This window comes from Streptomyces sp. NPDC046805 (assembly GCF_040645355.1).
Taxonomy (GTDB): domain Bacteria; phylum Actinomycetota; class Actinomycetes; order Streptomycetales; family Streptomycetaceae; genus Streptomyces.
This window is the reverse complement of sequence record NZ_JBEYYC010000029.1, coordinates 1-56505: the sequence shown is the minus strand read 5'-3', so window position 1 is coordinate 56505 and position 56505 is coordinate 1. Positions and strand designations below refer to the sequence as shown.

Here is a 56505-nt window from a genome sequence, read left to right as displayed (position 1 = left end):
CGCCGTGTTCACGGGCGGTTCGCTGCTGGTCGGCACGGTCGGCCGGCCCGACCTGGTCGAGCCGCGGCTGACGGAAGACCTCGCGCGGGCACAGCATGCCTCGGCGCACCGGCTGGCCACCGAGTTGCCGGACGATACCGTGGTGCTGCCCACGCACGGCTTCGGCAGTTTCTGCTCGTCCGGCCAGGCTGAGGGCGGGTCGACCACGATCGGCGAGGAGAAGGCGTCCAACGAGGCGCTCACCCGTGACGTCGACACCTTCGTCGCCGACCTGCTGGCCGGCCTGGACGACATCCCGGCGTACTACGCGCACATAGGCCCGACCAACGCCGCCGGACCCGCGCCGGTCGACCTGACCCCGCCCGCCACCGCGGACGCCGCGGAGATCGCCGCCCGGCTGGCCGACGGGGAGTGGGTGGTCGACCTGCGCAACCGTGTCGCCTTCGCCGAAGGGCATGTCGCCGGCTCGTTCAACTTCGAGGCCGCGGGGCAGCTCGCCACCTACCTGGCCTGGCTGCTCCCGTGGGGCAAGCCGGTCACACTGCTGGCCGAGTCCACCGAGCAACTGGCCACCGCCCAACGCGAGTTGGTCAGGGTGGGCGTCGACCGTCCGGCCGCTGCGGCCACCGGAGAACCGTCGCGCTGGGTACGGGAAGGCGAGACTCTCGTCTCCTTCTCGCGGGCCACGTTCGCCGATCTCGCCGGGCATTCCAAGGACGGCGTCGTCGTGCTGGACGTGCGACGGGCCTCGGAACGGGCGGCCAGCTTCGTCGAGGGCTCGGTCCATATCCCCATCCACTCCCTCCACCGCAGCCTCCACGAGGTCCCCGAAGGGCAGGTCTGGGTGCACTGCGCCGGCGGCATGCGCGCCGCCATCGCCGCGTCTCTGCTGGACGCCGCGGGCCGTGACGTCGTCGCCGTCGACGACTCTTTCGCCGCGGCCGAGAAGGCCGGGCTGACCGTCCGCACCCGTTGACGGCGCTGCCACAGATCACCGCACCCAGAAGACGAACAGGAGCGAGAACCACGATGAGCCTCTTTCGAGGCAGCCGGGGCGGCTCGGCGCGGGTGACCGTGCAGGAGGCCGCCCCGCGCACCGGCCACGGGCGGGTCGCCGGAAACACCGGAACCGGAAACAGCAGGGCCGCCGTGCTGCTCGACGTCCCGGAACCCTACGAGTGGCAGGCCGGCCACGCCCCCGACGCCGTACACCTGCCCCTCGCGGCGCTGGTCGCCGGCGCCGGGCTGCCCATCGAGGCACAGGCTGGGTCAGTCGTCGTGATCCGCCGGTCGGGCAACCGCTCCCGGTGGGGCGCCGAACTGCCCCGAGCGCAAGGCGTCGAGGCCGTCGACGTCATGGACGGCGCCGAGGGCTGGGCCGATGCAGGACTGCCGGTGGTGGACTCGCGCGGCAGAAACGGGACCGTCGCGTGAGCGCTGTGATACTCGCCTTGGTCGCCGGTGCCGTCATCGGCCTGGCGCTCGGCGCTCTCGGAGGCGGCGGCAGCGTACTAGCTGTGCCGGCGCTGATCTACCTGCTCGGTTTCACCCCGGTCGCGGCCACCACCGCGAGTCTGGTCATCGTCACGGTCACCTCTGCCACCGCGCTGTCCGCACACGCCCGCGAGGGCCACGTCCGCTGGCGTACGGGGCTGCTCTTCGCGGCAGCGGGAATCGGCCCGGCGATGCTGGGCGGAGCGTTCGCCGGGCGCCTGCCCGCGGCCGTGCTGACCGCGGCCTTCGCCGCGGTCGCGGCTGCTGCCGCGCTACGGATGCTCAGGCCGCGCTCCTCGTCGGAAAGTGTCGCCCCCGTGCGGTCCGGCCGGGCGGCGGCCGCCGGTGCCGGGCTGGGCGCGGTCACCGGCGTGCTCGGCGTCGGCGGTGGCTTCCTCGCGGTGCCGGCCTTGGTCGACGTCCTCGGCCTGCGGATGCGATCGGCGGTGGGCACCAGCCTGCTGGTGATCACCATCAACTCGCTGGCCGCACTGGCGATGCGCACCGGGACCGCCCACGGCCTGAACTGGGGTGTCATAGGTCCGTTCGCCGGAGCGGCGATCCTGGGCGCGTGGGACGGCAAACGCCTGTCAGCGAAGTTGTCGGGACAGACGCTTCAGCGGGTCTTCGCGCTCGTCCTGCTGGCGGTGGCCGGCTTCATGCTGGTCGATGTCGTGGTGTGATGGGCGGCCGAGCAGGATGCCTTACGCCAGCGACAGGAAGAGCTTCTCCAGTCGGGCACGCATTGTCTCCATGTCCTCGCCGTTCTTACGGCCCGACTCGACGTCGGCCACGCATCGCTGCAGGCCGGTGGCGATGATCGCGAAGCCGGCACGGTCGAGTGCCCGCGAGGCGGCGGCCAGTTGCGTGACGACGTCCTCGCAGTCCCGGCCCTCCTCGATCATGCGGATCACGCCGGAGATCTGGCCCTGCGCACGCCGCAGCCGGTTCAGCACGGCCCTCAGGGACGCACCCTCAAGCTCCAGTTCCACGATCACTCCTCGGAAAATACCCCTAGGGGTACTGTACGTCCCTGTTCGGGACGGCGGCGACCATCAAGGATCACATCTGTCATGACCAGCCCTCTCACCCCCCTGACGCTCGGCACCGACCAGGCCCGAACCCGGCTGCACGAGCTCACCGTCATCGACGTACGCACCCCCGGCGAGTACGCCTCCGGCCACTTGCCCGGGGCCCTCAACATCCCCCTGGATCAGATCCGGCGCGCGCTGCCCGAGATCCGGTATGCCGCCGAGCACGGCGATGTCCTCGTGGTGTGTGCCTCCGGCTCCCGCTCGGAGCGCGCCTGCAAGCTCCTGGCCGAGCAGGGCATCCCCGCTGCCACCCTTGCAGGCGGGACCGGCGCGTGGGCCTCGGAAGGACACGACCTGCACCACCCCACGGCCTGTGAGACCCGGGCGGCCTGGAGCATGGAGCGGCAGGTGCGTTTCACCGCGGGCGTGGTGGTACTCCTGGGTCTGGCCCTGGGCCTGCTCGTGCACCCGGCCTTCCAGATCCTGTCGGCCGGCATCGCCGGCGGCCTGGTCTTCTCCGCGCTCACCAACACCTGCGGCATGGCGGTGATGCTGGGCAAGCTGCCTCACAACCGGCCCCGCGCGGCAGATCTCGACTCCACGCTCGCCGCCCTGCGCGGGCGCTGAGTCGGACACTGCGGGCTCCATGCACACCCTGCGTGGGGCCCTGGACATGCGCTGGATGCGCGTGCCCTCGGCAGAGTTTCAGCGGTAGGTGAGCAGTCGGCGGCCGTCGCCGGTGAAGTGGGCGTGGTCGTTGAAGGTGAGGAGGCTGGTGCCGGAGCTGCCGACGACGAGGGTCGTGACGGCGGCGTTGACCGTGACCCGGTTGAGGGCGACGACTCCGGCGGACGGCAGGGACAACAGGGCGCCGCAGAGCGCGGCGAGGACTCCGCCCGAGGTGACGACCACCGCGTCGCGGCCCCGGCCGAGCGCGGTGGACAGCTCGGTCAGCGCGGCGGTGATTCCGTTCTCGAAGGCTCCCCATCCAGCTGGGCCGGTCTCCTCCGTGTCCTCGATCCACGCCTCAAGTGCCCGGTCGAGCAGCCCCTGTACGGCGCGGGAGTCCGCCTGCGCCTCCGGGGCCGGGTCGGTGTGGCGGGCCAGCAGGGCGAGGTGGTCGTACTCGTTCCAGCGTGGGTCTTCGCGCACGGGATCCTTGAATCCGGCTGCTTCCGCGAGGAGTTGGGCCGTGTCGCGTTGGCGGGTGAGGGTGCCGGTGACGAGGTGAGGGTCGCGCAGATCGCGGCGGGCGAGTTCCAGGCCGACGGCGGTGGCCTGTTCGCGGCCGAGGTCGGACAGGGCGTCGTAGTCCTGTGCGCCGAAGGAAGCCTGGCCGTGCCGGACCAGGGAGATGAGTGGCATGCGGATGTCCCTCTCTGTCAGCTTCCGGCACGGCGGATCGCCGAACGGCAGCGGCGATCAAGGTAGTTGACCGCGAGCCAGAGGTTGCGGAAGGCCGGGTTGCGGGTCTGCTTGTGGTGGTGGCGGCAGTAGATCTGCTGGGCGATCACGCTCGGAGGAAGCTCAGTCGAGACAGAACTCGTTGCCCTCGATGTCCTGCATCGCGATGCACGACTCATTGTCGTCATCGGCAAGCAGCAGTCGCACGCGTACCGCGCCGAGCGCGACCAGCCGTGCGCACTCGGCCTCGAGCGTGGCGAGGCGCTCTTCACCCACGAGCCCGGTGCCGACCCTCACGTCAAGATGCAGCCGATTCTTGACGACCTTGCCTTCGGGCACGCGCTGGAAGTACAGCCGCGGTCCCACACCTGAGGGATCGGTGCAGGCGAACGCTGAACCCTGCCGCTCAGGCGGCAGCGAGCGATCGAAATCGTCCCACGTAGCAAACCCCTCCGGTGGCGGCGGGACGACGTACCCCAGCACCTCGCACCAAAAGCGAGCGACGCGCTCAGGCTCTACGCAGTCGAAGGTGACTTGGAACTTCTTGATCGACGACATCGGCGCACGATAGCAGGGGCTCTGTTGCTCAATTCCCGGTGTGGATCCGCATGTTGTCGGGAGGACGGCCCCCGCTCGCCGCTGCGGCCTCGAACTCCCCACCACCCTCGCCTTCCGGGGAGTCGGGGCCTGGCTCGGGCGGGACCGGCAGGAGGGCGCGCCGGGGCGCGGGTCGGCCGGACGCCGCAGGGCCGGGGAGGGGTCGGTGCGGTTCTCGTTCCTGACGGGCATGGGCTCACTCTGGGATCGGGCAGGTTCTCGGCATCACCGGTTCAGCGTTCCTGACTGCACGAGCTGGTCGAACATGTCCTCCATGGACTGCTGGGCGGGCCGGTAGCGCACGCCGAGGGCGTGGCGGCTCTTGGCGGTGTCGCCGCGCAGGTCGAAGCCGATGTTGCGCCGCAGGAACCCGCGCTCGAGTCCGGCCGCCGGTGCGAGCGCGACAGCAAGGGCCTTGGGCAGCGCGCGGCGCGGGAGTGCGTAGCGCGACCCGTAGGCGGGCAGGAGCCTGCGGCCCAGATCGACGACGTCGGTGCTCTCCGCCGCGAGGAGATGACGCCCTTGCGCATCGGGCAGGAACGCGGCCGCCAGGTGCGCGTAGGCCACCTCGCGAACATCGACGACGGTCAACGCGATACGAGGAGCGCCCATGCGCATCTGGCCGCTCGCCATCTGCTTGGCGATGGTGAAGCTCTCGCTGGTCGGGTCGGCGTTCAGGGCGGGGCCGATCACCAGGCCCGGGTTGATGACGACCAGGCGCCAGCGGTCCTGCGCCCCCGCCATCAGCCACGCCTCCTTCTCGGCCAGGGTCTTGGAGTAGCTGTAGGGCTCGCGGGTCAGCGACGAGGTCGTGTTCCAGGTCTCCTCGGTCACGATCCGGCCCGGGACCTTCAGGAGGTCCTCGGCGTCGCCGATCATCGCGGCGAACGAACTGGTGAGCACCACCCGCTCGACGCTGCCGGTCTCGTTCGCGGTGCCGAGCACGTTGCGTGTGCCGCGCACGGCCGGGTCGACGAGGTCGCGCTGCGCATCCTCCACGGACCGCACGAACGGTGAGGCGGTGTGGATCACGATCCGGCATCCCTGCATGGCCTCCGCGTAGGAGCCGTCGCGCAGCAGGTCGGACTGGAACAGGCGCAGCTTTCCGGGCGAGGCGTCGGCGGCGTCGAGAAGGTGCCGCACCTTGCCCGTGTTGCGCGGGTCGCGGACAGCGGCATGGACGGTGACCCCGGCATCGAGCAGGCCCTTCACGATCCAGCCGGCGACATAGCCGGTGGCACCGGTGACCAGGACCGGCGCGCTCGCGTCGACCGGCAGGTCACTGAGATCGACCTGGGTGTCCATGGGATTCCTTTCACCCTCGTGACGCATGGGGAGGGACTCGTAGTCGGCGTCGAACACGCCGATTTTTCAGGTATTCATCAGTACTGTTGCCATGATCCAGTGCGGGGAGGGCACCGCTCGTCGGCCGTGACCACGATCGCGGACACCTTCCCCCCGGCTGAACACGGCTGAAGCCCGGTTCAGCCCGCCCGGTCACGGCCTTCCGCGCTGCGCGCTAGCTGTTCACCAGCAGGATCTTGCCGAGGTGCCCGCCGGCCTCCATGAGCCGGTGCGCTTCGGCGGCCTCGGCCATGGGCACGGTCTGGTCGATGACCAGCTGCACGGCTCCGCTCTCGATCATCGGCCAGACGTTCTTCTGCACCTCGGCGACGATGGCCGCCTTCTGCTCCTTGGGCCGGGTGCGCAAGGTGGTGCCGTGCACGGAAATGCGCTTGACCACCAGCTCGGCCAGGTTGAGGTTGCCCTCCAGGCCGTTCTGCAGGCCGATGACGACCAAGCGTCCGTCGGCGGCGAGGGACCGGACGTTGCGTTCGAGGTAATCCCCGCCGATGACGTCGAGGATCACGTCGTACGGGCCGTGCTCGGCGAAGTCCTGCGTGCGATAGTCGATCGCCACATCGGCGCCCAGTTCCCGCGCCCGCGCTACCTTCTCGGGTCCGCCGACGGTGGTCACGACCCGTGCACCCAGCGCCTTGGCGATCTGGATCGCCGCCGTGCCGACGCCTCCGGCCCCACCGTGCACGAGGAGGGTCTCGCCCTCCCGCAGCCCGGCGGTCATGACGATGTTGGACCACACAGTGGCGTGGCGACCGCTTCGGGCAGGCCGGCGGCCTCGACCAGGCTGATTCCCTTGGGCACCGTGAGCAACTGTCCCGCGGGGACGGCGACCTTCTGCGCGTAGCCGCCTCCCGTCAGCAGCGCGCAGACCTCGTCACCCACCTGCCGGCCGGTCACCCCCTCGCCGACGGCGCTGATCCGGCCCGAGACCTCCAGCCCCGGATACGGCGACGTCCCCGGCGGCACCGGGTAGAGACCCTGACGCTGCATGATGTCCGCCCGGTTCAGGGCGCCGGCCACCACATCGATGACCACTTCACCCACGGCGGGCATCGGGTCCTCGACCTCGATCCATTCCAGGACCTCAGGGCCGCCGGGTTCCTTGATCGATACCGCCTTCATGACGCTCCGTTCACATGGCTGGGACAGGGGCTCACGCGGACGTCCGGGACGGGGTGCTCGCGACATGTCGTTGCCAGAAGTCCGCGGCGCCGAATGTGCGCCATGAGGTCACGCGCACCGCACCGAAGGAGGGGCTGAATGACAGCTTGCGTCCGGAATACCCGGGAGCCCAATGTTGACGCCACACACATTAGGGGACGGGAGTGTGCAGCGTCAACATCGAGCCGCGGCAGCCGTCGCGCGGGCGGCTCACGGCGCACCACCGCCACCCGAGCCTGACGCCGGATGCGCCCGCCGATGCCATGGGAGTGGACGCGGGTGCCGACGGACCGGTACTGCCGGTCCGGCTGCGGCACGGCGCGGATCACCGCCCCCTTCTCGCCCGCTCGCCACCCCCTGCCAATGGCACGCGACCCGCTACGCGGTCGCCTGGTCGTGCGGTGCGGCTGCCGTCCGCGACAGCGCCGCGGGGGCGGTGAACAGTGCTTGGACGGCGGTGCGGACCTGGTCGGCGACCACCTCGGGGGTGGAGGTGTCGAGCTTGCCGTCGAGATGCAGGAAGGCCAGGCCGTGGACGAGAGCCCATATCGTCGTCGACAGCGCGTCCGGATCGGCGCCGGGGAAGGCGCCGCGGACGATACCCCGGACGTACTCCGAGATGGCGGTGGTCGCGCTGACCCGTTCCTCGTTGTCCGGATCGCAGGGCTCGGCGAACATCACCCGGAACAGCGCCGGGCGATCGAGCGCGAAACGGACGTAGGCAACGGCGACAGCGGCGAGCTCGTCGGGAGTCGTGGGCGCGGGATGTGCCGCGGCCAGGTATTCGGCGAGTTCGCGGTAGCCCTGCGCGGCGACCGCGGAGACGAGCGCGTCGCGGTCCGCGTAGTGGCGGTACGGGGCCGTCGCCGACACACCGGCCCGCCGCGCCACCGCCCGCAGCGACAGCCCGGCGCTGCCGTCCTCCTCGAGGAGTTCCCGCGCGGCACGCAGACAAGCGGCCCGCAGATCGCCGTGGTGATACGAACCGCCCGCTTGCGGCATAGGTCACACTCCCTCATGTTTACGTCGCCTACATCGCTGGCCTAATGTGAACGCTGCATACATCGTAAGTGATTGAGATCGAGAGGGGAACTCGGATGACCAGCGAGCTGTTCTCGCCATTGTCCCTGCGCTCCGGGCAGGTGCTGAACAACCGGATCGCGAAGGCGGCCATGGAGGAGAACATGGCCGGCGAGGGCCAGCTCCCGGGCAAGGAGCTGTTCGGGCTGTACCGGCGCTGGGCGGAAGGCGGCACCGGACTGCTCATCACCGGCAACGTCATGGTCCACGCCGAGGCGCTGACCGGCCCCGCCGGTGTGGTGCTCGACGAGGCCGCGCCGCTGGAGCCCTTCGTCGAGTGGGCCAAGGCCGCCAAGTCCGGCGGCGGGGCGGTCTGGATGCAGATCAACCACCCCGGCCGCCAGATCGGGTCCGACATGCCCGGTGTCGTATGGGGCCCGTCCGCGGTCGCCGTCGACCTGGGCAAGCACAGCAGCCGCTTCGGCAAGCCCGTCGCCATGACCCCCGAGCAGATCCAGGCCACCGTGACCCGGTACGCGGTCACCGCTCAACGCGCCGAACAGGCGGGCTTCGACGGTGTCGAGGTCCACGCCGCACACGGCTACCTGCTGTCACAGTTCCTGTCCCCCCTGGTGAACAAGCGCCCCGACCAGTGGGGCGGATCGCTGGAGAACCGGGCCCGGATGCTGCTGGACGTCGTCCGCGCGGTTCGCGCCGCCGTCTCCCCGTCCTTCGCGGTCGCGGTGAAACTCAACTCCGCCGACTTCCAGCGCGGCGGATTCGACGCCGACGACGCACGCCAGGTGATCGAGATGCTCGCACCGCTCGGCGTCGACCTGGTCGAACTGTCCGGCGGCAGCTACGAGAGCCCGGCGATGTCGGGCCGCCCCGCCGACGCACGTACCCAGGCCCGCGAGGCGTACTTCCTCGACCTGGCGAAGGACCTGGTCAGGACCAGCCCGCTGCCGCTGATGCTCACCGGCGGCATCACCCGACGCGACACCGCGGAGAGGGTCCTCGCCAGCGGTGTGGCGCTCGTCGGGATGGGCACCGCCCTCGCCGTCACCCCGGAACTGCCCGACCGCTGGCGCCAGGGCCGCGAGGCCGACGAGCAGCTGCGGCCGGTCACCTGGTCGGACAAGGCTCTCGCCTCGGCCGCCGGCATGGCACAGGTCCGCCACCAGATGCGCCGCATCGCCCGCGGAAGCCGTCCCACGCCGAGCACCCACCCGGGGTTGGCCCTCATCTCCGAGCAGCGAAAGCAGCGACGGGCCCTGCGCCGCTACCGCGCCTGGCTGTCCGCGTCACAGGGCACCGCGTAAGCGTCCCACCCGGAAGGGCCCCAGGTGCTCGTCGCTCGCCGCGACCGCCTGGGGCCCTTCCGGTCTGTCGTCACGCTGCTCCTCGTTGCGGCCATCTCGAAGATGGGAGCGTCACCAGCCTGGTGTACGGCGACATGGACGGCCCGCTCTACGCCAGACGGCGCGGCTCCATCGGAACCGCGCCGTCTGGTTTCCGGCGTTTCAGCGAACGCCGACCGCCTTGAGGACCTTCAGTGCGCCGGTCAGGAGAACGGCCCAGGTTTCGGGCGAGACACTGGCCGGCGGGGTGAACCCCTGGATGCGCTGGTGGGCAACGGTCTGGGGCTCGGTGTACTTGAGGATGCCGTCGGCACCGTGGCGACGACCGAGTCCTGAGTCGCCCATGCCACCCATCGGCGCGTCGATGCTCCCCCACGCGGCGGCGAAGGCCTCGTTCACATTGACGGTGCCGGCGTGCACGCGGGCGGCGACGGCGCGGCCCCGGGCCCCATCACCGGACCAGACGCTGGCGTTGAGGCCGTACGACGTGGCGTTGGCCCGGGCGATCGCCTCGTCGACGCTGCGGTAGGAGTAGACCGAGACGACGGGACCGAAGGTCTCGACGTCGTACAGCGTCATGTCGGGGGTGACGTCGGTGAGGACGGTCGGCTCGTAGAACAGCGGGCCGAGGTCCGGTCGCGCCTTGCCGCCGGCGAGCACCGTCGCGCCCTTGGCCACGGCGTCGTCGACGTGCGCGGTGACGGTCTCCAGCTGGGAAGGGGTGGTGAGGCTGCCGACGTCGATGCTGTAGTCGTAGGCAGCCCCGATCCTGAGCCGCTCGGTGCGCGCGACGAACGCGTCGACGAACCGGTCACGGATCGACTCGGCCACGTACAACCGCTCGATGGAGACGCAGAGTTGGCCGGCCGAGGGGAAGCACGCGGCGACCGCGCCGTCGGCGGCCTTGCCGATGTCCGCGTCGTCCAGGACGATCATGGCGTTCTTGCCGCCGAGTTCGAGGGACGCGCCGATGAGGCGCCGGCCGGCATCGCTCGCGATCTCGCGTCCGCTGGCCGTGGAGCCCGTGAACATGACGTAGTCGGCGTTGTCCATCAGCGCGCCGCCGACGGAACTGCCCCGCCCGACCACCATCTGCCACACGCCCGCGGGCAGACCGGCCTCCTGCATCAGGTCCAGAGACCACAGCGCGGTGAGCGCGGTCTGGGTGTCGGGCTTCTGGACGACGGCGTTGCCGGCCATGAGTGCCGCGATGGCGTCGCCTGCGGCCATGCTCAACGGGTAGTTCCACGGGGAGATGACCGTGACGACGCCCTTGGGGTGGCGCAGTTCGGTGGTGTGGGTCAGCAACGGGATCGCACCGCGGCGCCGCTTGGGCTCCAGGTACCTGGCGGCGTTGCGCGCGTAGTACCGAGAGGTGATCGCGATGTCGACCACCTCGAGGAAGGCGTCGCGTCGGGTCTTGCCGTTCTCGGCCTGCATCAGGTCCAGTGCCTCGTCCTGACGGGCCATGACGAGGTCGTGGAAGCGCAGCAGGATCTTCTTGCGCCGGCTCAGCGATGTGGCGGCCCATGCTTTCTGAGCGATACGAGCGCGCGCGAATGCGTCCTCGACGTCCCCCGGCGTGGAGACCGGCAGATCGGCCAACGCGGCACCGGTGTATGGGACGTTGGTGGTGACCCGCGTGGCGTCGGGCGCCGCCACGACCCGCGCGGCCAGCCGCTCGATCAGGGCCGGGGTGAGCGAGGCGGGCAGCATGGCGCCGCGGGCGGCAGTCGTGGGGAGGGTGGCGTGGTCGGTGGCCATGGAGGGAAGGGCTCCTTACTACCGGCTGTGGACCGAGGTCGGGACCGGCATGTGCAGGGCGAGTTGGCCCTCCGTGACGACGTCGAACTGAATCGTCCGGATCGGGTTGAGGGAACGGAGGTCGTCGGCCATGCGGCCCTCCCCCACCTCGAGCGCGAGATTGCGCGGGACCAGCTCGGTGCCGGCCGACAGCACGTTGGTCTGACTCAAAGTCGAGTGCCACGCATCGCCGATCGACGTGTACGAGGTGAGGGTCGAGACACGCCTGCCGCTCGGGTAGGCGGTCTGGGCGGGCGTGGCCGCAAGCAGCGACAGGTCGGTTCCGCCGGCGTCGTTGGCCACGCGTGCGGTCGTCCGGTTGGCGTCGATGTCGACGTCGAGCTCGGTGACCCACTTGGGGAAGCCGTAGCCGTCGTGGCCGCGCACCTGGGCGATGTCCGTGCTCACCGGCAGGGACAGCACGTAGGAATCGAGGTGCTCGTTCTTCAGGGCGGTGACGAGGTCGAAGAACCCGAGCTTGCCGTGCCGTGCCGGCTTCACGGCGATCCCGACGGCGGCCTCGGTGTAGAAGTCGATGTCGCACACGTCGTAGCGGAAGAACATCACGGATATCAGCCCGAGACCCGGCGCCACCTCCAGCGGCGCCAGCTCCTTGGGCAGCCGGGAACGGATCGCGCGGGAGCGGGCGAGCATCGTGATCCGGGCGGTCGAGATGCGGTAGTAGAAGTTCGGGGTGAGCGTGGCACCGATCGGAGAGTCGACCTTGGTCTTGGGCAGCCGCCGGAAGAAGTCCACGCTGCTGACGCGCGGGTCGCGGGCGACCTCGTCGAGGTCGGTGTCCATCCGATAGCGGTCGTACAGGCCGCCCTTGGGGACCGTGACCGTACGGCCACCGAGGTCGGCCTTGACTGTTTCCTGCTGGTCCTGCTGGTCCTGCTGGTCCTGCTGGTCCTGCTGGGACGAGGGCATCGACACGGCTCCCTGGCTCGCATGTTGACGGTGATTACATGAGAGTAGACTCGGATGTAAGCACCGTCAACAACCTCACGGTGGGGAACGACGAAGCCGGGTCCGCCCGCGCCACGAGGGCGTCGGCGGACCCGGCCTGCGAGTCCCCGCGTACGAGAGAGTGGATGTGCGGCTTCCTCAGCTGCCGTGCAGCGCTGTCCGCAGGAAGTCGATGGCGATCTTGCGGGCGATGTTGGCGGCGCGGGTGTCGCGCAGGCTGTCCAGGAGGAGGAAGTCGTGGACCATGCCGGCCACACGGACCGAGGTGACGTCCACATCGGCCTCGCGCAGCTTGTTGGCGTACTGCTCGCCCTCGTCGCGCAGCACGTCGGCCTCGTCGGTGATGACCAGGGTGGGTGGCAGGCCCCGGAGCTCCCCCAGGGGCGCCTGGAGCGGTGCGGCGTACTTCTCGGCGCGCTGGGCGGGTTCGGTGGTGTAGGCGTCCCAGAACCACTTCATGCCGTCGCGGGTGAGGTAGTAGCCCTCGGCGAACTGGACATAGGAGGGGGTGCCGAAGTCGGCGTTGGTCACCGGGTACAGGAGGCACTGGGCCTTGAGGTCGATCCCGTCGCGGTCCTTGTTCATCAGCGCGAACACCGCCGACATGCAGCCGCCGACCGATTCGCCGGTGACGGCGACGCGCGAGGTGTCCAGGCCGTGCTCCGCACCGTGTTCCATGACCCACTGGCCCACGGCGTAGTTCTGCTCCACCTGGGTGGGGTACTTCGCCTCCGGCGCGCGGTCGTAGACCGGGAAGACGCCCGCGGCGTTCGCGCCGACGGTCAGTTCGCGGAAGAGGCGGTCATGGGTCTTGTCGTCGCCGAAGACCCAGCCCGCGCCGTGGATGTAGAACACCACCGGCAGCGGACCTGTCACACCCTTGGGCCGGATGATGCGGGTACGGACCGTGCCCCACTCGCCGGCGTCGACGTCGACCCACTCCTCGTCGACGTCCGGGCGGGGCACGCTCGGGTCGCTCTGCAGGCCGAGCAGGATGTCACGGCCCTTTTCCGGGGGGACCTCGTAGATCCGGGGGTGCGGGGCGGTCGCCTCGGCCAGCCCCTTCGCGGCGGGTTCGAGGTACGGGGTGATCGGCGGCGGCAGCTCGGTCATGTCCACTCCATGTCACAAGCACATGCGTGCCCTGTCGTACGGCCTCACCGGCCGCGGCTGACGGTCACCCCCTGACAAAAACTCCCCCGTCTCATCGTCGCGCCCCGTGCGCGATGCGCAACCCGCCGCAGACCTGCCTCACCGACACCGGAGGCCCCTGACGGTCACCCCCTCGCCTTCGAAGGGAGGAGGGGGCGCCCCCTGAAGCCGGGCCACGCGTCCGATCAGCCGTGCGGGATCTGCACGAACCCGAATACCTCATCGACGAGAGTGGCGAGCGGCTGGTCCATGTCGCCGTCGGCCCAGCGCATGACGGCGACGTCGAAGCAGCCCAGCGCGACGTTGACCATTGTCTGAGTCTTCCGTTCGGCGCCCGGGCCGCCGAGGTCCATCTCGAAGGCCCCAACGCCACAGCCTCACCGGCGAACTCATCGCCTGGGCCGCCCACCACATCGCCACCCACTCCGACATCACTCCCGGAGTCATCAGCCCCACCGAAGCCTTCGGCCTCGACACACTGCGCCGCGCCTGCGCCGAGATCGGGCTCCGGCCCGTCTGATCCGCACGGCAATCCCTCCCCAATCAGCGAGGGCAAACGGCACGAACAGCGGGAAGTCGTTGCCGAACCGGGCGCCGCACAAGGCCCGTTGCAGCTCGCTGATCACTCCCCCCGCACGAGACGCGCCCGGGGCCGGACGAGCTCCTGGAGCACCCTGTGGCGTCCAGGCACCCGTAGACGGCCACGATCAGTGGATCCAACCTCGAAGCTTCAACACAAATTCCACACATCCCCTCTTCAAGACCGGCCCCGATGGTCTAGATTGACCGTGCTTCAGCTGTTCGGGTACGAGGCGACCAATAATGATCTATAGGTCCGGCGCTACGGAAAGCCAGCAGTCGCGTCCCCGGCGCGGGACGTAGCTCTGAAACAGCCGGGATGTCATGCGCGGGGGCGGCCACCCCCGGGGGGAGGAACAGCGCGGCGCGGGGGGCGGGGGCCTCCCGGTGCGAGGAACAGTGCTGGGCGAACACGTCGAGCCACTGGGGACCTGGGGGGGTTCTGTGCAGCAAGGGGGACTGGTCAGCGCGTCTCCGTCGGCGCGCGGGCATCTGGCGAACGGCACCATCAGACGGCCCGCGATCGACTGGGAGCAGCGGTACCGCCGTACCGTGATCATCAGCGATACCGTGGCCACCGCCTTTGTGGTGGCGGCGATCGGCGACTTCTTCGGGGCCCGGAACGCGGCCAACTGGCATGAGAAGTGGGGAATTCTCGCATTCGGCACCGAGCTGCTGGTGCTGGGGGCGCTTGCGGTGAGCCGGTCGTGGGCTCCGGCCGTGCTCGGCCAGGGCGCCGAGGAATTCCGCCGGCTCGGACGCTCACTGTTCACGGCGACCGTCGTACTGGCGCTCGGCGGGATCGCCCTCACCTCGCGCAACATCAAGCTCTGGATCTTCGTCGCGATCCCCGCGATCGCGCTCATCACCATGACCGCGCGGTATCTACTGCGCCTCTGGCTGCACAAAGAGCGAAAGGAAGGCCGGTGCCTGAGACCGGTGCTCGCTGCCGGGAGCGTGGCCACCGTGCGCGACCTGATCACCCGAACCCGCAAGTTCCCGCACCTCGGCTGGCGGGTGGATGCGGTGTGCACGACGAACGGTCTCGGGCTCGACGGTGACCGACTGGACGGAGTGCCGGTCGTCGGCCGACTGGCGGATGTCGCGGGCCACGTCCACCGCGACGGCCACCGCGTCGTCGCGGTCACGCCGGACCCGCACTGGTCACCGGACCGGCTGCAGCGGCTGGCTTGGGACCTCGAAGGCAGCGACGCCGAGATGGTCGTGGCCCCCGTGCTGATGGAGGTGGCCGGCCCGCGGCTGCACGTCGACGCGGTGCTCGGGATCCCGCTGCTGCGGGTCAGCATGCCGACCTTCACCGGGGGCCGCCGGGCGGTGAAAGCGGTCGTCGACCGGATGGGCGCAGCGATCCTGCTGTTGCTGTTCGCGCCGCTGATGGTGTTCGTCGGGGTGCTCGTGCTGGTGGACAGTCGGGGTGGGGCGTTCTACAGCCAGCGCAGGGTCGGCAAGGACGGCCGCGAGTTCACCATTCTCAAGTTCCGCACCATGGTCGCCGGAGCTGACGGGGCACGTGCCGAGCTGGCCGACCGCAACGAGGGCGCCGGCCTGCTGTTCAAGCTCCGCCGGGATCCGCGGGTGACCCGGGTGGGAGCAGTGCTGCGCCGGTACTCGATCGACGAGCTCCCGCAGCTTTTCAACGTGCTCGCCGGATCGATGTCGCTCGTCGGTCCGCGGCCTCCGTTGCCGGAGGAGTCCGCCGCGTACGGCCCGGACATCCGGCGGCGGCTGCTGGTCAAGCCCGGACTCACCGGCCTGTGGCAGATCAGCGGACGCAGCGACCTGCCGTGGGAGGAGGCGGTCCGGCTGGACCTGCGGTACGTCGAGGACTGGTCGCTCGCCCTGGACACAGTGATCTTGTGGAAGACGCTGCGTGCCGTGCTCTACGGGCAGGGCGCCTACTGATGCGCGGGGGTCGTCGTCCGGCCGCCGTGCGGACCGCAGGCCGTCAGGGCCTGCCTGGGGGGAGGAACGGGTCATGAGAGTCAGCGTTTTCGGGCTCGGCTACGTGGGCTGCGTGTCGGCCGCGTGCCTGGCCGGCATGGGTCACGAAGTCATCGGGGTGGACGTGAACCAGGTGAAGGTCGACCTGGTCAACGACGGCAAGGCCCCGGTGGTCGAGGAGCGTATCGGCGAGCTCATATCCGAGGTCGTGCGGAGCGGAGCGTTACGCGCCACCGGCGACGTCCGCGAGGCGATCACGAACAGCGAGGTGTCCCTGGTCTGCGTGGGCACGCCGTCGGAGCCCAACGGCAGCCTGTGCACCACGTACTTGGAGCGGGTCACCGAGCAGATCGGCGCCGCGCTGGCCGAACGGGGTGGGCGGCACACCGTCGTGTTCCGCAGCACCATGCTCCCGGGCACCTGCCTGAACCTGCTGGTCCCGATCCTGGAGAAGTACGTCGGCGGCACGGCCGGGGTGGACATCGGGGTCGCGGTCAACCCGGAGTTCCTGCGCGAGGGCACGAGCGTGCGGGACTTCTTCGACCCGCCCAAGACCGTCATCGGCGAGCTCGACGCGGCAAGCGGCGATGCGGTGTTGGCGCTGTACGACGGCTTGCCCGGCGAGGTGTTCCGGGTGCCGGTCCCGACGGCCGAGGCGATCAAATACGCGGACAACGCGTTCCACGGTCTCAAGATCGGCTTCGCGAACGAGCTGGGCGCGGTGTACCAGGCGCTCGGGGTGGACTCGCACCAGGTGATGGACGTGTTCCTGGCCGACCGCAAGCTGAACATCAGCCCCGCCTACCTGCGGCCCGGCTTCGCCTTCGGTGGCTCCTGCCTCCCCAAGGACCTGCGCAGCCTGGTCCACGCGGCGCGGCGGGCCGACGTCTCGGTCCCCATCCTCGCCCACGTGCTGGCCTCCAACTCCGACCATCTGCAGCGCGCGGTGGAGCTGGTCGAGCGCACCGGCAAGCGCCGGGTGGGCCTGTTCGGGTTGTCCTTCAAACCCGGCACCGACGACCTCCGCGAGAGCCCGCTCGTCGAACTGGCGGAGAGGCTCTTCGGCAAGGGTTACGACCTGCGGATCCACGACGCCAACGTGAGCCTCTCCCGGCTGCTCGGCGCGAACCGCGAGTACATCGAGACCCGGCTGCCGCACCTCGCGCAGCTGCTCGCGGACTCCGTCGACGAGGTGCTCGAGCACGCCGAGGTGTGCCTGGTCGGGACCAAGGATCCAGCCGTGCTGTCGGCGCTGCCCCATGGCGACGGCCCGGTGATCGTCGACCTCGTCCGCCTTCCCGACGCCGAGGCGCGCCGGGCCGAACCGGGATACATGGGCCTTGCTTGGTGACACGACCGGCGGCGACCGGCCGGACCGGCGCGCGCTGATCCTGGTGGAGAACCTGTCGGTGCCGTTCGACCGGCGGGTGTGGCAGGAGTGCACGACGCTGCGCGACGCGGGCTGGGAGGTGCACGTCATCTGCCCCCGCGGGAGCAAGCGCGACACGGAGCCGGAGGCGGAGATCGACGGGGTGCGGATCCACCGCTACCCGTTGCGCGCGGCCACCGGAGGTCCGGTCGGCTACCTGCGGGAGTACGGATCCGCGTTGTGGCACACGGTCCGGCTGGCCCGGAAGGTCGGCCCGGTGGACGTGGTCCACGCCTGCAACCCGCCCGACCTGTTGTTCCTTCCGGCGCTGTGGCTGAAGAGGCGCGGCGCGCGGTTCGTCTTCGACCAGCACGACCTGGTACCCGAGCTGTACCTCTCCCGGTTCGGCCGCGGCGAAGATCTGCTCTACCGCGCCGTGTGTGCGCTGGAACGGCTGACCTACCGGTCCGCGGACGTCGTGCTCGCCACGAACGAGAGCTACCGGGACGTCGCGGTGCGCCGTGGCGGTCGGCGGCCGGCGGACGTGTTCGTGGTGCGCAGCGCGCCCGACATCGACCGCTTCCACCCCGTGCCGCCCGAGCCCGAGCTGAAGCGCGGCAAGCCTCATCTGCTGTGCTACCTGGGCGTCATGGGCCCGCAGGACGGCGTCGACTACGCCTTGCGGGCCCTGGCGAAGCTGCGCGACGAGCTCGGGCGGACCGACTGGCATGCGGTGTTCGTCGGCGCGGGCGACACCCTCGACGCGATGGTGGGGCTGTCCCGGCGGCTCGGGCTCTCGGAGCAGGTGCAGTTCACCGGGCGCATACCGGACGCCGACCTGGTGCGCTACCTCTCCACCGCGGACGTGTGCCTCTCCCCCGACCCGCGCAATCCGCTCAACGACGTGTCGACCATGAACAAGGTCCTGGAGTACATGGTGATGGGCCGGCCGATCGTCTCGTTCGACCTCCGGGAGGCGCGCGTCTCCGCCGGTGACGCCGCCGTCTACGCACCCGCCAACGACGAGGCCGAGTTCGCCGAGCGCATCGCTCTGCTGCTGGACGATCCGGAGAAGCGGGCCCTGATGGGCAAGATCGGCCAGGAGCGGATCAGCGGGCGGCTTTCCTGGCGGAACTCGCAAGCGTCGCTCCTCGCCGCCTACGCCGCTGCCTGCCGTAACCACGCTCCGATGTCGGCCGCGACCCGGATCGGACAGAGAAAAGGCCGTCCCGTTGAGCGATGACACGATACGCCTGGCCATGATCGGGCGGATTATCCGTCGGCGCTGGCGGCTTCTCACCATCCTCGCCGTGGTGGGTGCGCTCGTCGGCTACGGCGCCTCCTTGCTGTTTCCGCCGCGCTACACGACGTCGACGTCGGTGCTGCTGTCGGGGCAGTGGGAGGAGCGAGAGCTGCTGACCCAGGCGGAGATCGCGACCAGCTCGGTGGTGCTCGACCGCTCGGCTGCCGCGCTCCGCTGGACCGGGGTCAGCGGTACGAAGCTGCAGGATCAAGTGGGCGCCCAGGTCACCGACGGGAACGTCGTCAAGATCTCGGCTACGGCCGACACCCCGGAGCGCGCGCAGCGGCTCTCCGACGAGACGGCCCGTCAATTCGTCACATTCGCCGCGCAGATCGCGAACGACAATGCCGATTCCGCGGCGGCGACGCCGTCCGGTGCGTTGCGGCAGCTGGTGAAGCAGACCAGCCGCCGCATCAGCAAGCTGGCCGATGCGGCCGATCAGGGGCGGTCCGTGGAGAGCGTCCAGGCCCGGACCCAGCTCGAACAGCTGCGCACCACGCTGCAGGGGGCCATGGACAAGCTGGACCAGGCCGGCCCGGCAGCCAACGAGGGCAGCATGGTCGTCGTGGGGGCGGCGGCCCGGCCGACCGGTCAGGCGCCGCCGACGAGGATTCAGCTCGTCGGCGGCGGGGCGCTGCTGTTCTTCCTGCTCGCGGTCATCGGCCATCTCGCCGCCGCACGGGTGGGTCGCCGACCGCGCACCGAACCGGAGCTCGCCGCGGCGCTGGGGTCGGCACTGCTGGGCACCGTCGACGTACCCGGTGAACGGCGCGCGCACGGGCCGAAAGGCCGTGGCCCGCTGGCCTGGACACGCTGGCTGCTGGGCGTCGAAACCCGGTGGGACCTGCCGACCCCGCGGACGTCCGGCGACGAGGCCAGCAGGCAGATCCGCTACCGGCGGGTGGGTGCCCGCCTGCGGGAGCAGCTGCCGGCCCCCCGACGGCTGCTGGTTGTCGTCCCGGACGGCGACGAGATCGCCGGCCGGGCCGCCAAGCGGCTCGTCGCCGAGGCCGGGAGCGATCCTTCCCCAAGCTCTTCGAGCAGGGGAGACCTCATGCTGCGCGTGGCGCGGGTTTCGGTGTCCCGGCCGGTGGTGCCGGACCGCGTCACCGAGTCCGGCGCCCTGGTCGTGCTCAGCGCGGGCAGCTGGACCGCAGGGGAGCTCGCCGGCATCGCCGAGGCGTGTGCGGATGCCAGGCACGATGTCGTCGGCTTCGTCGCCGCCAGCGCGGTCCGGGCCCGTCCGATGCGGTCTGCCGGCCATCGTTCGAACAACGCCACGCCGGCGAGGGCGGTTGGCGCGGACGTGAGGGGAGGTTCGGTGTGACGACGAGCATGCCTTCGGAGCCGTCGGCCGCCGCTCCGCTGATTGACCTGCAGGCGCTGGTGGTGGCAGTGCGCAGGCGCCGCCGTATCTGGGGCGCGATGGCGCTGTTGGGGCTGCTCGTCGGCGGTGCGGTGGCGGTCCTGCTGCCGGCGCCACCGACCGCGGTGGCCAAGGTCCTGGTCGCGCATGCGGAGGATCAGCCGAGCGACCCCGGAACGCTGATCCGCACCGACGCCGCGCTGCTGCAGACCACGCGGATCGCCGGCAGGGCCCTGCAGGCCCTCAAGTCCTCGGAAAGTCCGGAGGACTTCATGGCGGACTACCAGGGCATCGGTTTGACCAACAACGTGCTGCAGATCACTGCGAAAGGTGACAGCGACGCGGAAGCGTCGGCCCGTGCCAAGGCGCTGGCAGATGCGTTCGTCGCGGACCATGTGGCGCGGCTGAAGGGAGCCGCGAACGCCGAGGCCGATGCCCTGCTCGCCCAGCGCAACCGCCTGCGGGACGAACTCTCCCAGGTCAACACGGCGATCGGAGAGGGACCGTCGGCGAACGCGTCGGCGACCCTCGAGTCGCTCTACGCCCGCCGGGCCGCGCTCACCTCGCAGATCGCCGATTTCAACCAACGCGCCGAGGAGGCGCGCGTCGGCACACCCCAACTCATGGCCGGCACACGGATCGTGGACGCTCCGCGCGCGGTGCGGCACTCCCTGCCCAAGGCCGTCGCCACCGACGCCGTGATCGGGCTCATCCTCGGGCTCGTCCTCGGGCTCGCGTCGGCCGCGATCGGCACGGTGGTGGCGGACCGTCCCGTGCTGCGCCGGGAGATCGCCGCGAACCTGGGCGCCTCGGTCATCGCGGAGCTGCGCCCCGCACCCCGCCGGTCGGCCAGGCCGTGGCAGCGCCGACGGACCCGGGACGCGCGCGAACGGCTCACCAGGACCCTGGCCCGCGTCGTGCGCGGCTCGGCGGAACCGGTGTCACTGCTGGAACTGGGCTGTGCGCGCAGCGCGGCCGTGATCGCTGTGGACCTCGCCAGGGCGCTGGCGGCGGAGGAGCCACTGGTGATCATCGACGGTCTGCCCGGCCGGCAGCTCGCCGGCCGCCGCCAGGAACCGGGAGACCCTGACGTGATCAGCGGCGAGCGCGCCGCGGCCGCGCCGCAGCAGGAGCACCGGCTCGGCGTCGGCTCGGTCGCGCCCGGCACGGCGTGGACCGACCTCCAGTACCTCGGCACCCGGACCGTGCTCGTCGTCCGTGCCGGGCACGGCAGCGCGGCATGGCTGCACACCGTGGCGCGGCAGCTCGCGGACCTGCGCATTTCGGTGATCGGTGTGGTGGTGATCGACCCCGATCCGCATGACCGGACCGACGGCACTCTGTGGGACGGGCTGCACACCGCGCTGCGCGCCCGAAGCGAGCGCCCGAGCCGGACGGGCCGGCCGCAGACGAGGCGGACGTCATGGGCCGTACGAGTCCCGGACAACGACCAGGAGGCGCGGTAGACATGTGTGGCATCGCAGGCGCTTACCGATGGCCGGACGGGAAGGCCGTGACCGACCGGCTCACCGACATCCTCGCCCACCGCGGCCCGGACGGGGCGGGCCGGTACAGCCACCCCGCCGGTGACGGCGACGTGCACCTCGGGCACCGCCGACTGGCCATCATCGACCTGTCCGAGACCGGCGCCCAGCCGATGGTCTCGGACGGCCTCGCCCTGACGTACAACGGCGAGCTGTACAACGCGCCCGAGCTGCGTGCCGAGCTGGCCGCCGCCGGGGTGCGCTTCCGCGGCACCTCCGACACCGAGGTGCTGCTGGAGGCCTGGCGGCGCTGGGGCACGGACTGCCTGCCCCGGCTGCGCGGCATGTTCGCGTTCGGGATCTTCGACGAGCGGACCGGTGAACTGGTGCTCGCTCGCGACCAGTTGGGCATCAAGCCGCTGTTCCTGCTCCGGCGCGGTGAGGGCCTGGTGTTCGCCTCCGAGCTCAAGGCGCTCGCCGCCGTGACCGGCGGGTCGCTGCAGGTGGACCATGCGGCGCTGGTGGCCTCGCTGCTGTACTACTGGGTGCCGGACTCACGATGCGCGTTCCGCGAGGCGGAGAAGCTGCCGCCGGGGAGCTGGCTGCGGTGCCGGCCCGACGGCCGCGTGGAGCGCGGCCGGTTCTGGAACCTGAAGGACGTCGCAGCCGAGGGGCGGGAGCGGGCTCTCGGCGGCGAGCGGCCGGACCTGGCTGCCATCGTCGAGGAGTCGACCCGGCGGCACCTGCTGTCCGACGTACCCGTGGCGACCTTCCTCTCCGGCGGGCTGGACTCCAGCTACCTGACCGCACTGGCGGCCCGCCACCAGTCCGGGATCTCCGCTTACACGATCGGGTTCCGCGCCGAGGACGCCAGGTTCGAGGCGATGCCGGACGACCTGCGCTATGCCCGGCAGGTGGCCGAGCGGTTCGGCGTCGACCTGCACGAGATCGAGATCGCTCCGAACGTGCTCGACCTGCTGCCTCAGATGACGTACCACCTGGACGAGCCGATCGGCGACCCCGCCGCGATCAACACGTTCCTGATCTGCTCGGCCGCCCGGGAGGCCGGGATCAAGGTGATGCTCTCGGGGATGGGCGCCGACGAGCTGTTCGCCGGCTACCGCAAGCACCTGGCCAACCTGATCGCGCTGCGCTACCAGCGCATCCCGCTGCCCCTGCGGCGCGGGGTGTCCAGGGCCGTGGACCGGCTGCCGGTCGCGACGAGCCGCCGGGGGTACCGGTCGGTGCGCTTCGCGAAGCGGTTCCTCTCCTTCGCCGATCTGCCGGAGGAGACCGCGTTCCGGCGCAGCTACACCATGTACGACCAGCACGAGCTGCTCGCCCTGGTCGATCCGGACCTGGCCCCGGCGGTCGAGGACGTGCTGACCGAGCATGCGGACGTCTACCAGGACAACGACCTCGACGACTTCGTCAACCGCATGTGCCTGGGCGACGCCCGGATGTTCCTGCCGGGCCTGAACCTCACGTACACGGACCGGTCGAGCATGGCCGCGTCGACCGAGGTGCGGGTGCCGTACGTGGACGTCGAGGTGGTCAAGGCGGCGTTCGCCGTGCCGGGTGATCGCAAGATCGTCGGACGGCAGGGCAAGGCCGTCCTCAAGGAGGCGGCCACCTCGATCCTGCCCCGGGAGATCGTGTACCGGCCGAAGGGCCTGTTCAGCGCCCCGCTGCGCGCCTGGATGAGCCGGGATCTGGCACCGATGGTGCGCGAGGTGGTGAACGACGGTGAGCTCGTCCGTTCGGGGCTCCTGCGCCGCGACGCCCTGGCGCGCATGGTCGCCGAGGACGCCGCCGGGCAGCGGGACTTCTCCAAACATCTGTGGCATGTGCTGACCCTCGAGTACTGGTACCGCGACGCGATCTCCGGGTCCGGCCAGAACGCTCGCTCGGCGGCGTACAAGACGGCGTAGAACAAGGGGACTTCGGGTGAAGCAGGTTGTGCAGAACTACAAGAGCGGCGAGCTGGCGGTGCTCGACGTGCCGGTGCCGGGGTGCAAGCCGGGCGGTGTGCTGGTCCGCAGCGCCTACTCGCTGATCTCCACCGGGACCGAGCTCATGAAGGTGTCCGAGGCCGGCATGTCGATGCTCGGCAAGGCCCGCTCCCGGCCGGACCAGGTGGCCAAGGTCATGCAGAGCGTGGCCACCAACGGGGTGCCCGCCACCTACCGCAAGGTGATGGGCAAGCTGGATTCCTACACACCGCTGGGCTACTCGCTGTGCGGAGTGGTCGAGCAGGTCGGCGCCGGGATCGACGACGTGAAGGTCGGCGACCTCGTGGCCTGCGCCGGCAACGAGCACGCGCTGCACGCCGAGCTGAACTGGGTGCCGAAGAACCTCTACGCCCCGGTGCCGGACGGCCTCGCGCCGCGGCACGCGGCCTTCGGCACCGTCGGGTCGATCGCGATGCAGGGCGTCCGCCGCGGCGAGCCGCAACTCGGCGACGTGGCGCTGGTCATCGGCCTCGGGCTGATCGGACAGCTGGTGGTGCAACTCCTTGCCGCCTCGGGGGTCCGCGTCGTCGGGGTCGACCCCGACCCGGCGCGCTGCGAGCTCGCCGAGCGTCTGGGCGCCGCGGCCTGCGGCGATCCCGCGTCCGCGGCCGTGGAAGCCGCCGTCGCCGAACTCACCGGTGGGCACGGCGTGGACCAGGTGTACCTGGCCGCCGGCGGCGGCAGCAACCAGCCCGTCGAGCTGGCCGCCCGGCTCTGCCGGGACCGCGGCCGGGTCGTCGACATCGGCAAGTGCCGCCTGGACCTGCCGTGGAACGCGTACTACGAGAAGGAGCTCGACGTCCGCTTCTCGCGCAGTTACGGCCCCGGGCGCTACGACCCGGAGTACGAGCTCGAGGGGCGGGACTACCCGATCGGCTACGTGCGCTGGACCGAGCGCCGCAACCTGGCGTGCTTCCTCGATCTCCTCGCCCGCGGCCGCGTCGACGTGGAGCCGTTGGTCTCCCACATCGCCGACTTCGACGACGCCGTCGAGACGTACCAGCGCCTGAAGGACGGCGACCTGAAGGCCGTGGCCGTGCTGTTCCGGTACCCCGAACACGCGGGAGAACCTGAGGCCCCGGCGGTGGCAGTGCCCGCGGTGCGACGCGGCGGCGGAGCGTCCACCCCGGCCCGGTCCGCCAAGGCGCCGGTGCGGCTGGCGTTCGTCGGCGCGGGAAACTACGCGACGTCGATGCTGCTGCCGCACCTGGCACAGCGCGACGGCGTCGAGTTGTCCACGGTCGTCACCACGACGGCGCTGTCCGCGGCCAACGCGCAGCGGAAGTTCGGCTTCGCCGAGGCGACCACCGATCTCGACGCCGTGCTCGGCGACACGTCCGTCGACGCGGTGTTCGTCGTCACCCGGCACAGCTCGCACGCCGAACTGACCCGGAAGGCACTGCTGGCCGGCAAGACGGTGTTCGTGGAGAAGCCGTTGGCGCTCACCGAGGACGAGTTGGCCGGCGTGCTCGCGGCGGTGGAGGAATCCGGCAACGACCGGCTGCAGGTGGGCTTCAACCGCCGGTTCGCGCCGCTGCTGCAGGAGGCCAGGAGGCGGTTCGGCGCCCGGACCGGTCCGGCGAGCCTGCGCTACCTGGTCAACGCGGGCCGACTGCAGCACGGCAGCTGGTACCTCCAACAGGGCACCGAAGGCTCGCGCTTCGCCGGCGAGGGCGGACACTTCATCGACACGGCGAGCTGGCTGCTCGAGGCCGACCCGGTATCGGTGTACGCAGTCGCCACCTCCGGCAACGAGGACCTGCAGGTCGTGCTGCGCTACCCGGACGGGTCCACCGCCACCATCAGCTACGTCACCACCGGCGCGCCCGGCTTCCCCAAGGAGACGCTGGACCTCGTCGCGGACGGCAAGGTGCTGCGGCTCGACGACTTCGTCCGTGCCTCGGTCTACGGCCGCAAGCGGTGGGTCAGTTCGCGGCTGCCCAAGGCCCGGGACAAGGGCCAGTCCGCCGAACTGGCCGCGTTCATCAAGGCCGTGCGGACCGGCGGGCCGATGCCGGTGCCGCTGGAGTCGCTGGTCGCCACCACGTCGGCCACCCTCGCCGTGCAGGCCGGCCTGGCCGGCGGCGCGCCGGTGACGTTGGCGAGGTCGCGATGACCATGAGCGCGGGCTGGTACCTGCGGCGGCTGTCCCGGATGGGGCCGCGGGAGGTCGGCGGCCGGGTGGGCGACGCGGTGCGCAGGCGGCGGTGGCGGTCGGCGCTGCCGGACGGCCCGAGCGTGACCGGCGCCCGGTTCACCGCGGTCCTGCCCGCCGGGACGGTCGCCGCCGTGCCGGCCGACGCCGCCAAGCGCCTCGTCGCCGAGGCGGACCGGCTGATGGACGGGCGCGCCGAGTTCTTCGGCGTGGTCCGCGACGACCTCGCCGCCCCGGACTGGTCGTTCGACCCGAAGACCGGGCGCCGGGCCCCGTCGGGCTACGCCTTCGACGTGCCGTACCGCGACGAGGAGGCGATCGGCGACGTCAAGCAGATCTGGGAGCTGTCCCGGCATCAGTACCTGACCGTGCTCGCCGCCGCCTACGCGATCACCGGGAACGACCGGTACGCCGAGCGCGCCGCCGAGCACCTGCGGTCCTGGTGGCAGGCCAACCCTCCGCTGCGCTCGGTCCATTGGACCAGCGGCATCGAGCTGGGCATCCGGCTGCTGTCCTGGGTGTGGGTCCGCCGCCTGCTCGACGGCTGGCCCGGCGCGGCCGGGCTGTTCGAGGGGAATCCGGTGGCGGTGCGTCAGATCTGGTACCACCAGCGCTGGTTGGCCGCCTTCCCCAGCCGGGGCTCCTCGGCCAACAACCACATCGTCGCCGAGGCCGCCGGGCAGTTCGCCGCGGCCTGCGCGTTCGGGTGGTTCCCCGCGTCGGCTCGCTGGCGCGCCGACGCGCTGCGGTCGCTGGAGCGGCACCTGCGGAGCAACACCTTCGGCTCCGGCCTCAACCGCGAACTGGCCACCGAGTACCACGGACTCGTGCTGGAGCTCGGCCTGGCCGCGCTGGCCGAGGCGGACGCCGCGGGCGTACCGGTCCCCGCGTCGGTCCGGCTGGTGCTGCTGCGGATGACCGACGCGCTCGCGGCCGTCGTGGACAACCGGCTGAGGCCGCCGCGCCAGGGCGACGCGGACGACGGTCACGGCCTGGTCGTGGACGGCGCGGGAACCGACCGCTGGGCCTCGCTGCTGGCCACCGGGGACGCCGTGTTCGGCCGGCTCGACTGGTGGCCGGCCGTGACCGGCACGGACGTACGCACCCCGCTGCTGGCCGCGCTGATCCGGCCCGGGGCACCGGCCGCGACCCGCCCGGCGACCCGGCCGGACCACCTCGCCGACGCGGGCATGACCATTCTGCGCGCGCGGGCGGAGAGCGGCCCGGAGGAGATCTGGTGCCGCTGCGACGGTGGCCCGCACGGCTTCCTGTCCATCGCCGCGCACGCCCACGCGGACGCGCTGTCCGTGGAGGTCCGGCACGACGGGGTCGACGTGCTCGCCGACCCGGGGACGTTCTGCTACCACGGGCAGCCCGAGTGGCGTCGGTACTTCCGGTCGACCCTCGGCCACAACACGCTCGAACTGGACGGCGGCGACCAGTCCGTCTCCGGCGGCCCCTTCCTGTGGACCCGGCACGCCCGCACCCGGGTCCTGCTCGCGGACACCGGTGCCCGGGGCGGGCCCGACGCCGGCGTCGCCCGCTGGTCCGCCGAGCACACCGGCTACGGGCGCTCGGTGCACCGCCGCCGGGTGGAGCTGACCGCCGCGAGCCGGGAGTTGCGGGTGGTCGACGAGGTGCGCGGCCCGCGCCGGGCCGTTCGGCTGGCGTTCCACCTGGGCCCGTCGATCGCCGCGGAGCTGACGGGGAGCCGGGCCGTGCTCACCTGGACCCGGGGCGGCGAGGACCGCTCCGCGGTGCTCGACCTGCCCGGGCAGCTGCGCTGGCAGGGGCACCGCGGCGAGAGTGACCCGCCGCTGGGTTGGTACTCCGCCGGCTTCGGGCGCAAGGAACCCGCGACGGTCCTCGTCGGCACCGGCTTCAGCGACGGCACGGACGGGTTCACCACCGTGCTCAGGTTCCGCGGCTAGGGGGACGCGTGCGGGAAAGGGGGAGGCGGCGCTGGGCGTCGGCGGCGGCATGGCTGGCGCTGACCCTGCTGACGGCGACCGGCTGCGACGTCCGGTCGGGCGACCGGGCGGAGCCGACGGCGGCGCCCATGCCCGCGCCGACCGGGTCCGTGGCCCACGTGTGCGCCGCGCCCGCGGCCGGACCGGCGCGGGCGCCCGCGGGTGTCGTCACGGTCGACCCCGCGGTCGTCGACGACCTGGCCGTGAAGACCCTGGACAGCCCTCCGCACACCACGTTCTGGCTCCGGCCGGGTACCCACACGCTCAAGTCGGGGCCGCACGGCCAGGTCCTCCCCAAGGAGGGGGACGTCTACATCGGCGCGCCGGGGGCGGTCCTCGACGGCCGGACGGTCAACCAGATCGCGTTCGGCGGGAGCGCCGAGAACGTCACCATCCGCCACCTGACCGTGCAGCACTTCGCCGCGCCGCATGACGAGGGCGTGGTCAACCACGACTCGGCCGATGGGTGGGTGATCGAGCACACGACGGTGCAGGACAACTCCGGCGGGGGGCTGATGGTCGGCGCCCGCCAGCAGGTCCGCGACAACTGCCTGCGAAGGAACGGCCAGTACGGCATCAACGGGTACAAGGGCACCGGCGCCGTCACCGGCCTGGTGGTCGAGGGCAACGAGATCACCGGCAACAACACCGACGACTGGGAGCGACGGCAGCGTGGCTGCGGCTGCAGCGGAGGCGCCAAGTTCTGGGCAGTCAACGGCGCCGATGTACAAGGCAATTGGGTGCACGACAACCGGGGCGCAGGGGTGTGGGCCGACACCGACGACAACGACTTCCTCATCGAGAACAACGTGATCGAGGACAACGACGGCCCGGCGCTGATCTACGAGATCAGCTACAACGCGGTCATCCGAGACAACATGATCCGGCGCAACAACCTGGTCCAGGGCCGCAAGTACGCCGCCCGGGGCGACGACTTCCCCTACGGAACCGTCTACCTGTCCGAGGCCGGCGGCGAACCGCGGGTCGAGGCCCGCACGGACCGGATCGAGGTCTACGGGAACGAGCTGGAGGACAACTGGTCCGGCATCACCCTGTGGGAGGACGCCGACCGGTTCTGCAACAGCCCGGCCAACACCTCGTCCGACTACTGCACGCTGCTGGTCCGGGACGTCCACCGCTGCGCGCGGCCGGCGATCGCCACCGCGCCGCTGCTCTCCGACTGCCGGTGGAAGACCCAGCGGGTGGACATCCACGACAACCGCTTCGTGCAGAGTGCGACCACCGCCGGGTGCGCGGGGCTGTGCGGCCGGATGGCGGTGCTGTCCGACCACGGGACCTTCCCCGACTGGTCACCGTACAAGGGCTCCCGGGTGGCCGAGGCGATCACCTTCCGGCAGCGGAACCGCTGGCACGACAACGTCTACATCGGACCGTGGAGCTTCGTCGCCCACGACCGGGGTCGGGTGCTCGACTTCGCCCAGTGGCAGAGCGCGCCGTACCGGCAGGACACGAACAGCACCCTCCGTCCGCAGGCGGGTGGTTGAGATGGGCGGGGAACCGATGGACAGCGGGCCGTGGGGCGGACCGGACGCGACGGACGCATCGCCCGCCGCCGGGACACGCGCCGGCAGCACACCGAAACTCATCGGGACGGCCTGGGCGTTGCTGGCCCTCAACACGTTCGGCTCCGCCGGGCAGAAGACCATCATCACGCTGCCCCGCTCCCTCATGCAGATGGCCACCATGGGCGCGCTGGTCGCCGCGTTCCTGCTGGCACTCGTGCTCAACCCCCGGCTGCGGATCCGCCCCAGCGCCTTCTTGCTCCTGCTCACCCTCCTGCTGGTGGAGAGCACGATCTCAAGTGTGCGCTTGGCCGGACCCGGCTCACTGTTCCGCTGCGCCCGACTGACTCTCTTCATCGCCACGCTGTGGCTCCTCAGCCGCTGGTGGGACGGCAGCCTGACGTTCGTCCGGAGTCACATACGGATCTACTTCGCAGTGCTCGTGACGGCGGCCGCCGGCCTGGTCATCTCGCCCGGCGCGGCCATGCCCGCGACCTACCAAGGACGGCTGGTCGGCGCGCTGTGGCCGCTCACCCCGCCGCAGATCGGGCAGTACACCGCGGTGATCATCGGGCTCACCGTGCTGCTCGTTCTGGGCCGTCGGACCACCAAAACCGGCGCGGCGCTGATCATCGTGCCGTCACTCGTCCTGCTCGCGTTGAGCCACACCCGGACGGCCACGCTGGGTCTGCTCGTCGGGTTGGTGCTGGCGGTCCTCTCGCTCATCCTGACCAGCGCCGCCGCCCGCCGGTTCTTCACCTGTGTGGTGCTGTGCGCCACGGTGGCCGCGGTGGGGTTCTCCTCCGCGCTGCAGGCGTGGTTCCTGCGCGGACAGAGCCAGCAGAACTTCGCCAGCTTCACCGGCAGGGCCAAGGTCTGGCACGCCCTGCTCTCGGCCCCGCGGTCGACCTCGCAGCAGTTGTTCGGCACAGGCCTGGGCGACAAGTCGTTCGAGGGCCTGCCGATCGACAGCAGCTGGCTGGCCGTCTACAACGAGCAGGGGCTGATCGGCGACGCCCTCGTGGCGGCGATCGTCCTCGTGCTGGGCGGCGTCGCACTGCTGCGCCCACCGTCGCTGCCGAGGGCCTGCGCGATCTTCCTGATCAGCTACTGCGCCATCTCGTCGTACACCGAAGTCGGGTTGGGCGACGCCTCGGCGTATCTGCTGCATCTGGCCCTGGCCGCCTCGCTGCTGGCGGCGCCCGCCGAGACCGCGCCGCCGCGGACGCCGCCCGGGCGTCGACGGCGGCTCCGGCTGCCCGGAATGCGGGAGCCGACCTCTCCCGCGGCGTCAAGTCCTGATCTGGAGGTGGCCTGAGCATGCACGTCCTCATGGTGCACAACCGCTACTCCTCGGCGCAGCCGAGCGGGGAGAACAACGTCGTCGACCAGGAAGTGGGGCTGCTGCGCGAGGCCGGCCACCGGGTCGAGGTGTTCGAGCGGCGCAGTGCCGACATAGCGGACCGGTCCCTGCTGGGCAAGGCCGCGGTGCCGCTGCTGGTGCCGTGGAACCCGGCGGTCCGGGCGGAGCTCGCCGCCCGGCTCCGCGCCGAGCGGCCGGACGTGGTGCACGTCCACAACGTCTTCCCGCTGCTGTCGCCCGCGGTGCTGGCCGCCTGCGCCGACGCCCGCGTGCCCGTCGTCGCCACGCTGCACAACTACGCCCAGGTCTGCCCGCCCGGCACGCTGCAACGGGACGGCCGGCTCTGCACCGAGTGCGTCGGATCGGCGCCGCTGCCGGCCGTCCGGCACGGCTGCTACCGGGGCTCCCGGCTGGCGACGGTGCCGCTCGCGGTCAGCCTGTCGGTCAACCGACGGAGGTGGTGGTCCGGCGTGGACCGCTTCTTCTGCGTCTCCGCGACACAGCGCGACATCCTGGCGCGGGGCGGCGTGCCCTCCCAGCGGCTGGCGGTGAAGCACAACTTCGTCCCCGACCCGGGCGCCTGCCGAGTCGGCGAGGGAGAGCATCTGCTCTTTCTCGGCCGGCTCTCGGAGACCAAGGGTATACGGCTGCTCATGGCCGCCTGGGACGCGATCGCCGCGGACGGCGGTGTGGGCGTGCCGCTCGTGGTCGCCGGCGCGGGGCCGCTCGAACGGGAGGTGACTGCCTGGGCGGAGGGCAGGGACGACGTGCGGTACGTCGGCCTGTACGACCCGGCCCGGTGCCGGCAGGCCGCCTCGCGGGCGGTCGCCGTAGTGGCTCCCTCGATGTCCCTGGAGACGTTCGGCCTGGTGCTCGTGGAGGCGATGGCAGCGGGGGTCCCGACCGTCGCCGCCGGGATCGGCGCCTACGCCGAACTCGTCGAGGAGGGGGTGACCGGGCTGCTGCACCGGCCGGGCGAGGCGGACTCGCTCGCGTCGTGCATCCGCCGGATCACGGCCGACCCGGCGGTCAACCGGGAGATGGGCCAGGCGGCCCGGCGCCGCTATGAACAGGCGTTCAGTCCGGCCGTCGGACTGGCAAACCTGATGGAGGGGTACCGCACCGCGATCGCGGCGTGGTCAGGCGGCGAGGACACCGCGCCGTCGGCGGAACCAGGAGCGCCGACAGGAACGGCAACACCGGAAAGAACGGCAAGAACGGTAACGCTGGCTCGCGGCGGAGACACCCGCGCGAGCAGGGATGGGGGCAGCAGATGACACGATGCCGACTGTGCGGCTCGGCGGCGCTGGCGAGCGTCGTCGACCTGGGGGCGACCCCGCCGTGCGAGAGTTTCCTCGCCGCGGACCAACTGGACCAGCCGGAGCCCGCGTACCCGCTGCACCTGCGGGTCTGCACCGAGTGCTGGCTCGCTCAGATCCCGCCGCTGATCACGCCGGAGGAGACGTTCACGCAGTACGCGTACTTCTCCTCCTACTCGACCTCCTGGGTGGAGCACGCGCGCACCTTCGTCACCGGTGCCGTGGAGCGGCTGGGCCTCGGCCCCGACGCCTTCGTGGTCGAGGTCGCGAGCAACGACGGTTACCTGCTGCGGCACATGGTGGACCGCGACATCCGCTGCCTCGGCATCGAGCCCTCGGTGAACGTGGGCGCCGCGGCGCGGGAGGCGGGCGTGCCCACGCTCACGGAGTTCCTGGGCCCGGCCGTCGGCGCCGCCGTCCGCGCCGAGCACGGCCCGGCCGACCTGGTCGTGGCCAACAACGTGTATGCGCACATCCCCGACGTGGTCGGCTTCACCCGGGGGCTGCGCGCGCTGGTCGCCGACGACGGGTGGGTCTCCATCGAGGTGCAGCATCTGCTGACCCTGATCGAGGAGAACCAGTACGACACGATCTACCACGAGCACTTCCAGTACTACACGGTCGCGTCCGCGATCCGGGCGCTGGCGAGCGGCGGACTCGCGCTCGTGGACGTCGAGTTGTTGCCCACGCACGGCGGCTCCATCCGGCTGTGGGCCCGGCCGGCCGAGGCGGCCGGCGAGCCGAGCCAGCAGGTGGCCGACGTGCTGGACCGGGAGAAGGCCGCCGGGCTGCAGGAGCTGTCCGGGTACAGCGAGTTCTCAGCTCGGGTGGCCAAGGTGCGCCGGGACCTGCTGCGGTTCCTCATCGAGGCGGCCGAGCGCGGCGAGACGGTCGTCGGCTACGGCGCCCCGGGCAAGGGCAACACTCTCCTCAACCACTGCGGCATCCGGCCCGACCTGCTCCCGTACACGGTCGACCGCAACCCCTACAAGCACGGCAGGTTCACCCCGGGCACCCGCATCCCGATCCTGCCGCCCGAGCAGATCGGCATCGACAAGCCGGACTACGTGCTCGTCCTGCCCTGGAACCTGCGGGCCGAGCTGGTCGATCAGCTGTCCTTCGTGCACGCCTGGGGCGGCCGTCTGGTCTTCCCCATCCCGGAACTGAGCGTCGTAGAGCCGGGCGCTGTCACATCGAGCACTGTCGAGGTGGAGTCATGAAGGTCGTCCTGTTCTGCGGCGGGTACGGGCTGCGCATGCGCAACGGCACCTCCGACGACACGCCCAAGCCGATGGCGATGGTCGGCCCGCGGCCGCTGATCTGGCACGTCATGCGCTACTACGCGTACTACGGGCACACGGAGTTCATCCTCTGCCTCGGCTACGGGGCCGACCACATCAAGAACTTCTTCCTCAACTACGAGGAGACGACGTCCAACGACTTCGTCCTGCGGGGCGGGCGCACCGAGCTGCTGTCCACCGACATCGCCGACTGGACGATCACGTTCGCGGAGACCGGCATCGAGTCGCCGATCGGCGAGCGGCTGCGCCGCGTGCGGCACTACCTGGACGGCGACGAGATGTTCCTCGCCAACTACGCCGACGTGCTCACCGACGCCCCGCTGCCGGAGATGATCGACCGGTTCGCCCAGCGCGACGCCGGGGCGTCGATGATGGTGGTGCCGCCGCAGTCCTCGTTCCACTGCGTGGAACTGGGCGAGGGCAGTCTGGTGGGGGGCATCACCGCGGTGAGCGAACTGCCGCTGTGGGAGAACGGCGGCTACTTCGTGCTGCGCCAGGACGTCTTCGACCACATACCGGAGAACGGGGACCTGGTCGCCGACGGCTGCGCCCAACTGGCCAAGCGCGGACGGCTGGTGGCGTACCAGCACCGCGGCTTCTGGCAGCCGACCGACACCGTGAAGGAGCGGGCCGCGCTCCACGACGCCTACACCAGGGGCGACCGCCCGTGGGCCGTGTGGGAGCGGGACGGCGCCCCGGTGGGGGCCGCGTGATCCGGCTCGGGGCCGGGCCCCTGGACGGGATCGTCGCGGTGGGCGCGCACTGCGACGACATCGCCATCGGCGCCGGCGGCACGCTGCTGACGATCTGCCTGGCACGGCCGGGCATCCGCGTGGACGCGCTGGTGCTCTCCGGCGGCGGCAGCGAACGGGAGCAGGAGGAGCGGGCCGCGCTCGCCGCCTTCTGCCCCGGCGCCGACCTGCGGCTGACCGTCCTCAAACTGCCGGACGGCCGGATGCCCGCGTACTGGTCCGAGGCCAAGGCCGCGGTCGAGGAGCTGCGCGCGCAGACCGACCCCGGCCTCGTCCTCGCCCCGCGCACCGAGGACGCCCACCAGGACCACCGCGGCCTGGCGAAGCTGATGTCCACGGCGTTCCGCGACCATCTCGTGCTCGGCTACGAGATCGCCAAATGGGACGGCGACCTCGGCCGTCCGGCGGCGTACCAGCCGCTGTCGCCGGAGACCGCCGAACGCAAGGTGCGGCTGCTGCAGGAGCACTACCCCTCGCAGCAGCACAGGCCCTGGTACGACCGGGAGGCCTTCCTCGGGCTGGCCCGGATCCGCGGCATCGAATGCCACGCGCGTTACGCCGAGGCGTTCGCCGTCACCAAACTCACTCTCGACCTGGGGGAATGAACCTTGCGCGTACTGCTGACCGGACACCAGGGTTACCTGGGCACCGTGATGGCCCCGGTCCTCGCCGCCGCCGGCCACGAGGTCGTCGGTCTTGACGCCGGCCTGTTCGCCGACTGCGTGCTGGGCCCGACGCCCGCCGACCCGCCGGGGCACCGGGTGGACCTGCGCGACGTCACGGCCGAACACGTGGCCGGGGTGGACGCCGTGATCCACCTGGCGGCGCTCTCCAACGACCCGCTGGGATCGCTGGCGCCGGAGCTCACCTACGACATCAACCACCACGCGTCCGTGCGGCTGGCCCGGCTGGCCCGCGACGCCGGGGTGCGGCGCTTCCTGTACGCGTCGACCTGCTCGGTCTACGGAGCCGCCGGCGGAGACGACCTGGTGGCCGAGGACGCCCCGCTGCGCCCGGTGACGCCGTACGCGGAGTCCAAGGTGCGGGTGGAGGACGACCTGCACGCGCTGGCCGACGGCGACTTCAGCCCGGTGTACATGCGCAACGCCACCGCCTTCGGCTACTCGCCCCGGCTGCGCGCCGACATCGTGCTGAACAACCTGGTGGGGCACGCCCTTTTGTCCGGCGAAGTCCTTGTGCTCTCCGACGGCACCCCCTGGCGCCCGCTGGTGCACGCCGCCGACATCGCGCGGGCCTTCGCGGCCGCGCTGACGGCACCTCAAGAGGCGGTGCACGACCGGGCGTTCAACATCGGCAGCGAGGCCAACAACGTCACGGTCGCCGAGATCGCCGGGCAGGTAGCCGAGGCGGTGTCCGGCTCGCGCGTGGTGATCACCGGGGAGACCGGCGCCGATCCGCGGTCGTACCGGGTGGACTTCTCCCGGTTCCGCGCCGCGGTGCCCGGCTTCGACTGCGAGTGGACGGTGAAGGACGGCGCGCTCGAACTCGCCGACGCCTACCGGAAGTTCGGGCTGGACAAGGAGGACTTCACGCGGCGCTTCACCCGGCTCGCCGTGCTGCGCGCGGCCTCCGACGCCGGCGCCGTCGACGACACCCTGCGGTGGCGCCGATGACCTCGGTGGGCGAGGAGATGCACGCGCTGGTGGAGCGGCTGTACCCGCTGTGCCGGAGCATCACCGGCGACGGCGTGCGCGCCACCTTGGAGATCGTCGGCGAGTACCTCCCGTTGCAGGTGCACGAGGTGCCGACCGGGACCGAGGTGCTGGACTGGACGATCCCGCAGGAGTGGAACATCCGGGACGCATATGTCGCCGACGCCGCCGGTAAGCGGGTCGTCGACTTCGCCGCGTCCAGCCTGCACGTGCTCGGCTACAGCGTGCCGGTGGCGGCCACCATGCCGCTGGCCGAGCTGCGCGAGCACCTGCACACCCTGCCGGACCACCCGTCCTGGGTGCCGTACCGCACCAGCTACTGGACGCCGGCCTGGGGGTTCTGCCTGGCCCAGGAGACCCTGGACGCGCTGCCGGACGGCGAGTACGAGGTGCGGATCGACTCCACGCTCGCCGACGGCCACCTCACCTACGCCGAGCACATGGTCCCCGGGCAGGTCGCCGACGAGGTGATCGTCTCCTGCCACGTCTGTCACCCGTCGCTGGCCAACGACAACCTGGCCGGCATCGCGGTGGCGGTGTTCCTGGCCCGGGCGCTGGCGGAGCAGAAGCCGTACTACACCTACCGGTTCCTGTTCGCGCCCGGCACCATCGGGGCGATCACCTGGCTGGCCCGCAACGCGGAGCCGAGAGCTGGGGGAAGGGTCAAGCACGGGCTGGTGCTGGCCTGCGCCGGCGACCCGGGCCGGCTGACGTACAAGCGGAGCAGGCGCGGCGACGCGCAGATCGACCGGGTGATGCGGCACGTGCTGGCCGCCTCCGAACGCCCGCACCGCATCACCGAGTTCAGCCCGTACGGCTACGACGAACGGCAGTTCTGCTCGCCCGGGTTCGATCTCGGCGTCGGCTCGCTCAGCCGGACCCCGTACGCCGAGTACCCGGAGTACCACACCTCGGCGGACAACCCGGACTTCGTCTCCCCGGAGGCGATGGCGGACACCCTCGGCGTGTGCCGCGAGGCGTTCGCCGTCCTTGACCGCGACCGGCGGTACGTCAACCTCAGCCCCTACGGCGAACCGCAGTTGGGCCGGCGCGGGCTGTACGACTCGCTCGGCGGCCGCAGCGACGCGAAGCAGGCCCAGATGGCCATGCTCTGGGTGCTCAACCTCTCCGACGGCGAGCACAGCCTGCTGGACGTCGCCGAGCGGTCCGGGCTGCCGTTCGACACCGTCGCGGTCGCGGCCGACGCCCTGCACGAGGCCGGGCTGATCAAGGAAGGCAGATGACCACCGAGAGCGGGACGACCGCCCAGGCGGTCGACCCGGCCGGACGGGCCCGGCGGTCCGCCGCGCGGGCCCTAGCCGGTCGGCTGTCCTGGGGACTCGCCGACCAGGCGGCCTCCAGCTTGAGCAACTTCCTGGTGGGGGCGTACGTGGCCCGCTCGCTGGGGCTGGCCTCGTTCGGCGTGTTCAGCCTGGTCTGGGTGACCTACGGCGTGTTGCTCAGCGTCTCGCGCGGGCTGTCCACCGACCCGCTCATGGTGCGCTTCAGCGGCGTGCCGGCCGCGTCCTGGCGGGCGGCGGTGGCCCGGGCGTCGGGTACCGCGTTCGGCGTCGGGGCCGCCGTCGGAGCGGTGTGCCTGGTGGCCGGGCTGGCGGCGGGCGGGCGTGTGGGAAACGCGTTCGCCTGCCTCGGCGTCACCCTGCCTGCGCTGCTGCTCCAGGACGCCTGGCGGTTCTCGTTCTTCGCCGCCGGCGTCGGGCGGAAGGCGTTCGTCAACGACGTCGTGTGGGGCGTCGCGCTCGTCCCGGCCATGGTGGTGGCGGCCCGCGTCGGCGGCGTGGGCGCCTTCGTGCTCGCCTGGGGCCTGTCCGCCGCGGTGGCCGCGGGCTACGGCTGCCTCCAGTCCCGCATCAGGCCCCGGCCGACCGGAGCACGCGAGTGGCTCCGTGCCCACCGCGACCTCGGCTACCGGTACCTGGTCGAGAACGTCGGCCTCAGCGGCGCGCGCCAACTACGGGCGTACGGACTCGGCGCGATCGTCGGGGTCGGCGCGGTGGGTACAGTCCGGGGCACCGAGCTCCTGCTCGGCCCGTTCCTCGCGGTGCTGATGGGGCTGTCGCTGGCCACCGTCGCGGAGGCGGCACGGGTGCTGCGGCAGGCACCGAACCGGCTGGGCGTGTTCTGCCTCCTGATCGGCGGCGGGCAGGCCGCCGGCGCGCTGCTCTGGGGCGCGGCGCTGCTGCTGCTGCCGGACCGGGCCGGCGTGTTCGTGCTCGGCGCCGTCTGGCACTCGGCCTCGGCGATCATCGTGCCGGCCACGCTCGGCGTCGCCGGCTCCAGCCTCGGCGTCGGCGCGGCCGTGGGGCTGCGCGCGCACGGCGCGGCCCGGCGCAGCCTGCGCTGTCAGCTGATCACCTCCGTCCTGTACGTCGGCGGCGGGCTCGGCGGCGCTGCGACGGCCGGCACGGTCGGATCGGCCTGGGGCGTCGCCGCCGCGACCGTCACCGGCTCCGCCCTGTGGTGGCTCCAACTGCGGTCCGTCCTGCGCGAACACCGCAAGAACCCGATCCGTGAAGTGAGGACCGCATGACCGCACATCCCCGGCTGAGCATCGGCCTGCCGGTGTACAACGGCGAGCAGTACCTCGCCGAGGCACTCGACGCCCTGCTCGGCCAGACCTACGAGGACTTCGAGCTCCTCATCTCTGACAACGCCTCGACCGACGGAACCGCGGACATCTGCCGCCGGTACGCCGCACGGGACTCGCGCATCCGGTACACCCGGCTGCCCCGCAACATCGGCGCCGCGCCGAACCACCACCGCGTGTTCGCCGAGAGCCGCGGCGAGCTGTTCAAGTGGGCCTCGCACGACGACCTGTACGCCCGGGACCTGCTGCGGGCCTGCGTGGAGGCGCTGGACGAGCGGCCGGAGATCGTCCTCGCGCACGCCGGACAAGCCGTCGTCGACGGCGAAGGCCAGGTCCGGGTCCCGTACGAGTACGGGCTCGCCACCGACTCCCCGCGCCCGTCGGAGCGCCTGCGCAGCATGCTGTTCGAGCCCGGCGGCGACGACATGTACGGGGTGGTACGGGCCGAGGTCCTGCGCCGGGTCAAGCCGCTCGACAGCTACCACCACGCGGATCGCACCTTCACCGCCGAGATCGGCCTGCACGGACCCTTCCACCAGGTGCCGGAGGTGCTGTACTTCCGCCGCGACCACCCCACCCGCGCCGAGCGCGCGCACCCCGGCAAGCGGTCCCGGTGCATCAACCTGGACCCGCGTCGAGCCGGGCGGCTGCACCCGACACCCCGGCTGCTCGCCGAGTACGTCTGGGGCTACCTCGCGGCGATCCGGCGGGCGCCGCTCTCCCCGGCCGAGCGGCGCGCGTGCCACCGCCATCTGCTCGCCTGGATGACCAGCCGGGTCAGGCCCGGAGCCGGCGAGCGGGTCGAGGACCGCGCACCGGTCGACCCGGCACGGCTCACCGTCTCCGTCGACGCCCTCGTCGCCGGCCGCGAAGGGAGGCAGGCATGACGTCTGCGAACAAGGCCGCGGTGCGCGTCGGGGTGTGCGGTGTGCTCGGCTCCGGCAACCTCGGCAACGACGGGTCGCTGGAGGCCCTGCTCGGCTACCTCCGTACCGAGCACCCGGAGGCCGCCGTGGAGGCGCTGTGCGGCGGACCCGAGGTCGTCACGGCCCGGTACGGGATCCCCGCGACGCGGCTGCACTGGAACCGTGGGGAGTACCGAACCGCGTCGCGCGCGGGCGCGATCGCCGCGAAGGGCGTCGGCAAACTCGTCGACGCCTTCCGCGTGGCCGCCTGGGTGCGCCGGCACGATGTCGTGATCGTGCCCGGCGCGGGCGTCCTGGAGAGCACGCTGCCGCTGAGGGCGTGGGGCTTCCCGTACTCGATGTTCCTGCTCTGCGCGACCGGGCGGCTGTTCGGCACCAGGGTCGCGCTGGTCGGCGTCGGCGCCGACGCGATCGGCCACCGGCCGACCCGCGCCCTGGTCCGCTGGTCGGCGCGGCTGGCCGCCTACCGGTCCTACCGGGACTCCGTGTCCCGCGACGCGATACGGGCGATGGGCGTCGACACCGCACGCGACGAGGTCTATGCGGACCTCGTGTTCTCCCTGCCGACGCCGCGGGCGGGCACACCCGAGGGCCCGCTGGGCCCGGTCTGCGTCGGCCTCATGGCCTACTACGGAAGCAACGACGACCGGGCCCGGGCCGAGGAGATCAACCGGCGCTACCTCGACGGGATGACCCGCTTCGTCCGCGCGCTGGTCGAGGCCGGCAGGCCGGTCCGGTTGCTCGTCGGCGACGAGCTCGACATGGCGGCGGTCGACGCGATCCTCGACGCGGTGGACTCGCCGCTGGTCACCGCCTCCGAGGCCTCCTCGCTGGCCGACCTGATGAAGGAGATGGCGGCTGCCGACGCCGTGGTGGCGGCCCGCTACCACAACCTGATCTGCGCGCTGAAGGTCGGCACGCCGACGCTCGCGCTCAGCTATGCGGCGAAGAGCGACGCGCTCATGGCTCAGATGGGGCTGGGCGCGTACTGCCACCCGGCTCGCGAGGTCGACGCCGACCGGCTGCTCGAGCAGTTCCGGGCGCTGGAGAACCGCTCGGCGGAGCTACGGCGGACCCTCACCGAGCAGAACCAGGTCACCGCCCGGCGCCTTGAGGACCAGTTCACCGCCCTGACAGCGGCCCTGTTCCCGGCGACCGACCACACCCACGTCCTGCGGGAGGCTCGATGAAAGCGACCGAAGTCCCGGCGATCGCCGGCGCGTACCTGTTCGAGCCGACGCCGTACGCCGACGAGCGCGGCTTCTTCTCCCGCACCTTCGACGCCGAGGTGGTCCGCTCGGTGGGCCTCGACCCGAGCGCCTTCGTGCAGGACAGCCTGTCCCGCTCGGTCCGGGGCGTGCTGCGCGGCCTGCACCTGCGCTCCGGCGTCGGCGAGGCCAAGCTGGTGCGGTGCTCGTACGGGAGGATCTTCGACGTCGTCGTGGACCTGCGGACGGAGTCGCCCACCTACCTGGGCCGGGCTTTCTTCGAGCTGTCCGACGAGACGCAGGCGACCCTGTACATCCCGGCGGGGTGCGCGCACGGCTTCCAGGCGCTGACCGATACCGCCGACACCTCGTACCGGATCGACCGCCCGCACGATCCGTCCGAGGACGTGACGATCGCCTTCGACGACCCGGAGCTCGCCATTCCCTGGCCGCTGCCGGTCACCTCGATGTCCGAGCGGGACCGGAAGGCGCCGAGCCTCGCCGAGGTCCTGAAGCACAAAGAGAGTTGAGGTCGGCGCGGACACGAAAGACAGCGCCACTCCGGCGACCGGGTGCGCACTGAACGCAGTTGACCCCACCCCCTGGCCGGCCAGATGACCGGTGAAGCCCGTGTTCCACCGCTTGGCGTGACGTGACGTCAGCGATGGTCCCGCCGACCGGAGTCGGCCGTCCGATCGACCAGCCCGTCAGCCAGCCGGTCGATCAGCCACGCGGTCGCCGGTATCACCGCCAGCGCGGTGCACCACCCGCCGAGGACGTCGGTCGGGTAGTGCGCGCCCAGGTCGACCTGCGCCCAGCCCATGGCGGCGCCGGCGACCAGCGCCGCGGCGAGCACGAGTGACGTGCCGGCCGTCCTGCGGAGGCCGAGCCGGTCGGTCGCGAGCAGCGCCACCACGAGGGCGAGCGCGGTGGCGAAGGCGGTGTGGCCGCTCGGGTAGGACAGGTGCCCGCCGTGGATGGTGCGTCCCACCAGGGACTTGAGCAGCGTCGTCGTCCCCACCGCCATGCCGACGCCGGCAACGGCGAGCACCGCTGTGCGAGGACGCCGAAGCAGCAGGCAGCCTGTCATGGCGGCCACGACCAGCGTCGCCGCTACCCCGGGCTCCCCCAAGAAGTCCATGACCAGAGCGACGTGCCGCCACGGCGGCCCCACCCCGTCCACCGCCGCCCCGATCCGCGCGTCCACCATGCCGGGCTTGCTGTGGTCGGCATACAGGACCCCGAGCACGACGACCACCAGCGCGGCGAGGGCCCCGATCGGCCCGAGCCACACGCGTAGCGATGAGGGCAGCACCGCGGGCGCCGACCGGCGGGTCACAGGCCCACCGCGTCCGGTCGACCTGCGGTGCTCTGCCGTGATCGGTGGATGGTGATCCGAATCTCGACCAGGTCGGAAACGGCATGGTCGCGGCCATCACCGCCCGGGCCGATGAGCGCGTGCACTACCCGCCGCACACCGTCGCAGACCATCTGGCCGATGCGATGCACCTCCCCCCTGCCGTCGGGGCCGACGCCATGTCCCCCGCCGCCAGCGCGATGCCGCGCCCCGAGAACTACCCGCCGCCGCCAGCCGACATGACCGGGATCGCCAGACGCACGGGCTGCGCACGGCTGGTCCGAGCAAGATTGCCGACACATCAAGCGCGCACTGGGCTGGGCCGACTTCCAGGCCCGCTCCGGCCAAGCGATCCCCTGCCGCTGACGCTGGTCGACGTGGCTTTCGACTTCCGCCGACGCCAACTCCCCACCACCGAGCCCCCCGTCGCGTCTGACTTGGCCCACGCGGGAGCCATCAGCCTGTGCAGCCCCGAACTCGCCGGCCTGTCCCTAACCCTGGCAACGGTATCGGAGTCGGTGTCTACTCGCCGCCCTGACCGACAATGCCGGCTCAGGCGGTGTGCTTGGTGACGAAGTCGGCGATGGTGTCCTGCATCTGCGTCAGCCCCGGCTCTTCGAGGGGGTAGTGGCCGGCGTTGTCGAGCATGACGGTGTCGACCGGGACTTGGGTGATGCGGGACAGGAAGGGCCGGCTCAGGTGGAGAGGGGTCCAGCGGTCCTCGGCGGGCTGGGTCAGCAAGACCGGGCAGGCGTCGAAGTCCTCGGGCTCGACGGCGGGGGCGTAGTTCATGTAGCGGTCCAGGAATCGGACGCTGACCCAGTTCCCGGCGGCGGTGCGGTCCTTCATGAGGACCTTCATGGCGGCCGGGTCGTTGGCCAGGGCCGACATCTTGGAGGCCAGGGTCATCGGGTACTTCATGGAGGCGGCCGGGGTCTTGGCCAACAGGCCCATGAGGGGGGCGCCGACGCGGGCGGTGAGCTTGTCGTGGGCGGTCTCGTCGCGTACCCGCTGGTTGCGCTGGTCGAGGAAGGTCATGCCGACGATGCCCGCCAGGGTGCCGCGGGAGGCCTTGGCGGCGACGTGGTAGGCGAGCATGCCGCCCGCGCTCAGTCCGTACAGCACGATCGGGCGGTCGTCGCGTGCACGCTCGCGGGCAAGGAAGTCGACGACCAGGTCGACCCAGTCGTCGTACGAGGGGGTGGCGCCGGGCCGGACCTGGGTGAGTCCGTAGCCGAGGTTGTCCAGGGCGACGGTCTCGAAGCCGCGGGCGGCAAGCGGGGCACCCAGAATGAGGGACATCTGGCGGCCATTGGTGCCCACACCGTGGTGCAGGACGACCTTGGCCTTCGCGGCGGGGTTCGGGTAGCGGTCGAGGTGGACGCGGTGGCCGTGCCAGTCCCAGAACTCCTCCTCGGGCACGGTGGTGTCCGTCAGGCGGAGCCGCTCGGGCAGGGACTGCTGCAGCTCGCGCCAGGCCCGCTGGCCACGGTAGTACGTGGGGGCAGTGCTGCTCATGGTGGTGCCTTTCGCCTGCGGCCTGCCGGTGGGTCAGGCCGGGGATGAGGCGGGGCGGGCGAGTGCCCCGCAGGTGATCATCCGCACGCCGGCTCGGAGTTCGCGGCGGACGGCGTCGGCGTCGCGCAACTCGTCCTCCAGGCCCCGGGTGAAGGTGAGCAGGACAGTGGCGGCCTGCTGCGCGGTGTCCGGGGCAACATCTGCCAGGGCCGATACCAGGAGCTCGGCCAGGCCGTTGACGTAGTCGGTGACCAGCTCGGGCGCCTGGGCGGTGGCGGCAGACAGCAGTTCCTGGGCGTGTGCGGGGCTGTCGTGCCACAGCCGGATGGCGACCTCCAGCTTCACCGTGAGCACGGCGAGCACCTGTTCCTCGGGCGTGCCCGTGGCGGAGGCCGCCGCCTGCGCCGCCGCGAGGGCCTGCTCCAGCCGGGACTGGACGACCTTGGCGACTGCGTCTTCCTTGGTCCCGACGTACTTGTAGACGGTCGGGCGCGACAGCTGTGCCTCTTCGACGATGTCGGAGATCGTAGTGCGGCGGTACCCGTTGCGGCAGAAGCAGCGGTAGGCGGCGTCCAGCACGAGCTGCGCGGTTGGAACCTTCGACATGGCTACAAATTTAACAATCGAAGGTAAGTGTGTAAACCACTCCGTGCCGTGGTCAGCTGATTGTGGAGGGTTCCGTGGCGTCGGCTTCTTGGGTGGCGCCCCAGGAGGCGAGGAGGCGCAGGCCCTCTTCGGAGGGTGAGCCGGGTTCGGCGGTGTAGACGGTGAGGGTGAGGCCCGGTTCGGCGGCCATGTCCAGGCCCTCGTAGGCCAGGGTGAGTTCGCCGACCGCCTGGTGGTGGAAGCGTTTGGTGCCGGTGCCGTGGTGGCGGACGTCGTGGGCGCCCCAGCGGGTGCGGAACTCGTCGCTGCGGGTGGACAGTTCACCGACGAGGTCGTGAAGCTCCTTGTCGTGGGGGTTGCGGCCGGCTTCGGTGCGCAGGATGGCGACGGCGATGTCAGCGGCCAGGTCCCAGTCGGGGTAGAAACGGCGCGAGGCGGGGTCGAGGAAGTTGAAGCGGGCCAGGTTCGCCTGGTTGTGCGGTGTGGCGTACACGTCGTTGTAGAAGGCGCGGGCGAGCTGGTTGGCGGCGAGGAGGTCCATGCGACCGTTGCGGACGAACGCGGGCCCGGCGGTGATGGCGTCCAATGTCCACTGCAGGCTGCGGTGCGGCTTCCACTGCCGGGTGGTGCGGCGCCGTGGACGGGTGAGGGCATCGGAGCCGTCGGCGGCCTGGGCCAGGTTCAGCAGGTGGGCACGCTCGGCGTCGTCGAGCTGGAGGGCGCGCGCGACGGCTTCCAGGACAGTCGGCGACACCCCTGCGAGGTTGCCGCGTTCGAGCTTGGCGTAGTACTCGACGCTCATGTCTGCCAGGGCTGCGACCTCGCTGCGGCGCAGGCCGGGCACGCGCCGTCGGCTGCCGGACGGCAGACCTGCCTGCTCCGGGGTGATCTTCGCGCGCCGCGAGGTGAGGAACTCGCGGACCTCTTCACGGTTGTCCACACCTCGACGGTACGTCCCGCACGCGGCCCGAGGGATGCACTGCCAGTACACCCCTTGATAGTGACTCGCTGTGCGCGCGAAGAGCCGGTTACCTGGAAGACGTGGTGCTGGTCCTCCGCTGTGAGTGCGGCCGGTGATCAGCCCATGCCCGGCTCGGACGGCCCGCCGCCCGCGGCCCGGCTCACACCTCCATCTGGCGCCACCGGTCCACCCGGCCGGCGCACGCCTCAACCGTTAAGGAATCCCTCATGCGCGGAGCAGTGATCCACGCCCCCGGTGACGTCCGCTTCGAGACCTTGGACGCCCCGAAGATCCACCACCCGACCGACGCGATCATCCGCACGGCTGTCACCTGCGTGTGCGGCTCCGACCTGTGGCCCTACCGCGGCCTGGAACCGATCGGCGACCCGCACCCGATGGGTCACGAGTACGTCGGCTTCGTGGAGGAGGTCGGCAGCGAGGTCACCTCGGTCAAGCCGGGCCAGTTCGTCGTCGGCTCGTTCGCCACCTCGGACAACACCTGTGCGAACTGCCGTAACGGCTTCCAGTCCAACTGCCTGCACCGCGAGTTCATGAGCACCTGCCAGGCCGACTACGTGCGCATCCCCAACGCGCAGGGCACTCTGGTCGCCACCGACGAGGCGCCCGGCGAGGAGTTCTGGCCCGGCCTGCTGGCCGTCTCCGACGTCATGGGCACCGGCTGGTGGGCAGCCGACGCCGCGGAGGTCGAGCCCGGCTCCACTGTCGTGGTGGTCGGCGACGGTGCCGTCGGCCTGTGCGGTGTGATCGCCGCGAAGGAGAGGGGCGCGGAGCGGATCATCGCCATGAGCCGCCACGAGCCCCGGCAGAAGCTCGCCCTGGAGTTCGGCGCCACCGACATCGTCACCGAGCGCGGCGAGGAGGGTGTGGCCCGGATCAAGGACCTCACCGGCGGCATCGGCGCCGACTCGGTGCTGGAGTGCGTCGGCACCGCCCAGGCCATGCAGCAGGCTCTGCGCTCCGCACGCCCGGGCGGCAACGTCGGCTTCGTCGGCGTCCCCCACGAAGTCGTGATCGACGGCCAGGAGTTGTTCTTCTCCCAGGTCGGCCTGCGCGGCGGTCCCGCCCCCGTACGCCGCTACCTGCCCGACCTCATCGACCGCGTCCTCACCGGCCGGATCGCCCCGGGCAAGGTCTTCGACCTCACCCTCCCCCTGGACCAGGTCGCCGAGGGCTACAAGGCCATGGACGAGCGCCGCGCCATCAAGGCCCTCCTCAGGCCCTGAACCGCCGCGTCCGCAGCACAGAACCCTCGTCGAAAGAGACCGTCATGAACCCCACGTACGACTTCGGCGGGCAGGTCGCCTTCATCACCGGTGCCGGTTCCGGCATGGGCCTGGCCACCGCCCGCGCCTTCGCCGCCTCCGGTGCCGCCGTGGCCCTCGCCGACCTCGGCGAGAGCGCCGTCGGCACCGCCGTCCAGCAGCTCAAGGAAGAGGGCCACCAGGCCCTCGGGCTGGTCTGCGACGTCACCGACGAGGACGAGGTGGCCGCCGCTGTCGACCGCACGGTGGCGACCTTCGGCCGCCTCGACATGGCCTACAACAACGCCGGCATTCAGATCCCGCCCACCGACGCCGCCGACGAACCTGTCGACCAGTTCGAGCGGGTCCACGCCATCAACCTGCGCGGCATCTGGGCGTCCATGAAGCACGAGCTGCGTCACATGCGCGCCCAGGGCAGCGGGGCCGTCGTCAACTGCTCCTCGCTCGGCGGCCTGGTCGGCATCCCCGGCCGCGCCTCCTACCACTCCTCCAAGCACGGCGTGATCGGCCTGACCACCAGCGCCGCCCTCGAATACGCCCCGCGCGGCATCCGCATCAACGCCATCTGCCCCGGCACCATCGACACCCCCATGGTCAGCGGCATGATCGCCAAGGGAGAACTCGACCGCGGCGAGGCCGAGGCCAACCAGCCCATCGGCCGGCTGGGTACCGCCGACGAGATGGCTCAGGCCGTCCTGTGGCTGTGCAGCCCCGGCGCAAGCTTCGTCGTCGGCGTCGCGCTGCCCGTCGACGGCGGCTACACCGCCCGCTGACCACACCGCCCGCAGCCTGATTCAGCCGAACCTCCCAACGCCCAGAAGGAACCGACCCCATGCCCAAGCAGTCCGCCCCCAAGGAACTGGCGACGATCGCGCCCAAGCTCGTGGAGGTCACCGACAACGTCCTCTTCGGCGACATCTGGGAGCGCCCCGGACTCTCACCGCGCGACCGCAGCCTGGTCACCGTCAGCGTCCTGGCCGCCCTGTACCGCTCCGAACAGCTCCCGTACCACCTGGGCGTGGCCCTGCAGAACGGACTGAGCGTCGACGAACTGTCCGAAGCGATCACCCACTTGGCCTTCTACGCCGGCTGGCCCAACGCCATGACCGCCATCAACCAGCTCAAGAAGATCGCCGACGAACGCGGCGCCTGACGCAGACGCGCCTCTCCTCCCCCTTCACCCACCCTCGTCAGGGAGAACGACCATGGAACACATCACCGAGACGCCCACGCTCCAGGGCCCGGCCGAGCGCTTCACCGGCGACGTCCACCTCAACATGATCGAGACGCCCACCGAACCCGCCCGCCTCGCCGCCGCGCTGGTCCGCTTCACCCCGGGCGCCCGCACCAACTGGCACTCCCACGCCAACGGTCAGACCCTGTACGTCACCGACGGCGTGGGCCTGGTCGGCACCCGCGACGGCAACGTCGTACGGGTCCGGGCCGGGCAGACCGTGAAGTGCCCCGCCGGTGAGGAGCACTGGCACGGAGCAACCGACACCACCTTCATGGCCCACATCGCCATGGTCGTCGGCGACGGCAGCGGCGACGGCACCACCTGGCTCGAACCCGTCACGGCCGACCAGTACGCCGGCGCTCTGAACAGCGGCAACTGACCTGCATGAGCGTGACGTCCTTCGAGGTACGGAGCGAGGAAGTCAGGGGCGCACGAGGGCCTTGAGGACCTGGCGGTCGGCCATCGCCCGGTAGGCGTCCGGTGTCTGCTCGAGGGTGAAGGTCTGGTCGAAGACGCGGCCGGGGGCGATGGTGCCGTCCAGGACGTCGGGCAGCAGCTGCTCGATGTAGGCGCGGGCGGGGCTGGCGCCGCCGGTCAGGGTGATGTTGCGCATGAACTCGGCCGGGCCGATCGGCCCCTGCTCGTACTGCGGGACGCCCAGGCGGCTGATGGTGCCGCCGTCCAGGACCGCTCCCAGGGCGGTGTCGAGGGCCTGGCGGGTGCCGACGGCCTCGATCACCTTGTCCACGCCGCCGGTCAGCTCGCGGATGCGGGCGATGCCCTCCTCGCCGCGTTCGGCGACAACGTCGGTGGCGCCGAACTCGCGCCCCAGTCCGGTACGCACCGCATGGCGACCCGCGAGCACGATCCGCTCGGCACCGAGCCGTTTCGCGGCGATCACCGCGCACAGGCCGACCGCACCGTCGCCGACCACGAGCACCGCATCGCCGCGGCTGACGCCGGCGGTGACCGCGCCGTGGTGGCCGGTGGTCATCACGTCCGACAGCGCCAGCAGCGAGGGCACCAGTGCGGAGTCGGCGGCCACCGGCAGCTTCACCAGGGTGCCGTCCGCGTACGGGACGCGGACGGCTTCGCCCTGCCCGCCGTCGACGCCGTCGAACCCGTAGCGGCCGCCGTTGCGGCACGAGATGTGCAGGCCCTTGGCGCAGTAGTCGCAGGCGTTGTCGCTGTAGGTGAACGGGGCGACGACCAGGTCACCCGGCTTCAGGCCGGTCACGTCCGCGCCGGTCTCCTCGACGATGCCGAGGAACTCATGCCCCATGGGGCGGCCGGTGTCGGTGGCCGGCATCGACCGGTAGGGCCACAGGTCGCTGCCGCACACGCACGTTGCCACCGTGCGCACCACGGCGTCGGTCGGCTTGACGATCTTGGGGTCGGGGCGGTCCTCGACGCGGACGTCCCCGGCTCCGTACATCACTGCTGCACGCATGAGAGGTGTTACTCCAAACAGGTAGGTGGGTCATCACGGGTAGGTGGGTCATCGCGATGAGCGACGGGAGAAGGCAGATGTGAGATCAGCGTTCGAGCATCTGTGCCTGCGCCTCGGTGTGGGTGTCGCCTGCGGCGGGCGGCAGGCTGCTGAGCTTGTCGATCTGCTCGCCGGTCAGCGCGATCGCGTCGGAGGCGGTGTTCTCCTCGACGCGGGCGACCCGCTTGGTGCCGGGGATCGGCGAGATGTCGTCACCCTGGGCGAGCAGCCAGGCCAGGGCCACCTGCGCGGGGGTGGCGCCGACCTCGGCGGCCACGGCCTGCACCTCGTCGGCGATGGTGAGGTTGCGCCGGAAGTTCTCACCGGTGAAGCGCGGGTTGTCGCGCCGGAAGTCGGAGGCGTCGAACTGATCGGTGGAGCGGACGGTGCCCGTCAGGAAACCGCGTCCCAGCGGGGAGAACGGCACCAGGCCGATGTTCAGCTCCCGCAGGACGGGCAGGACGCGCTCCTCGATCCCGCGCGTCCACAGCGAGTACTCCGACTGCACCGCGGTGACCGGCTGGACGGCATGGGCACGGCGGATCGTGTCCGGGCCGGCCTCCGAGAGGCCGAAGGCGCGCACCTTGCCCTCGGAGATCAGGTCCGCGACGGCGCCGGCCGTCTCCTCGATCGGCGTGTCCGGATCCACCCGGTGCTGGTAGTACAGGTCGATGTGATCGGTGCCCAGCCGCTTCAGAGAGCCCTCGACGGCGGTACGGATGTTGGCTGGGCTGGAGTCCAGGTTCCAAGCGCCGTCTCCGCCGTGGGAGACCAGGCCGAACTTCGTGGCCAGCACCACCTGTTCGCGCCGCCCCTTCAGCGCCCGGCCCAGCAGCTCTTCATTGGTGTACGGGCCGTAGATCTCGGCCGTGTCGATGAGCGTGACACCCAGGTCCAGCGCCCGGTGCACGGTCCTGATCGACTCCGCCTCGTCGGTGCCGGAACCGGTGTAGCCATGGGACATCCCCATCGCCCCCAGACCGATCCGGGAAACCTCCAGGTCACGCAACTTGATGTACCGCATCTCGTCCTCTCCGACTCATGGCGTACGACCCCCTCGCACTCGCACGGTCAGCCACGTCGTGCCTGTGGTGGCCATGGCGTCGGCCGGGGGTGCCGGCGTCTTGCTCATTCACCCTCGCCCGGATTGCGCCTGTGTGGCAGGGCGGGCTCTTCGGGGGTAGTGACAGGGCCTCCCTCTCATCTGCCCGGCGGGTGCCCGCCGGGGGAGACTGGAGTCATGGCATCCGAGAGCGCGCACAGCGAGGGCGCCGAGCTGGGCCGCTACCTGCGCGCCCGCCGCACCCAGACCAGCCCCGAGCACGTCGGCCTCACCGTCGGTGCCGGCATCCGCCGCACCCCCGGCCTGCGCCGCGAGGAACTGGCCACCCTCGCCGGCATCAGCATCGACTACTACGTGCGCCTGGAGCGTGGCAAGGAGACCCGCCCGAGCCCCGCCGTCCTCGACTCGCTCGCCCGCGCCCTGCACATGGACGACCAGGAGCACCACCACCTGCGCGAGCTCGCCGCCCGTGCCGCCCGATACACCCCTGAACCGCCGCCGGCCCCCAGCCGCACCGTGCGCCCCCACCTCAGGCTTCTGCTCGAATCCCTGCGCCCGAACCCGGCCTACGTCATCAGCCGCAGCATGGACATGCTCGCCTGGAACCCCTGCGGCCTCGCCCTGTATGCGGGCCTGGACGACTGGCCTGTCACGCAGCGCAACCTGGCCCGCTATCTGTTCCTCCACCCCGCGGCCCGCGACCTCTTCTCCGACTGGGACCGCCAGATCACCGGCTGCGTCGCTCGCCTGCGCGCCATCGCCGGCACCGCCCCCGATGCCCCCGACCTCACCAACCTCGTCGGCGAACTCCTCCTCAAAAGCCCCGACTTCGCGGGACTCTGGGAACGATACGAAGTCACCGGACGTAAACCCGCCCACAAAACCTTCCAGCACCCCCAGGTCGGAACGGTCACCCTCACCTCGCAGTCCCTGCACGTGGAAGGCACCCCCGGCCAACGCATCGGCGTCTACACCGCCGAACCCGGCACCCCCGACCACGACGCCCTGCTCCTGCTCGACATGACCGCGCCGCGACCGACGCAACTCCGAGCGCTGCCCCCTAAAGCCACTGGTCAGCAGCCATAAGCCCGACGTACCTCCGCCACGAAGTGCCCCCACGTCTTCGCAGTGCAGCAAACGTTCCAAAGCCGCATCGCTCTCCGGTGACGAATGCGATGCGAGATACGACTTGGTTGCTTCCAGCCCGCCACCGGACTCAGTCCGGCGAGCAGGGCACCGGTGGCGGGCGGTACGCCACAGGCCGCCGCCGCGACAGGGCACGAAGACGATCCGACGCAGTACTGGAACAAGGTCCTGCTCCAGACGTTCCGCAATGCGCGGGGCCGGCCCAAGAGGGCGAGTTCAGCCGACTCTGGCTGGGCGTGCACTTCCGCTGGGACGCCGAGGACGGGAGGGCGATCGGTACCAACGTCGGCGACTACGTGTTCGCCAACGCGCTACCGCCGACACGACCGGGCCGTCCGCATCAGCAGTGAAACGACACGGTGGCCCACGCCTGCGGATGCGGAAGGGCCAGTGCACCGCTCCGAACTGGCCGAGCCTGACCAGCCTCCTGCAAGGGGGCTCCATCGCCGAGGCAACGTGCCTCCTGGCCTTCGCCGACCAGTGCAAACGCCCTGCCCGCCCTGGCCGGCCTGACACGGCCTTGGGCGTCCTCGACCAGGCGTGTTGCGAAAGCGCGTGCGGCGATGGACGGTTCGTGGTACCCCTGGACAGCCCGGGATCCGTGTCTGTTTCTCATACGGAGTCGCCGATGGCCGTTCGCCGGGTCATGCCCATCATCCAGTCAGAGGCCGCGAAGGAGAGCCGGGAGTTCTATGGCCTGCTGGGCTTCGAGGAAGTCATGAATCTCGGCTGGATCACGACGCTTGCCTCGCCGTCCAGTCCGACGGCGCAGGTCAGCGTCATGACCGCCGACAAAACCGCCCCAGTCACCCCCGACATGAGCGTCGAAGTCGACGACGTGGACGCGGCTTACGCGGTCATGCGCGACGGTGGCGCGGAGATCGTCCACCCACTGCAGGACGAGGAGTGGGGCGTACGGCGGTTCTTCGTCCGCGACCCCAACGGCCGCGTGGTCAACGTTCTGAGCCACCGCTGACGCTTCCCGCGCCACGAGGGCAGCGCTGGTCACCGCCCCGAACCCTTGACGTTCCGTCAGGCGTGATGCACCGGGGGATGACCGGAGCGGGTGGCCTTTCCGGGGTGATCTACCCGGGATGCGCGCTCTGTGGAGCGACCTTAGAGTGCTGTCCGGGGCCGTGCGGCACCGCGTACCGGTGCACCGACGTACCAGTGTCGCCCTCGGGCGCGCTCGGGCTGATGAGGAGATGGTCAGCGCCCCCTCTCTGAAAGGTCAACGATGGTCGTCTTCGCTGATTCCGTCCGTTCGGGGACCAACGTCGTCACTGCCGACGATCGGAGGACGTCATGAGGCGGCTTGCCTCAGCGCTGGCGCTGATGTCCGCCGTGGCGCTCGTCTCCTCCTGCTCCGGCAGCGGCGGATCCGCCTCCGATGGCAGCAGCCCCTCGGTGACACCCGCCCCCGCCGTCCACGAGTCCACCCAGACCAAGGTGGTCGCGAGCGGGCTTGCAGACCCGTTCGAAATCACCTATGGCCCCGACGGGAAACTGTGGGTCACCGAGAAGTCCGGGCTCAAGCTCGTGCGGGTCGATCCGAAGACCGGCATGAAGAGCACCGCGCTCGACCTCTCCGGAAAGGCCTTCCACACCAAGGACGGCCAAGACGGCGTGCTGGGGTTCACGCTGCATCCGGACTTCGGCAAAGGCAAGGGCAGCGACTATGTCTACCTGGCCTACAACTACAAGATCGGCGACAAGGAAGCCCTGAAGATCGTCCGCTACACGGCGAAGAACGGGAAGCTCTCCGACGAGCGGGACATCCTGACCGGGCTCCCGGGCAACGACCAGCACCAGGGGGCGCGGCTGCGGTTCGGACCGGACGGCAAGCTCTACTACACGATCGGCGATCAGGGCCATAACTACCTGGCCGACTACTGCAAGCCGAACGAGGCGCAGAGCCTGCCGACCTCCGCCCAGGTCTCCAGGAAGGACTGGTCGCTCTACCAGGGCAAGGTCCTTCGCATCAACCTGGACGGCTCCGTCCCCTCCGACAACCCGAAGCTGAACGGAGTGCGCAGCCACATCTACGCCTACGGCATGCGCAACCCCGACGGGATGGACTTCAGCGGCAACGAGCTCTATACGGCCGAGAACGGCCCGATCAGCGACGACGAGTTCAACCACATCGAGAAGGGCGCCAACTACGGCTGGCCCGACGTCGCCGGGTACAAGGACAACAAGGCGTACGTCTACTCCAACTGGTCGCAGGCCAAGGGCGGCTGCGAGAAGATCCCCTTCAACCCCGACCCGAACTCGCCGCCGCCGCAGGTGCCGACGAGCCAGGAGACGGACTTCAAGAAGGACATGACGGCCCCGCTCAGCACGTACGGCACGACGGTCGACACCGGGCACAACTTCGGCGTCACGAAGGTCTGCCCCGACCCTAGCTCCGCCTACATGTGCTGGCCGACCATGGCCCCCGGCTCGCTCAAGGTGTTCGGTGACGACGTCCTGATCACGTCGCTGAAGAACGGCACCGTCTACAAACTCTCCAAGGACGGCAAGTCCTACGAGCAGCTCTACCGGAGCGTCAACCGCTACCGCGACGTCACCCTCAGCCCGGACCACAAGACGCTCTACATCACCACCGACAGCATCGGAGCGCACCTGGTCCACGGCGAAGACGGCACCCCGACCGCGCATCTGGCCGACCCTGGCGCGATCCTAGCGGTCCCGTACAACCGCTGAAGGCCTGCGTGACGACAGCGCAACGGATGGGGCGTGCCGTCGAGGCATCGAATGGTCCGGTTCCGGATCCGGCAGCGTCCGGGAGAACGTCAGGGCAGGGTCAGAATGCGGGGGCCCTGGTCGGTGATGGCGACCGTGTGCTCGATGTGGGCGGCCCTGCTGCCGTCGGTGGTACGCAGGGTCCAGCCATCGATATCCGTGCGGTAGGTGTTCTGCCCACCGGCCATGAGCATGGGCTCGATGGCGAGGACCAAGCCGTGGCGGAGGGGGAAGCCACGGCCGGGGCGGCCGCGGTTGGGGACATGAGGGTCTTCGTGCATGCGGCGGCCGATGCCGTGGCCGCCGAAGTCGGCGGGCATGCCGCAGCCCGCCTTGCGGGCGACGGTGTCGATGGCGTGGGAGATGTCGCCGATGCGGCTGCCCACCTGGGCGGCGGCAATGCCGGCGTCGAGGGCTTGCTGGGTGGCGTCGATCAGATCGCGGTCGCCGGGGCGTGGCGTTCCGACGGTGAAGGTGATGGCCGCGTCCCCTGTCCAGCCGTCGAGCCGGGCGCCGCAGTCGATGCTCACCAGGTCGCCGTCGCGCAGCCGGTAGCCGGTGGGGATGCCGTGCGACACGGCATCGTTGACGGACGTGCAGATCACGGCCGGGAAGGCGACCGGGGCGAAGGACGGCCGGTATCCGAGGAACGGGGAGCCGGCCCCGACCTCGGCCAGGACCGACCGGGCCGCTTCGTCGAGTTCTTGCAGGGACACCCCTACACCGGCCGCTTCTCGGACTGCGGCCAGGGCGCGGGCCACCACACGTCCGGCTTCCCGCATCGCGTCCACTGCGGCGTCGGTCTTGATCTCCACCATGTGTGTGACTCCCCACACCACGTCGGCCCAATACTTATACCGGTATTAGTATCACGGTCATGGTGAGGACTCCTCTGACACCGTGGGAACGGGAACGCGGCGAGCGGTTCGGCGCGCTGCTGCGTCGAGCGCGCGGCAGCCGCAGCATGGCGGAGGTGGCGGCCGCGGCGGGAGTTTCCGCGGAGACCCTGCGCAAGATCGAAACCGGCCGGGCCCCGACCCCCGCCTTCTTCACCGTCGCGGCCCTGGCCGCCGCCCTGCACGTGTCTCTGGACGAGTTGGCGGCCGCGTGCGCGCACGACCCGGACGGGCAGGAGCCGGCGCTCTCGGCTTGAGGAGTGGGCGGCGCCGCACCCCGTATCGCTCAACCAACCTTCGGCGGCACGAACTTGCGGTGATCAAACTCCGCGGCGACTCCGGCGAGGGGCCTCCTTCGCGGGTTCCTGCGGCGATGCACCGCTGACCGTGATCCGGCAGTACGTCGAAAGCCAGAAGCGGCCTACGTGACGCGCAGTGAACTCCGGCGCTTCGCACCTCCGGGCCGAGGGTGCGTGGGTCTCCCCGGCTGAATCCGGGGAGACCCACGCAAGATCAACGGATGGCGTAACCCCGGCGCAGGCCGTGTTGCGCCGGCACATGCAGAGCGGCAACATCGAGATCCTCAAATCCGTCATCCCCGACCGCATCTGGCAGAACTTCGACCGCTTCGGTTTTGAACCCACCGACGCCGACATGGCCGCCCGTCTGCGCACCGGTTCCGGACCCCGACGCCCTCAAGTGACCTCGAACGTGCCCCGGGGGAGCCCCATAGCCCTCGACGAGGGGAACCCGTCATGCAGATCGATCTTTCCGGCCGCACCGCTCTGGTCACCGGCTCCACCCAAGGCATCGGCCAAGCCATCGCCACCGGCCTCGCCCGCGCGGGAGCCCGCGTCGTCGTCAACGGCCGCGGTGAGGAGCGCACCGCGGACGCCGTCCGCACCGTGTGCGCCGACTCCGGCAGCGGCGACGTCACCGGCGCTGTGGGCGACCTGGCGACGGAACAGGGCGCCGCCGCCGTACTGGAGGCCGCGCCCACGGTCGACATTCTCGTCAACAACCTCGGGATCTTCGGCTCCGCCCCTCCGCTGGAGATCGACGACGCCGAGTGGCGCCGCTACTTCGAAGTCAACGTCCTCTCCGCCGTCCGGCTCATCCGCGCCTACCTGCCCGGCATGAAGGAACGGGGCTGGGGGCGCGTCCTCAACCTCGCCAGTGACTCGGCCGTAGCCATCCCCGCCGAAATGATCCACTACGGCATGACGAAGACCTCGCTGCTCGCCGTCAGCCGCGGGTTCGCCAAGGACGCCGCCGGCACTGGCGTCACCGTCAACTCCGTCGTCGCCGGACCGACCCACACCGGCGGCGTCGAAGGGTTGTGAGCTGTTGATGCGTGACGGCACACAAGGGTGTTCTGGTGTGCATGAGCGAGTGCACGTGGCTGGGGTGTGCATCTCGCGCAGTGGGGAACTGGAGTTTGTCTGTCGAATGGGTGACGTTTGTCGGGTGGTGGTCGTTGGGTGTGGTGGCGGGTTGCTTCGGCCGGGAGGGGAGGGTGATCGGGGTGGGCGGGCTGCGGGAGTTGGCGGCGCCGTTCGTGGTGCCCGGCCCCGCCGGTGTGGCGGTCCGTGACCGGCTCAAATGCCTGACCGCCGGGGAGGAGGAGGTGCTGCGGCTGGTCGGTGACCATCTGGGGTCGCTTGCCTCCCGTGATCTGAAGACGCGCTGTGCGGCCGGGCTGGACCACGACGGCGACGCGTGGGCGGAGCGCAAGCGTGCGCTCACCGCCCGGTCGTCGTCCCGGTGGGCTGGTTCGATCACGAAGGCCACGCACGATCAGTGGGGTCTGGCCCGGCGCGCTCAACTCGCGCACATGCAGGGCCTGGAGGCGGGGGTGCGCACGCTCGCGCACCGGCTGTCCCTCCCGATCGGGGAGAAGGGCAGCAAGCGGGCGCCGGGCGGCTACCACTCCCGGCAGGAGTGGCATGCCAAGTCCCGCCGCCTGCACGCCCT

At 71.0% G+C, this 56505-nt stretch carries 51 protein-coding genes and 4 pseudogenes (1 of these 55 only partly in view); 36 read left to right on the top strand and 19 right to left on the bottom strand.

From position 1 onward, the window contains the following. The 3 genes in view from ABZ910_RS27555 to ABZ910_RS27545 are tightly spaced (at most 53 nt apart) and all read left to right on the top strand, a layout consistent with a single transcriptional unit that may run on beyond the window. Positions 1 to 976, top strand: the 3' portion of a protein-coding gene (locus ABZ910_RS27555) for an MBL fold metallo-hydrolase (RefSeq protein WP_361369851.1). It extends 389 nt beyond the left edge of the window; 976 of the gene's 1365 nt are visible here — the last part of the coding sequence; its start codon lies off the left edge, out of view; the stop codon is at positions 974 to 976. A 53-nt stretch (positions 977 to 1029) separates the two neighbouring features. Next, entirely contained in the window at positions 1030 to 1434 is a 405-nt protein-coding gene (locus ABZ910_RS27550) for a rhodanese-like domain-containing protein (RefSeq protein WP_361369849.1), read from the top strand. Continuing rightward, positions 1431 to 2177, top strand: a complete 747-nt coding sequence (locus ABZ910_RS27545; protein ID WP_361369847.1) for a sulfite exporter TauE/SafE family protein — start codon at positions 1431 to 1433, stop codon at positions 2175 to 2177. Before ABZ910_RS27550 ends, ABZ910_RS27545 begins: the two co-directional genes overlap by 4 nt. 21 nt (positions 2178 to 2198) lie before the next feature. Here ABZ910_RS27545 and ABZ910_RS27540 read toward each other — a convergent pair whose 3' ends face one another. Beyond that, complete coding sequence (locus tag ABZ910_RS27540; protein WP_361369845.1) at positions 2199 to 2486, bottom strand: metal-sensitive transcriptional regulator; 288 nt, start codon at positions 2484 to 2486, stop codon at positions 2199 to 2201. Between the two features lie 81 nt (positions 2487 to 2567). On the opposite strand from ABZ910_RS27540, the gene ABZ910_RS27535 reads away from it, so the two are divergent. After that, a complete protein-coding gene (locus ABZ910_RS27535; RefSeq protein ID WP_361369843.1) occupies positions 2568 to 3155 on the top strand; it encodes a rhodanese-like domain-containing protein in 588 nt (195 codons plus the stop codon). 78 nt (positions 3156 to 3233) lie between these two features. Here ABZ910_RS27535 and ABZ910_RS27530 read toward each other — a convergent pair whose 3' ends face one another. From ABZ910_RS27530 to ABZ910_RS27505, 6 genes and pseudogenes are all read right to left on the bottom strand, one after another. Beyond that, complete coding sequence (locus tag ABZ910_RS27530) at positions 3234 to 3893, bottom strand: histidine phosphatase family protein (RefSeq protein WP_361369841.1); 660 nt, start codon at positions 3891 to 3893, stop codon at positions 3234 to 3236. 17 nt (positions 3894 to 3910) lie between these two features. Continuing rightward, positions 3911 to 4042, bottom strand: a complete 132-nt coding sequence (locus tag ABZ910_RS27525; protein WP_361369840.1) for a hypothetical protein — start codon at positions 4040 to 4042, stop codon at positions 3911 to 3913. A 13-nt stretch (positions 4043 to 4055) separates the two neighbouring features. Beyond that, entirely contained in the window at positions 4056 to 4490 is a 435-nt protein-coding gene (locus ABZ910_RS27520) for a VOC family protein (protein ID WP_361369838.1), read from the bottom strand. A gap of 264 nt (positions 4491 to 4754) precedes the next feature. Then, positions 4755 to 5834 (bottom strand): NAD-dependent epimerase/dehydratase family protein, encoded by a 1080-nt coding sequence (locus ABZ910_RS27515; protein ID WP_361369836.1) that lies wholly within the window; start codon positions 5832 to 5834, stop codon positions 4755 to 4757. Positions 5835 to 6048: 214 nt separating this feature from the next. After that, positions 6049 to 7013 (bottom strand): annotated as a pseudogene (locus tag ABZ910_RS27510) (NAD(P)H-quinone oxidoreductase). Positions 7014 to 7430: 417 nt separating this feature from the next. Then, entirely contained in the window at positions 7431 to 8054 is a 624-nt protein-coding gene (locus ABZ910_RS27505; protein ID WP_361369834.1) for a TetR/AcrR family transcriptional regulator, read from the bottom strand. Positions 8055 to 8149: 95 nt separating this feature from the next. Here ABZ910_RS27505 and ABZ910_RS27500 point away from each other — a divergent pair, with 95 nt between their 5' ends. Beyond that, the gene (locus ABZ910_RS27500) at positions 8150 to 9394 is read left to right on the top strand and encodes an NADH:flavin oxidoreductase/NADH oxidase family protein (RefSeq protein WP_361369832.1); all 1245 of its coding nucleotides are present in this window, start codon (positions 8150 to 8152) and stop codon (positions 9392 to 9394) included. Positions 9395 to 9595: 201 nt separating this feature from the next. Here ABZ910_RS27500 and ABZ910_RS27495 read toward each other — a convergent pair whose 3' ends face one another. From ABZ910_RS27495 to ABZ910_RS27480, 4 genes are all read right to left on the bottom strand, one after another. Beyond that, positions 9596 to 11197: a succinic semialdehyde dehydrogenase gene (locus ABZ910_RS27495; RefSeq protein WP_361369830.1), complete on the bottom strand. Its 1602-nt coding sequence runs from the start codon at positions 11195 to 11197 to the stop codon at positions 9596 to 9598. An 18-nt stretch (positions 11198 to 11215) separates the two neighbouring features. After that, the gene (locus ABZ910_RS27490) at positions 11216 to 12166 is read right to left on the bottom strand and encodes an acetoacetate decarboxylase family protein (RefSeq protein ID WP_361369828.1); all 951 of its coding nucleotides are present in this window, start codon (positions 12164 to 12166) and stop codon (positions 11216 to 11218) included. 177 nt (positions 12167 to 12343) lie between these two features. Then, positions 12344 to 13318 (bottom strand): alpha/beta hydrolase, encoded by a 975-nt coding sequence (locus ABZ910_RS27485; RefSeq protein ID WP_361369826.1) that lies wholly within the window; start codon positions 13316 to 13318, stop codon positions 12344 to 12346. Positions 13319 to 13542: 224 nt separating this feature from the next. Beyond that, positions 13543 to 13668, bottom strand: coding sequence for a hypothetical protein (locus tag ABZ910_RS27480; RefSeq protein WP_361369824.1), 126 nt, complete (start codon positions 13666 to 13668; stop codon positions 13543 to 13545). Positions 13669 to 14380: 712 nt separating this feature from the next. Here ABZ910_RS27480 and ABZ910_RS27475 point away from each other — a divergent pair. The 20 genes from ABZ910_RS27475 to rfbC all read left to right on the top strand — a co-directional run bounded on the left by ABZ910_RS27475 (position 14381) and on the right by rfbC (position 40760). Beyond that, positions 14381 to 15859 (top strand): sugar transferase, encoded by a 1479-nt coding sequence (locus tag ABZ910_RS27475; RefSeq protein ID WP_361369822.1) that lies wholly within the window; start codon positions 14381 to 14383, stop codon positions 15857 to 15859. A gap of 73 nt (positions 15860 to 15932) precedes the next feature. Continuing rightward, a complete protein-coding gene (locus tag ABZ910_RS27470) occupies positions 15933 to 17249 on the top strand; it encodes a nucleotide sugar dehydrogenase (protein ID WP_361369820.1) in 1317 nt (438 codons plus the stop codon). Next, on the top strand, positions 17239 to 18510 hold the full coding sequence (locus ABZ910_RS27465) for a glycosyltransferase family 4 protein (protein WP_361369818.1): 1272 nt from the start codon (positions 17239 to 17241) through the stop codon (positions 18508 to 18510). The genes ABZ910_RS27470 and ABZ910_RS27465 overlap by 11 nt, the downstream gene beginning before the upstream one ends. After that, entirely contained in the window at positions 18500 to 19897 is a 1398-nt protein-coding gene (locus ABZ910_RS27460; protein ID WP_361369816.1) for a Wzz/FepE/Etk N-terminal domain-containing protein, read from the top strand. Before ABZ910_RS27465 ends, ABZ910_RS27460 begins: the two co-directional genes overlap by 11 nt. Beyond that, a complete protein-coding gene (locus tag ABZ910_RS27455) occupies positions 19894 to 21402 on the top strand; it encodes a Wzz/FepE/Etk N-terminal domain-containing protein (RefSeq protein ID WP_361369814.1) in 1509 nt (502 codons plus the stop codon). Before ABZ910_RS27460 ends, ABZ910_RS27455 begins: the two co-directional genes overlap by 4 nt. 2 nt (positions 21403 to 21404) lie before the next feature. After that, positions 21405 to 23351 carry an asparagine synthase (glutamine-hydrolyzing) gene (gene asnB, locus ABZ910_RS27450; RefSeq protein ID WP_361369812.1) on the top strand — a complete coding sequence of 649 codons (1947 nt, stop codon included), beginning with the start codon at positions 21405 to 21407 and terminating at the stop codon, positions 23349 to 23351. A gap of 16 nt (positions 23352 to 23367) precedes the next feature. Beyond that, entirely contained in the window at positions 23368 to 25548 is a 2181-nt protein-coding gene (locus ABZ910_RS27445; RefSeq protein WP_361369810.1) for a bi-domain-containing oxidoreductase, read from the top strand. After that, positions 25545 to 27518, top strand: coding sequence for an alginate lyase family protein (locus tag ABZ910_RS27440; protein ID WP_361369808.1), 1974 nt, complete (start codon positions 25545 to 25547; stop codon positions 27516 to 27518). Before ABZ910_RS27445 ends, ABZ910_RS27440 begins: the two co-directional genes overlap by 4 nt. 8 nt (positions 27519 to 27526) lie before the next feature. Next, the gene (locus ABZ910_RS27435; RefSeq protein ID WP_361369806.1) at positions 27527 to 29062 is read left to right on the top strand and encodes a right-handed parallel beta-helix repeat-containing protein; all 1536 of its coding nucleotides are present in this window, start codon (positions 27527 to 27529) and stop codon (positions 29060 to 29062) included. A gap of 1 nt (position 29063) precedes the next feature. Then, positions 29064 to 30398: an O-antigen ligase family protein gene (locus ABZ910_RS27430; protein ID WP_361369804.1), complete on the top strand. Its 1335-nt coding sequence runs from the start codon at positions 29064 to 29066 to the stop codon at positions 30396 to 30398. Between the two features lie 2 nt (positions 30399 to 30400). After that, a complete protein-coding gene (locus ABZ910_RS27425; RefSeq protein ID WP_361369802.1) occupies positions 30401 to 31720 on the top strand; it encodes a glycosyltransferase in 1320 nt (439 codons plus the stop codon). Further along, the gene (locus ABZ910_RS27420) at positions 31717 to 32982 is read left to right on the top strand and encodes a class I SAM-dependent methyltransferase (RefSeq protein WP_361369800.1); all 1266 of its coding nucleotides are present in this window, start codon (positions 31717 to 31719) and stop codon (positions 32980 to 32982) included. The genes ABZ910_RS27425 and ABZ910_RS27420 overlap by 4 nt, the downstream gene beginning before the upstream one ends. After that, positions 32979 to 33776 (top strand): glucose-1-phosphate cytidylyltransferase, encoded by a 798-nt coding sequence (locus ABZ910_RS27415; protein ID WP_361369799.1) that lies wholly within the window; start codon positions 32979 to 32981, stop codon positions 33774 to 33776. Before ABZ910_RS27420 ends, ABZ910_RS27415 begins: the two co-directional genes overlap by 4 nt. Then, complete coding sequence (locus ABZ910_RS27410) at positions 33773 to 34420, top strand: PIG-L deacetylase family protein (RefSeq protein WP_361369797.1); 648 nt, start codon at positions 33773 to 33775, stop codon at positions 34418 to 34420. Before ABZ910_RS27415 ends, ABZ910_RS27410 begins: the two co-directional genes overlap by 4 nt. A 3-nt stretch (positions 34421 to 34423) precedes the next feature. Next, complete coding sequence (locus tag ABZ910_RS27405; RefSeq protein ID WP_361369795.1) at positions 34424 to 35449, top strand: SDR family oxidoreductase; 1026 nt, start codon at positions 34424 to 34426, stop codon at positions 35447 to 35449. Next, positions 35437 to 36732 carry a DUF4910 domain-containing protein gene (locus ABZ910_RS27400; protein WP_361369793.1) on the top strand — a complete coding sequence of 432 codons (1296 nt, stop codon included), beginning with the start codon at positions 35437 to 35439 and terminating at the stop codon, positions 36730 to 36732. Before ABZ910_RS27405 ends, ABZ910_RS27400 begins: the two co-directional genes overlap by 13 nt. Continuing rightward, entirely contained in the window at positions 36729 to 38039 is a 1311-nt protein-coding gene (locus ABZ910_RS27395; RefSeq protein WP_361369791.1) for a hypothetical protein, read from the top strand. Before ABZ910_RS27400 ends, ABZ910_RS27395 begins: the two co-directional genes overlap by 4 nt. Continuing rightward, positions 38036 to 38983, top strand: coding sequence for a glycosyltransferase family 2 protein (locus ABZ910_RS27390; protein ID WP_361369789.1), 948 nt, complete (start codon positions 38036 to 38038; stop codon positions 38981 to 38983). The genes ABZ910_RS27395 and ABZ910_RS27390 overlap by 4 nt, the downstream gene beginning before the upstream one ends. Further along, positions 38980 to 40212, top strand: coding sequence for a polysaccharide pyruvyl transferase family protein (locus ABZ910_RS27385; RefSeq protein WP_361369787.1), 1233 nt, complete (start codon positions 38980 to 38982; stop codon positions 40210 to 40212). Before ABZ910_RS27390 ends, ABZ910_RS27385 begins: the two co-directional genes overlap by 4 nt. Beyond that, on the top strand, positions 40209 to 40760 hold the full coding sequence (gene rfbC, locus ABZ910_RS27380; protein ID WP_361369785.1) for a dTDP-4-dehydrorhamnose 3,5-epimerase: 552 nt from the start codon (positions 40209 to 40211) through the stop codon (positions 40758 to 40760). The genes ABZ910_RS27385 and rfbC overlap by 4 nt, the downstream gene beginning before the upstream one ends. A gap of 128 nt (positions 40761 to 40888) precedes the next feature. Here the strand turns inward: rfbC and ABZ910_RS27375 are convergent, their stop codons facing one another. The 5 genes from ABZ910_RS27375 to ABZ910_RS27355 form a co-directional block, all read right to left on the bottom strand. After that, a complete protein-coding gene (locus ABZ910_RS27375; RefSeq protein ID WP_361369783.1) occupies positions 40889 to 41569 on the bottom strand; it encodes a phosphatase PAP2 family protein in 681 nt (226 codons plus the stop codon). Continuing rightward, positions 41566 to 41739 (bottom strand): hypothetical protein, encoded by a 174-nt coding sequence (locus ABZ910_RS27370; protein WP_361369781.1) that lies wholly within the window; start codon positions 41737 to 41739, stop codon positions 41566 to 41568. The genes ABZ910_RS27375 and ABZ910_RS27370 overlap by 4 nt, the downstream gene beginning before the upstream one ends. Before the next feature lie 400 nt (positions 41740 to 42139). After that, entirely contained in the window at positions 42140 to 43105 is a 966-nt protein-coding gene (locus ABZ910_RS27365) for an alpha/beta hydrolase (protein WP_361369779.1), read from the bottom strand. 33 nt (positions 43106 to 43138) lie between these two features. After that, positions 43139 to 43711, bottom strand: coding sequence for a helix-turn-helix domain-containing protein (locus tag ABZ910_RS27360; RefSeq protein ID WP_361369777.1), 573 nt, complete (start codon positions 43709 to 43711; stop codon positions 43139 to 43141). A 52-nt stretch (positions 43712 to 43763) separates the two neighbouring features. Beyond that, on the bottom strand, positions 43764 to 44651 hold the full coding sequence (locus tag ABZ910_RS27355) for a helix-turn-helix transcriptional regulator (RefSeq protein ID WP_361369775.1): 888 nt from the start codon (positions 44649 to 44651) through the stop codon (positions 43764 to 43766). 248 nt (positions 44652 to 44899) lie between these two features. On the opposite strand from ABZ910_RS27355, the gene ABZ910_RS27350 reads away from it, so the two are divergent. Genes ABZ910_RS27350 through ABZ910_RS27335 form a run of 4 tightly spaced genes read left to right on the top strand, consistent with a single transcriptional unit; the run spans position 44900 to position 47571 of the window. Beyond that, complete coding sequence (locus ABZ910_RS27350; protein ID WP_361369773.1) at positions 44900 to 45916, top strand: zinc-dependent alcohol dehydrogenase family protein; 1017 nt, start codon at positions 44900 to 44902, stop codon at positions 45914 to 45916. Between the two features lie 44 nt (positions 45917 to 45960). Then, positions 45961 to 46728 carry a glucose 1-dehydrogenase gene (locus ABZ910_RS27345; RefSeq protein ID WP_361369771.1) on the top strand — a complete coding sequence of 256 codons (768 nt, stop codon included), beginning with the start codon at positions 45961 to 45963 and terminating at the stop codon, positions 46726 to 46728. A 59-nt stretch (positions 46729 to 46787) separates the two neighbouring features. After that, entirely contained in the window at positions 46788 to 47108 is a 321-nt protein-coding gene (locus ABZ910_RS27340) for a carboxymuconolactone decarboxylase family protein (protein WP_361369769.1), read from the top strand. Positions 47109 to 47160: 52 nt separating this feature from the next. Further along, positions 47161 to 47571: a cupin domain-containing protein gene (locus tag ABZ910_RS27335; protein ID WP_361369767.1), complete on the top strand. Its 411-nt coding sequence runs from the start codon at positions 47161 to 47163 to the stop codon at positions 47569 to 47571. A gap of 42 nt (positions 47572 to 47613) precedes the next feature. On the opposite strand, the gene ABZ910_RS27330 is transcribed toward ABZ910_RS27335, so the two are convergent. Next, on the bottom strand, positions 47614 to 48642 hold the full coding sequence (locus ABZ910_RS27330) for an alcohol dehydrogenase catalytic domain-containing protein (protein ID WP_361369765.1): 1029 nt from the start codon (positions 48640 to 48642) through the stop codon (positions 47614 to 47616). A gap of 85 nt (positions 48643 to 48727) precedes the next feature. Continuing rightward, on the bottom strand, positions 48728 to 49705 hold the full coding sequence (locus tag ABZ910_RS27325) for an aldo/keto reductase (protein WP_361369763.1): 978 nt from the start codon (positions 49703 to 49705) through the stop codon (positions 48728 to 48730). A gap of 216 nt (positions 49706 to 49921) precedes the next feature. Between ABZ910_RS27325 and ABZ910_RS27320 the strand changes: the two genes are divergently transcribed. The 3 genes from ABZ910_RS27320 (at position 49922) to ABZ910_RS27310 (ending at position 53596) form a co-directional block, all read left to right on the top strand. After that, complete coding sequence (locus ABZ910_RS27320; protein ID WP_361369761.1) at positions 49922 to 50830, top strand: helix-turn-helix transcriptional regulator; 909 nt, start codon at positions 49922 to 49924, stop codon at positions 50828 to 50830. Between the two features lie 688 nt (positions 50831 to 51518). Next, positions 51519 to 51866: a VOC family protein gene (locus ABZ910_RS27315; protein WP_361369759.1), complete on the top strand. Its 348-nt coding sequence runs from the start codon at positions 51519 to 51521 to the stop codon at positions 51864 to 51866. 329 nt (positions 51867 to 52195) lie between these two features. Next, positions 52196 to 53596 (top strand): glucose/sorbosone family PQQ-dependent dehydrogenase, encoded by a 1401-nt coding sequence (locus ABZ910_RS27310; protein ID WP_361369757.1) that lies wholly within the window; start codon positions 52196 to 52198, stop codon positions 53594 to 53596. 89 nt (positions 53597 to 53685) lie between these two features. Here ABZ910_RS27310 and map read toward each other — a convergent pair whose 3' ends face one another. Then, positions 53686 to 54453, bottom strand: a complete 768-nt coding sequence (gene map, locus ABZ910_RS27305) for a type I methionyl aminopeptidase (protein WP_361369755.1) — start codon at positions 54451 to 54453, stop codon at positions 53686 to 53688. Between the two features lie 59 nt (positions 54454 to 54512). Between map and ABZ910_RS27300 the strand changes: the two genes are divergently transcribed. The 4 genes and pseudogenes from ABZ910_RS27300 to ABZ910_RS27285 all read left to right on the top strand — a co-directional run. Continuing rightward, positions 54513 to 54788, top strand: a complete 276-nt coding sequence (locus ABZ910_RS27300) for a helix-turn-helix transcriptional regulator (RefSeq protein ID WP_361369753.1) — start codon at positions 54513 to 54515, stop codon at positions 54786 to 54788. 265 nt (positions 54789 to 55053) lie between these two features. Beyond that, a pseudogene (locus tag ABZ910_RS27295) lies at positions 55054 to 55234 on the top strand (aldo/keto reductase); the annotation flags it as partial. A 52-nt stretch (positions 55235 to 55286) separates the two neighbouring features. Continuing rightward, a pseudogene (locus tag ABZ910_RS27290) lies at positions 55287 to 55865 on the top strand (SDR family oxidoreductase); the annotation flags it as partial. A 191-nt stretch (positions 55866 to 56056) separates the two neighbouring features. Next, positions 56057 to 56505: pseudogene (locus ABZ910_RS27285) on the top strand (IS200/IS605 family accessory protein TnpB-related protein); the annotation flags it as partial.

What these genes read in the sequence shown, in the direction of transcription:
- ABZ910_RS27550 (WP_361369849.1), top strand. Translation starts at nt 1,030, where the DNA reads ATGAGCCTCTTTCGAGGCAGCCGGGGCGGCTCGGCGCGGGTGACCGTG.
- ABZ910_RS27535 (WP_361369843.1), top strand. Translation starts at nt 2,568, where the DNA reads ATGACCAGCCCTCTCACCCCCCTGACGCTCGGCACCGACCAGGCCCGA.
- ABZ910_RS27530 (WP_361369841.1), bottom strand. Translation starts at nt 3,893, where the DNA reads ATGCCACTCATCTCCCTGGTCCGGCACGGCCAGGCTTCCTTCGGCGCA.
- ABZ910_RS27520 (WP_361369838.1), bottom strand. Translation starts at nt 4,490, where the DNA reads ATGTCGTCGATCAAGAAGTTCCAAGTCACCTTCGACTGCGTAGAGCCT.
- ABZ910_RS27515 (WP_361369836.1), bottom strand. Translation starts at nt 5,834, where the DNA reads ATGGACACCCAGGTCGATCTCAGTGACCTGCCGGTCGACGCGAGCGCG.
- ABZ910_RS27505 (WP_361369834.1), bottom strand. Translation starts at nt 8,054, where the DNA reads ATGCCGCAAGCGGGCGGTTCGTATCACCACGGCGATCTGCGGGCCGCT.
- ABZ910_RS27500 (WP_361369832.1), top strand. Translation starts at nt 8,150, where the DNA reads ATGACCAGCGAGCTGTTCTCGCCATTGTCCCTGCGCTCCGGGCAGGTG.
- ABZ910_RS27495 (WP_361369830.1), bottom strand. Translation starts at nt 11,197, where the DNA reads ATGGCCACCGACCACGCCACCCTCCCCACGACTGCCGCCCGCGGCGCC.
- ABZ910_RS27490 (WP_361369828.1), bottom strand. Translation starts at nt 12,166, where the DNA reads ATGCCCTCGTCCCAGCAGGACCAGCAGGACCAGCAGGACCAGCAGGAC.
- ABZ910_RS27485 (WP_361369826.1), bottom strand. Translation starts at nt 13,318, where the DNA reads ATGACCGAGCTGCCGCCGCCGATCACCCCGTACCTCGAACCCGCCGCG.
- ABZ910_RS27480 (WP_361369824.1), bottom strand. Translation starts at nt 13,668, where the DNA reads ATGGTCAACGTCGCGCTGGGCTGCTTCGACGTCGCCGTCATGCGCTGG.
- ABZ910_RS27470 (WP_361369820.1), top strand. Translation starts at nt 15,933, where the DNA reads ATGAGAGTCAGCGTTTTCGGGCTCGGCTACGTGGGCTGCGTGTCGGCC.
- asnB (WP_361369812.1), top strand. Translation starts at nt 21,405, where the DNA reads ATGTGTGGCATCGCAGGCGCTTACCGATGGCCGGACGGGAAGGCCGTG.
- ABZ910_RS27440 (WP_361369808.1), top strand. Translation starts at nt 25,545, where the DNA reads ATGACCATGAGCGCGGGCTGGTACCTGCGGCGGCTGTCCCGGATGGGG.
- ABZ910_RS27430 (WP_361369804.1), top strand. Translation starts at nt 29,064, where the DNA reads ATGGGCGGGGAACCGATGGACAGCGGGCCGTGGGGCGGACCGGACGCG.
- ABZ910_RS27425 (WP_361369802.1), top strand. Translation starts at nt 30,401, where the DNA reads ATGCACGTCCTCATGGTGCACAACCGCTACTCCTCGGCGCAGCCGAGC.
- ABZ910_RS27420 (WP_361369800.1), top strand. Translation starts at nt 31,717, where the DNA reads ATGACACGATGCCGACTGTGCGGCTCGGCGGCGCTGGCGAGCGTCGTC.
- ABZ910_RS27415 (WP_361369799.1), top strand. Translation starts at nt 32,979, where the DNA reads ATGAAGGTCGTCCTGTTCTGCGGCGGGTACGGGCTGCGCATGCGCAAC.
- ABZ910_RS27395 (WP_361369791.1), top strand. Translation starts at nt 36,729, where the DNA reads ATGACCACCGAGAGCGGGACGACCGCCCAGGCGGTCGACCCGGCCGGA.
- ABZ910_RS27390 (WP_361369789.1), top strand. Translation starts at nt 38,036, where the DNA reads ATGACCGCACATCCCCGGCTGAGCATCGGCCTGCCGGTGTACAACGGC.
- ABZ910_RS27385 (WP_361369787.1), top strand. Translation starts at nt 38,980, where the DNA reads ATGACGTCTGCGAACAAGGCCGCGGTGCGCGTCGGGGTGTGCGGTGTG.
- rfbC (WP_361369785.1), top strand. Translation starts at nt 40,209, where the DNA reads ATGAAAGCGACCGAAGTCCCGGCGATCGCCGGCGCGTACCTGTTCGAG.
- ABZ910_RS27365 (WP_361369779.1), bottom strand. Translation starts at nt 43,105, where the DNA reads ATGAGCAGCACTGCCCCCACGTACTACCGTGGCCAGCGGGCCTGGCGC.
- ABZ910_RS27360 (WP_361369777.1), bottom strand. Translation starts at nt 43,711, where the DNA reads ATGTCGAAGGTTCCAACCGCGCAGCTCGTGCTGGACGCCGCCTACCGC.
- ABZ910_RS27350 (WP_361369773.1), top strand. Translation starts at nt 44,900, where the DNA reads ATGCGCGGAGCAGTGATCCACGCCCCCGGTGACGTCCGCTTCGAGACC.
- ABZ910_RS27345 (WP_361369771.1), top strand. Translation starts at nt 45,961, where the DNA reads ATGAACCCCACGTACGACTTCGGCGGGCAGGTCGCCTTCATCACCGGT.
- ABZ910_RS27340 (WP_361369769.1), top strand. Translation starts at nt 46,788, where the DNA reads ATGCCCAAGCAGTCCGCCCCCAAGGAACTGGCGACGATCGCGCCCAAG.
- ABZ910_RS27335 (WP_361369767.1), top strand. Translation starts at nt 47,161, where the DNA reads ATGGAACACATCACCGAGACGCCCACGCTCCAGGGCCCGGCCGAGCGC.
- ABZ910_RS27330 (WP_361369765.1), bottom strand. Translation starts at nt 48,642, where the DNA reads ATGCGTGCAGCAGTGATGTACGGAGCCGGGGACGTCCGCGTCGAGGAC.
- ABZ910_RS27325 (WP_361369763.1), bottom strand. Translation starts at nt 49,705, where the DNA reads ATGCGGTACATCAAGTTGCGTGACCTGGAGGTTTCCCGGATCGGTCTG.
- ABZ910_RS27320 (WP_361369761.1), top strand. Translation starts at nt 49,922, where the DNA reads ATGGCATCCGAGAGCGCGCACAGCGAGGGCGCCGAGCTGGGCCGCTAC.
- ABZ910_RS27315 (WP_361369759.1), top strand. Translation starts at nt 51,519, where the DNA reads ATGGCCGTTCGCCGGGTCATGCCCATCATCCAGTCAGAGGCCGCGAAG.
- ABZ910_RS27310 (WP_361369757.1), top strand. Translation starts at nt 52,196, where the DNA reads ATGAGGCGGCTTGCCTCAGCGCTGGCGCTGATGTCCGCCGTGGCGCTC.
- map (WP_361369755.1), bottom strand. Translation starts at nt 54,453, where the DNA reads ATGGTGGAGATCAAGACCGACGCCGCAGTGGACGCGATGCGGGAAGCC.
- ABZ910_RS27300 (WP_361369753.1), top strand. Translation starts at nt 54,513, where the DNA reads ATGGTGAGGACTCCTCTGACACCGTGGGAACGGGAACGCGGCGAGCGG.